Source organism: Paenibacillus lutimineralis (assembly GCF_003991425.1).
Classification (GTDB): domain Bacteria; phylum Bacillota; class Bacilli; order Paenibacillales; family Paenibacillaceae; genus Fontibacillus; species Fontibacillus lutimineralis.
Window position 1 is genome coordinate 5,642,501 of sequence record NZ_CP034346.1, and the last position, 54,061, is coordinate 5,696,561.

Annotated in this window: 77 protein-coding genes (2 of these 77 cut by a window edge); 10 read left to right on the forward strand and 67 right to left on the reverse strand. The window is 44.5% G+C overall.

What is annotated here, in order from left to right; translation table 11 throughout:
* Both EI981_RS25055 and EI981_RS25060 read right to left on the reverse strand, forming a co-directional pair.
* Nucleotides 1-164, reverse strand: the 5' portion of a protein-coding gene (locus EI981_RS25055; RefSeq protein ID WP_068779141.1) for a hypothetical protein. It extends 67 nt beyond the left edge of the window; only the first 164 of its 231 coding nucleotides appear in the window; the start codon lies at nt 162-164; its stop codon lies off the left edge, out of view.
* Between the two features lie 129 nt (nt 165-293).
* Nucleotides 294-908, reverse strand: a complete 615-nt coding sequence (locus EI981_RS25060; protein WP_127002861.1) for a stage II sporulation protein M — start codon at nt 906-908, stop codon at nt 294-296.
* 283 nt (nt 909-1,191) lie between these two features.
* Between EI981_RS25060 and pdaB the strand changes: the two genes are divergently transcribed.
* Complete coding sequence (gene pdaB, locus EI981_RS25065) at nt 1,192-2,001, forward strand: polysaccharide deacetylase family sporulation protein PdaB (RefSeq protein WP_127002863.1); 810 nt, start codon at nt 1,192-1,194, stop codon at nt 1,999-2,001.
* 96 nt (nt 2,002-2,097) lie between these two features.
* Here pdaB and EI981_RS25070 read toward each other — a convergent pair whose 3' ends face one another.
* Entirely contained in the window at nt 2,098-2,715 is a 618-nt protein-coding gene (locus tag EI981_RS25070; protein ID WP_127002865.1) for a KinB-signaling pathway activation protein, read from the reverse strand.
* A gap of 127 nt (nt 2,716-2,842) precedes the next feature.
* Between EI981_RS25070 and gerD the strand changes: the two genes are divergently transcribed.
* Nucleotides 2,843-3,673 carry a spore germination lipoprotein GerD gene (gene gerD / locus EI981_RS25075; protein WP_127002867.1) on the forward strand — a complete coding sequence of 277 codons (831 nt, stop codon included), beginning with the start codon at nt 2,843-2,845 and terminating at the stop codon, nt 3,671-3,673.
* A gap of 53 nt (nt 3,674-3,726) precedes the next feature.
* Here gerD and EI981_RS25080 read toward each other — a convergent pair whose 3' ends face one another.
* From EI981_RS25080 to EI981_RS25100, 5 genes are all read right to left on the reverse strand, one after another.
* Entirely contained in the window at nt 3,727-4,839 is a 1,113-nt protein-coding gene (locus EI981_RS25080; RefSeq protein WP_127002870.1) for an Mrp/NBP35 family ATP-binding protein, read from the reverse strand.
* 61 nt (nt 4,840-4,900) lie between these two features.
* Nucleotides 4,901-5,674 (reverse strand): N-acetylmuramoyl-L-alanine amidase CwlD, encoded by a 774-nt coding sequence (gene cwlD / locus EI981_RS25085; protein WP_127002872.1) that lies wholly within the window; start codon nt 5,672-5,674, stop codon nt 4,901-4,903.
* Nucleotides 5,675-5,756: 82 nt separating this feature from the next.
* Nucleotides 5,757-6,926, reverse strand: coding sequence for a sulfate adenylyltransferase (gene sat, locus EI981_RS25090; protein WP_127002874.1), 1,170 nt, complete (start codon nt 6,924-6,926; stop codon nt 5,757-5,759).
* 37 nt (nt 6,927-6,963) lie between these two features.
* Complete coding sequence (locus EI981_RS25095) at nt 6,964-7,656, reverse strand: phosphoadenylyl-sulfate reductase (protein ID WP_127002876.1); 693 nt, start codon at nt 7,654-7,656, stop codon at nt 6,964-6,966.
* Between the two features lie 122 nt (nt 7,657-7,778).
* Nucleotides 7,779-8,099, reverse strand: coding sequence for a hypothetical protein (locus tag EI981_RS25100; protein WP_127002878.1), 321 nt, complete (start codon nt 8,097-8,099; stop codon nt 7,779-7,781).
* A 362-nt stretch (nt 8,100-8,461) separates the two neighbouring features.
* Here EI981_RS25100 and EI981_RS25105 point away from each other — a divergent pair, with 362 nt between their 5' ends.
* The 4 genes from EI981_RS25105 (at nt 8,462) to EI981_RS25120 (ending at nt 9,751) form a co-directional block, all read left to right on the forward strand.
* A complete protein-coding gene (locus EI981_RS25105) occupies nt 8,462-8,713 on the forward strand; it encodes a hypothetical protein (RefSeq protein ID WP_127002880.1) in 252 nt (83 codons plus the stop codon).
* A 70-nt stretch (nt 8,714-8,783) separates the two neighbouring features.
* Nucleotides 8,784-8,972: a type II toxin-antitoxin system HicA family toxin gene (locus EI981_RS25110; protein ID WP_127002882.1), complete on the forward strand. Its 189-nt coding sequence runs from the start codon at nt 8,784-8,786 to the stop codon at nt 8,970-8,972.
* Nucleotides 8,973-9,012: 40 nt separating this feature from the next.
* The gene (locus tag EI981_RS25115) at nt 9,013-9,435 is read left to right on the forward strand and encodes a type II toxin-antitoxin system HicB family antitoxin (RefSeq protein WP_127002884.1); all 423 of its coding nucleotides are present in this window, start codon (nt 9,013-9,015) and stop codon (nt 9,433-9,435) included.
* 37 nt (nt 9,436-9,472) lie between these two features.
* Nucleotides 9,473-9,751 carry a hypothetical protein gene (locus EI981_RS25120; protein ID WP_127002886.1) on the forward strand — a complete coding sequence of 93 codons (279 nt, stop codon included), beginning with the start codon at nt 9,473-9,475 and terminating at the stop codon, nt 9,749-9,751.
* 25 nt (nt 9,752-9,776) lie between these two features.
* Here EI981_RS25120 and EI981_RS25125 read toward each other — a convergent pair whose 3' ends face one another.
* From EI981_RS25125 to EI981_RS25300, 38 genes are all read right to left on the reverse strand, one after another.
* Nucleotides 9,777-10,112 (reverse strand): hypothetical protein, encoded by a 336-nt coding sequence (locus EI981_RS25125; protein WP_127002888.1) that lies wholly within the window; start codon nt 10,110-10,112, stop codon nt 9,777-9,779.
* A gap of 265 nt (nt 10,113-10,377) precedes the next feature.
* The gene (locus tag EI981_RS25130; RefSeq protein ID WP_127002890.1) at nt 10,378-11,202 is read right to left on the reverse strand and encodes a peptidoglycan recognition protein family protein; all 825 of its coding nucleotides are present in this window, start codon (nt 11,200-11,202) and stop codon (nt 10,378-10,380) included.
* Nucleotides 11,199-11,618, reverse strand: a complete 420-nt coding sequence (locus EI981_RS25135; protein WP_127005001.1) for a phage holin family protein — start codon at nt 11,616-11,618, stop codon at nt 11,199-11,201. The genes EI981_RS25130 and EI981_RS25135 overlap by 4 nt, the downstream gene beginning before the upstream one ends.
* Before the next feature lie 52 nt (nt 11,619-11,670).
* Entirely contained in the window at nt 11,671-11,883 is a 213-nt protein-coding gene (locus EI981_RS25140) for a hypothetical protein (protein ID WP_127002892.1), read from the reverse strand.
* A gap of 72 nt (nt 11,884-11,955) precedes the next feature.
* Nucleotides 11,956-12,513, reverse strand: coding sequence for a hypothetical protein (locus tag EI981_RS25145; RefSeq protein WP_127002894.1), 558 nt, complete (start codon nt 12,511-12,513; stop codon nt 11,956-11,958).
* A 56-nt stretch (nt 12,514-12,569) separates the two neighbouring features.
* Complete coding sequence (locus EI981_RS25150; RefSeq protein ID WP_127002896.1) at nt 12,570-14,735, reverse strand: phage tail protein; 2,166 nt, start codon at nt 14,733-14,735, stop codon at nt 12,570-12,572.
* A 13-nt stretch (nt 14,736-14,748) separates the two neighbouring features.
* Nucleotides 14,749-15,288 carry a phage distal tail protein gene (locus tag EI981_RS25155; RefSeq protein ID WP_227011588.1) on the reverse strand — a complete coding sequence of 180 codons (540 nt, stop codon included), beginning with the start codon at nt 15,286-15,288 and terminating at the stop codon, nt 14,749-14,751.
* Between the two features lie 35 nt (nt 15,289-15,323).
* Nucleotides 15,324-15,467, reverse strand: coding sequence for an XkdX family protein (locus tag EI981_RS25160; RefSeq protein ID WP_127002900.1), 144 nt, complete (start codon nt 15,465-15,467; stop codon nt 15,324-15,326).
* On the reverse strand, nt 15,460-16,152 hold the full coding sequence (locus tag EI981_RS25165) for a hypothetical protein (RefSeq protein WP_193556405.1): 693 nt from the start codon (nt 16,150-16,152) through the stop codon (nt 15,460-15,462). Before EI981_RS25165 ends, EI981_RS25160 begins: the two co-directional genes overlap by 8 nt.
* Nucleotides 16,153-16,164: 12 nt before the next feature.
* Complete coding sequence (locus EI981_RS25170) at nt 16,165-18,471, reverse strand: hypothetical protein (RefSeq protein WP_127002902.1); 2,307 nt, start codon at nt 18,469-18,471, stop codon at nt 16,165-16,167.
* Nucleotides 18,472-18,476: 5 nt separating this feature from the next.
* The gene (locus EI981_RS25175; RefSeq protein WP_127002904.1) at nt 18,477-18,902 is read right to left on the reverse strand and encodes a phage tail fiber protein; all 426 of its coding nucleotides are present in this window, start codon (nt 18,900-18,902) and stop codon (nt 18,477-18,479) included.
* Nucleotides 18,903-18,913: 11 nt separating this feature from the next.
* Complete coding sequence (locus EI981_RS25180) at nt 18,914-19,456, reverse strand: phage tail domain-containing protein (protein WP_127002906.1); 543 nt, start codon at nt 19,454-19,456, stop codon at nt 18,914-18,916.
* Nucleotides 19,457-23,980 carry a phage tail tape measure protein gene (locus tag EI981_RS25185; protein WP_127002908.1) on the reverse strand — a complete coding sequence of 1,508 codons (4,524 nt, stop codon included), beginning with the start codon at nt 23,978-23,980 and terminating at the stop codon, nt 19,457-19,459.
* A 2-nt stretch (nt 23,981-23,982) separates the two neighbouring features.
* Nucleotides 23,983-24,243, reverse strand: coding sequence for a hypothetical protein (locus EI981_RS25190; protein WP_127002910.1), 261 nt, complete (start codon nt 24,241-24,243; stop codon nt 23,983-23,985).
* Nucleotides 24,244-24,257: 14 nt separating this feature from the next.
* Nucleotides 24,258-24,671, reverse strand: coding sequence for a hypothetical protein (locus EI981_RS25195; RefSeq protein WP_127002912.1), 414 nt, complete (start codon nt 24,669-24,671; stop codon nt 24,258-24,260).
* A gap of 85 nt (nt 24,672-24,756) precedes the next feature.
* Complete coding sequence (locus tag EI981_RS25200; protein ID WP_127002914.1) at nt 24,757-25,284, reverse strand: hypothetical protein; 528 nt, start codon at nt 25,282-25,284, stop codon at nt 24,757-24,759.
* The gene (locus tag EI981_RS29125; RefSeq protein ID WP_162616267.1) at nt 25,274-25,450 is read right to left on the reverse strand and encodes a hypothetical protein; all 177 of its coding nucleotides are present in this window, start codon (nt 25,448-25,450) and stop codon (nt 25,274-25,276) included. Before EI981_RS29125 ends, EI981_RS25200 begins: the two co-directional genes overlap by 11 nt.
* Nucleotides 25,447-25,824 carry a minor capsid protein gene (locus EI981_RS25205; protein ID WP_127002916.1) on the reverse strand — a complete coding sequence of 126 codons (378 nt, stop codon included), beginning with the start codon at nt 25,822-25,824 and terminating at the stop codon, nt 25,447-25,449. The genes EI981_RS29125 and EI981_RS25205 overlap by 4 nt, the downstream gene beginning before the upstream one ends.
* Complete coding sequence (locus EI981_RS25210) at nt 25,817-26,221, reverse strand: HK97 gp10 family phage protein (protein ID WP_127002918.1); 405 nt, start codon at nt 26,219-26,221, stop codon at nt 25,817-25,819. The genes EI981_RS25205 and EI981_RS25210 overlap by 8 nt, the downstream gene beginning before the upstream one ends.
* Nucleotides 26,221-26,535, reverse strand: a complete 315-nt coding sequence (locus tag EI981_RS25215) for a hypothetical protein (protein ID WP_127002920.1) — start codon at nt 26,533-26,535, stop codon at nt 26,221-26,223. Before EI981_RS25215 ends, EI981_RS25210 begins: the two co-directional genes overlap by 1 nt.
* A 3-nt stretch (nt 26,536-26,538) precedes the next feature.
* A complete protein-coding gene (locus EI981_RS25220) occupies nt 26,539-27,099 on the reverse strand; it encodes a head-tail connector protein (protein WP_127002922.1) in 561 nt (186 codons plus the stop codon).
* Complete coding sequence (locus EI981_RS25225) at nt 27,047-27,313, reverse strand: hypothetical protein (RefSeq protein ID WP_127002924.1); 267 nt, start codon at nt 27,311-27,313, stop codon at nt 27,047-27,049. The genes EI981_RS25220 and EI981_RS25225 overlap by 53 nt, the downstream gene beginning before the upstream one ends.
* Nucleotides 27,314-27,390: 77 nt before the next feature.
* Complete coding sequence (locus EI981_RS25230; protein WP_127002926.1) at nt 27,391-28,620, reverse strand: phage major capsid protein; 1,230 nt, start codon at nt 28,618-28,620, stop codon at nt 27,391-27,393.
* 22 nt (nt 28,621-28,642) lie between these two features.
* Nucleotides 28,643-29,269 (reverse strand): HK97 family phage prohead protease, encoded by a 627-nt coding sequence (locus tag EI981_RS25235; protein WP_127002928.1) that lies wholly within the window; start codon nt 29,267-29,269, stop codon nt 28,643-28,645.
* Nucleotides 29,223-30,392, reverse strand: coding sequence for a phage portal protein (locus EI981_RS25240; protein WP_237172636.1), 1,170 nt, complete (start codon nt 30,390-30,392; stop codon nt 29,223-29,225). Before EI981_RS25240 ends, EI981_RS25235 begins: the two co-directional genes overlap by 47 nt.
* Before the next feature lie 159 nt (nt 30,393-30,551).
* The gene (locus EI981_RS25245) at nt 30,552-32,342 is read right to left on the reverse strand and encodes a terminase large subunit (protein ID WP_127002932.1); all 1,791 of its coding nucleotides are present in this window, start codon (nt 32,340-32,342) and stop codon (nt 30,552-30,554) included.
* Complete coding sequence (locus tag EI981_RS25250; protein ID WP_127002934.1) at nt 32,323-32,805, reverse strand: phage terminase small subunit P27 family; 483 nt, start codon at nt 32,803-32,805, stop codon at nt 32,323-32,325. Before EI981_RS25250 ends, EI981_RS25245 begins: the two co-directional genes overlap by 20 nt.
* A 131-nt stretch (nt 32,806-32,936) precedes the next feature.
* Nucleotides 32,937-33,203 (reverse strand): HNH endonuclease signature motif containing protein, encoded by a 267-nt coding sequence (locus tag EI981_RS25255; RefSeq protein WP_193556406.1) that lies wholly within the window; start codon nt 33,201-33,203, stop codon nt 32,937-32,939.
* A 261-nt stretch (nt 33,204-33,464) separates the two neighbouring features.
* Complete coding sequence (locus EI981_RS25260) at nt 33,465-34,013, reverse strand: site-specific integrase (protein WP_127002938.1); 549 nt, start codon at nt 34,011-34,013, stop codon at nt 33,465-33,467.
* Nucleotides 34,014-34,347: 334 nt separating this feature from the next.
* Complete coding sequence (locus tag EI981_RS25265; RefSeq protein WP_127002940.1) at nt 34,348-34,719, reverse strand: hypothetical protein; 372 nt, start codon at nt 34,717-34,719, stop codon at nt 34,348-34,350.
* Entirely contained in the window at nt 34,697-34,885 is a 189-nt protein-coding gene (locus EI981_RS25270) for a hypothetical protein (RefSeq protein WP_127002942.1), read from the reverse strand. The genes EI981_RS25265 and EI981_RS25270 overlap by 23 nt, the downstream gene beginning before the upstream one ends.
* 6 nt (nt 34,886-34,891) lie before the next feature.
* Nucleotides 34,892-35,050: a hypothetical protein gene (locus EI981_RS29130; RefSeq protein ID WP_162616268.1), complete on the reverse strand. Its 159-nt coding sequence runs from the start codon at nt 35,048-35,050 to the stop codon at nt 34,892-34,894.
* Nucleotides 35,051-35,081: 31 nt separating this feature from the next.
* A complete protein-coding gene (locus EI981_RS25275) occupies nt 35,082-35,324 on the reverse strand; it encodes a hypothetical protein (RefSeq protein ID WP_127002944.1) in 243 nt (80 codons plus the stop codon).
* On the reverse strand, nt 35,321-36,265 hold the full coding sequence (locus EI981_RS25280) for a DUF3102 domain-containing protein (protein WP_127002946.1): 945 nt from the start codon (nt 36,263-36,265) through the stop codon (nt 35,321-35,323). The genes EI981_RS25275 and EI981_RS25280 overlap by 4 nt, the downstream gene beginning before the upstream one ends.
* Entirely contained in the window at nt 36,262-37,824 is a 1,563-nt protein-coding gene (locus EI981_RS25285) for a PcfJ domain-containing protein (RefSeq protein WP_127002948.1), read from the reverse strand. The genes EI981_RS25280 and EI981_RS25285 overlap by 4 nt, the downstream gene beginning before the upstream one ends.
* A 1-nt stretch (nt 37,825) precedes the next feature.
* Nucleotides 37,826-38,200 carry a hypothetical protein gene (locus EI981_RS25290; protein WP_127002950.1) on the reverse strand — a complete coding sequence of 125 codons (375 nt, stop codon included), beginning with the start codon at nt 38,198-38,200 and terminating at the stop codon, nt 37,826-37,828.
* A 5-nt stretch (nt 38,201-38,205) separates the two neighbouring features.
* The gene (locus tag EI981_RS25295; RefSeq protein ID WP_127002952.1) at nt 38,206-38,565 is read right to left on the reverse strand and encodes a hypothetical protein; all 360 of its coding nucleotides are present in this window, start codon (nt 38,563-38,565) and stop codon (nt 38,206-38,208) included.
* Nucleotides 38,558-39,544 carry a hypothetical protein gene (locus EI981_RS25300; RefSeq protein WP_127002954.1) on the reverse strand — a complete coding sequence of 329 codons (987 nt, stop codon included), beginning with the start codon at nt 39,542-39,544 and terminating at the stop codon, nt 38,558-38,560. The genes EI981_RS25295 and EI981_RS25300 overlap by 8 nt, the downstream gene beginning before the upstream one ends.
* 459 nt (nt 39,545-40,003) lie before the next feature.
* On the opposite strand from EI981_RS25300, the gene EI981_RS25305 reads away from it, so the two are divergent.
* Complete coding sequence (locus tag EI981_RS25305; protein ID WP_237172682.1) at nt 40,004-40,135, forward strand: helix-turn-helix domain-containing protein; 132 nt, start codon at nt 40,004-40,006, stop codon at nt 40,133-40,135.
* Nucleotides 40,136-40,232: 97 nt separating this feature from the next.
* Here the strand turns inward: EI981_RS25305 and EI981_RS25310 are convergent, their stop codons facing one another.
* Both EI981_RS25310 and EI981_RS25315 read right to left on the reverse strand, forming a co-directional pair.
* The gene (locus EI981_RS25310) at nt 40,233-40,547 is read right to left on the reverse strand and encodes a DUF771 domain-containing protein (RefSeq protein ID WP_127002958.1); all 315 of its coding nucleotides are present in this window, start codon (nt 40,545-40,547) and stop codon (nt 40,233-40,235) included.
* Entirely contained in the window at nt 40,537-40,752 is a 216-nt protein-coding gene (locus tag EI981_RS25315; RefSeq protein ID WP_127002960.1) for an XRE family transcriptional regulator, read from the reverse strand. The genes EI981_RS25310 and EI981_RS25315 overlap by 11 nt, the downstream gene beginning before the upstream one ends.
* 176 nt (nt 40,753-40,928) lie before the next feature.
* Between EI981_RS25315 and EI981_RS25320 the strand changes: the two genes are divergently transcribed.
* The 3 genes from EI981_RS25320 to EI981_RS25330 all read left to right on the forward strand — a co-directional run bounded on the left by EI981_RS25320 (nt 40,929) and on the right by EI981_RS25330 (nt 43,585).
* A complete protein-coding gene (locus EI981_RS25320; protein ID WP_127002962.1) occupies nt 40,929-41,381 on the forward strand; it encodes a helix-turn-helix domain-containing protein in 453 nt (150 codons plus the stop codon).
* 76 nt (nt 41,382-41,457) lie between these two features.
* Nucleotides 41,458-42,354 (forward strand): ImmA/IrrE family metallo-endopeptidase, encoded by an 897-nt coding sequence (locus EI981_RS25325; protein WP_127002964.1) that lies wholly within the window; start codon nt 41,458-41,460, stop codon nt 42,352-42,354.
* 13 nt (nt 42,355-42,367) lie between these two features.
* Nucleotides 42,368-43,585, forward strand: coding sequence for a site-specific integrase (locus tag EI981_RS25330; protein ID WP_127002966.1), 1,218 nt, complete (start codon nt 42,368-42,370; stop codon nt 43,583-43,585).
* A gap of 100 nt (nt 43,586-43,685) precedes the next feature.
* Here the strand turns inward: EI981_RS25330 and rpsI are convergent, their stop codons facing one another.
* The 19 genes from rpsI to rplF form a co-directional block, all read right to left on the reverse strand.
* Nucleotides 43,686-44,078 carry a 30S ribosomal protein S9 gene (gene rpsI / locus EI981_RS25335; protein ID WP_068779130.1) on the reverse strand — a complete coding sequence of 131 codons (393 nt, stop codon included), beginning with the start codon at nt 44,076-44,078 and terminating at the stop codon, nt 43,686-43,688.
* 20 nt (nt 44,079-44,098) lie between these two features.
* Entirely contained in the window at nt 44,099-44,536 is a 438-nt protein-coding gene (rplM, locus tag EI981_RS25340; protein WP_068779129.1) for a 50S ribosomal protein L13, read from the reverse strand.
* Between the two features lie 188 nt (nt 44,537-44,724).
* On the reverse strand, nt 44,725-45,045 hold the full coding sequence (locus tag EI981_RS25345) for a TFIIB-type zinc ribbon-containing protein (RefSeq protein WP_127002969.1): 321 nt from the start codon (nt 45,043-45,045) through the stop codon (nt 44,725-44,727).
* A 66-nt stretch (nt 45,046-45,111) separates the two neighbouring features.
* Nucleotides 45,112-45,930 carry a tRNA pseudouridine(38-40) synthase TruA gene (gene truA / locus EI981_RS25350; protein ID WP_127002970.1) on the reverse strand — a complete coding sequence of 273 codons (819 nt, stop codon included), beginning with the start codon at nt 45,928-45,930 and terminating at the stop codon, nt 45,112-45,114.
* Between the two features lie 152 nt (nt 45,931-46,082).
* A complete protein-coding gene (gene rplQ / locus EI981_RS25355; RefSeq protein ID WP_068779126.1) occupies nt 46,083-46,448 on the reverse strand; it encodes a 50S ribosomal protein L17 in 366 nt (121 codons plus the stop codon).
* Between the two features lie 43 nt (nt 46,449-46,491).
* Nucleotides 46,492-47,436 carry a DNA-directed RNA polymerase subunit alpha gene (locus tag EI981_RS25360; RefSeq protein ID WP_068779125.1) on the reverse strand — a complete coding sequence of 315 codons (945 nt, stop codon included), beginning with the start codon at nt 47,434-47,436 and terminating at the stop codon, nt 46,492-46,494.
* A 133-nt stretch (nt 47,437-47,569) separates the two neighbouring features.
* Nucleotides 47,570-47,965 (reverse strand): 30S ribosomal protein S11, encoded by a 396-nt coding sequence (gene rpsK / locus EI981_RS25365; RefSeq protein WP_009226663.1) that lies wholly within the window; start codon nt 47,963-47,965, stop codon nt 47,570-47,572.
* 20 nt (nt 47,966-47,985) lie between these two features.
* Nucleotides 47,986-48,354 carry a 30S ribosomal protein S13 gene (gene rpsM, locus EI981_RS25370; protein ID WP_127002972.1) on the reverse strand — a complete coding sequence of 123 codons (369 nt, stop codon included), beginning with the start codon at nt 48,352-48,354 and terminating at the stop codon, nt 47,986-47,988.
* Between the two features lie 20 nt (nt 48,355-48,374).
* Nucleotides 48,375-48,488 carry a 50S ribosomal protein L36 gene (gene rpmJ / locus EI981_RS25375; protein WP_068779123.1) on the reverse strand — a complete coding sequence of 38 codons (114 nt, stop codon included), beginning with the start codon at nt 48,486-48,488 and terminating at the stop codon, nt 48,375-48,377.
* Between the two features lie 257 nt (nt 48,489-48,745).
* On the reverse strand, nt 48,746-48,961 hold the full coding sequence (gene infA / locus EI981_RS25380) for a translation initiation factor IF-1 (protein WP_068779122.1): 216 nt from the start codon (nt 48,959-48,961) through the stop codon (nt 48,746-48,748).
* Nucleotides 48,962-48,963: 2 nt separating this feature from the next.
* Complete coding sequence (locus EI981_RS25385; RefSeq protein WP_127002974.1) at nt 48,964-49,272, reverse strand: KOW domain-containing RNA-binding protein; 309 nt, start codon at nt 49,270-49,272, stop codon at nt 48,964-48,966.
* 9 nt (nt 49,273-49,281) lie between these two features.
* Complete coding sequence (map, locus tag EI981_RS25390) at nt 49,282-50,034, reverse strand: type I methionyl aminopeptidase (protein ID WP_127002976.1); 753 nt, start codon at nt 50,032-50,034, stop codon at nt 49,282-49,284.
* The gene (locus EI981_RS25395; RefSeq protein ID WP_127002978.1) at nt 50,034-50,684 is read right to left on the reverse strand and encodes an adenylate kinase; all 651 of its coding nucleotides are present in this window, start codon (nt 50,682-50,684) and stop codon (nt 50,034-50,036) included. The genes map and EI981_RS25395 overlap by 1 nt, the downstream gene beginning before the upstream one ends.
* A 93-nt stretch (nt 50,685-50,777) precedes the next feature.
* On the reverse strand, nt 50,778-52,076 hold the full coding sequence (gene secY / locus EI981_RS25400) for a preprotein translocase subunit SecY (protein ID WP_127002980.1): 1,299 nt from the start codon (nt 52,074-52,076) through the stop codon (nt 50,778-50,780).
* Nucleotides 52,076-52,516 (reverse strand): 50S ribosomal protein L15, encoded by a 441-nt coding sequence (rplO, locus tag EI981_RS25405; protein ID WP_127002982.1) that lies wholly within the window; start codon nt 52,514-52,516, stop codon nt 52,076-52,078. The genes secY and rplO overlap by 1 nt, the downstream gene beginning before the upstream one ends.
* Nucleotides 52,517-52,613: 97 nt before the next feature.
* Entirely contained in the window at nt 52,614-52,799 is a 186-nt protein-coding gene (rpmD, locus tag EI981_RS25410) for a 50S ribosomal protein L30 (protein ID WP_120463611.1), read from the reverse strand.
* Between the two features lie 13 nt (nt 52,800-52,812).
* Nucleotides 52,813-53,310, reverse strand: a complete 498-nt coding sequence (rpsE, locus tag EI981_RS25415; protein WP_068779115.1) for a 30S ribosomal protein S5 — start codon at nt 53,308-53,310, stop codon at nt 52,813-52,815.
* Between the two features lie 27 nt (nt 53,311-53,337).
* Nucleotides 53,338-53,706, reverse strand: a complete 369-nt coding sequence (rplR, locus tag EI981_RS25420; protein ID WP_127005003.1) for a 50S ribosomal protein L18 — start codon at nt 53,704-53,706, stop codon at nt 53,338-53,340.
* Nucleotides 53,707-53,787: 81 nt separating this feature from the next.
* Nucleotides 53,788-54,061 carry the 3' portion of a 50S ribosomal protein L6 gene (gene rplF, locus EI981_RS25425; protein ID WP_127002984.1) on the reverse strand. It continues 269 nt past the right edge of the window, so the window shows 274 of its 543 coding nt (coding positions 270-543); its start codon lies beyond the right edge, outside the window; the stop codon is at nt 53,788-53,790.

Consider the following 54,061-nt stretch of genomic DNA (forward strand, 5'->3'; position numbering starts at 1 on the left):
CGAGCGTACATACGAAATACAGTTTTATATCTCTTAGCAATTGCGTCACGGATATCCTGGTCCAAACGTTGATCGCTCATATCAAGCAACATCTCGTCCAGTTCTTTGCGTAGAACATAGTCGAGTTCCTTGCATTCTTTATCATTGAACATCATTCCCAACATAACTACAGCTCCTCTATCGACTCAGTTTATATCTATATCTGCCATAACCCCAACTGCACATAACATATCCGCGGCTTTTGACCGCTTTACTGTTATGCACAGTTTTCGGGAAAATTATGACATCAAATATCAACGAACCAAGTAAAAAGTGAGCGTACTTTCAACTACCGCCGCGATCAATAGCAATACCACTGTCCAAAAAGCAGCTCTAATGAGCGAGTTAAAGAATTCCCGCCATTTGATCGTCCTTTCACTCCGATCCCGGGCCCCCAACTCTCCGAGACCCTTAAGCACATAGTAACCGAACTGAATCCCGAAGGCAGCAGCCATAATGATTGCTGGAATCTCGATAATCCCATGTGGCAGCAATCCTTTTACAATGAGATCAAATAAATTGGCCCCGTGCTGTGCCGAAGTTGTAACCAAAAAACCAAGAACAAGCCCATTCATCAGCAGGAACACAGCTGGCAATATACCGAACAATGCTCCCAAGATAATAACGCCCAGACTTTTAATCACGTTATTCAGAAAGATAAATTTAAAAAAGCTTAGCTCCGGCACCGCGGATTGGGATAATTGCTCACTATAATTTCGCAAAGTCTCAATATCAGGCATGACCAGGCTAGTAATCCGCTCCGTCTCCACCACCCCCATCAAAATGCCAACGGCAAAGAAAGCGATCGAGACCCACAGCGACTTTTTATATTTTCGTAAATCACGCATAAACAAACGAAATGACAGCATGATATCTCCTCCTGTAGCAAATTTTTTTACATATAAGTGTTTGTACAAAAAATTCGGTTTTAAGCACCGATACACTGATGAAATTCTACATCGCAAGAAAACCTATCGCATGAATCGCGGTGCTCATCCTTGAATTGGCCTCGATTGGTTTTTTTATCAAAAGCGGACTTTTTGAACTACCTCTTTAACTTTTGGGACAAGAAATGGTCATAATCCCGAAAGGTACAGGCATATATTTGTACAAGCGCAAATCATTCTGATAACGAGAGGGGCTAATCAAAGCATGAACAACTTCTTCTATGTCCTTAACGGGAAGAAAATCAAAAGGTTTTTCTTTGTTTTTGCCGCGGCCCTGTTTGCAGCAGGTATCGTCTATGTGGAGCAGAGCCATATCACCGTATTCTCCGAAGAGAGCAGCCCCGCCGCCATCTACAGTGTGCCTACGGAGAAGAAAGTAATTGCCCTGACCTTCGATATCAGTTGGGGAGACAAACGGGCAGAACCCATCCTGAAAGTACTCAAGGACAAAAATGTTCAGAAAGCGACCTTCTTCATCTCATCCCCTTGGGGAAAAAGCCATCCGGAAATTGTGAAAGTAATTCAGGAACAAGGATTTGAAATCGGCAGCCATGGACACAAACATGATAACTACAGCGAATTAACCGATGAAGAAATCTCCAAGCAGATTACTACAGCTCATTCTATTTTAACCGAATTAACTGGAAAAGCACCAAACCTCCTGCGACTTCCTAATGGCGATTTTGATAAACGTGTATTATCTATTGCTGACGGGCTGGGGTACAAAGTGATTCAGTGGGATACAGATTCTCAGGATTGGCAAAATAAAGGCGTTGACAAAATTGTAAATCGCGTCGTTAACAAAGCACATCCTGGTGATATTGTTCTCCTGCATGCCAGTGATTCAGCCAAACAGACGCATGAAGCTCTCCCTATTATTATCGATCAACTACGGCAAAAGGGATATGACTTTGTGACGGTCACTGACTTGCTTCAGGAAGCAGGAGTAAAAGGCAACGAGGTTCGCGATCAGGCCTGGATTCAGGAGCAAATCGATACAGCAGCTGGTATGTAATTCGACCAGAACTGTACTTTATAAAAAAAGGGACCCCCACTCCGTTTTTACAGAGATGGAAGGTCCTTTTTACATTTTTATACTTTTGAATCATTCCTAATTTATCATTTCTTGACTATGTATCTGCGGAGACTGCTTAGGCTTCAATACGCGGTGCAAAATCAATATCTGATAGGCATTACAAGCAATCAATGGACCAGCAATCCAGGCGGTCGCTTGATCCACCTCGATCTTCAGCACGCCGATCGTCTCTACAATTGTTACGGCAATCATGAAGAATAAAGTGGGTATCCATGCGGAACCGTTTGTCATTCTTGCTTTGAAATAGGCCACGGCAATGGCGACAATTAAAATAATTCCTCCCAACACTACATCGGAGTAGGAACTTTTGTTACCGCCTACAAAAATACGCAGAAACATTAATTCAAATAAGGATAGAGCTGTCAATACAAGCTGGATATATTGCCAGGTTCTACGGGAGAACACACCCGTTCCCATATAATTGACCATCATATATGCGAAGAATCCCATCTGGGAGTATACGCTTACCATGATCCCAACACCTAACAATAAACCAATATTGACAAAAAGATCTGCCGTCCCATTCAGCTTCATAGTATCCGTCAACTGTAGAACCAGACCAATCACGAGCGAGCCGGCGGCTCCAACCACCAAGGTCGTCCAGAATAAATGCAACCATCTTTTTAAATTCAAATAAGCCACCTCCCACTACCGAAATATTTTACCAATGATGGCAGCAAAAAACCATCGTTTTTACTCGGATAATTCTTTTTTTTAGCCACATACTACAAACATTGATACTCATAAGGAGGCTGGAACCATGAAGTGGGTGGGTTACTACCGCTGGTCTTTATGCATCATACTTACACTTACATTAACGGCATGCGGCTCTGATCAAGGCTCATCACAATCCCAAAGCGGATATAAAGATACAAAATCGATGGTTATCGACATTTTGAAGACCGACGACGGTAAAAAAGCGATCTATGAGGCCTTAAGTTCACCACAGGGCGAATCCGGCAGCAGCTCTGGCTCTTCTACTGACTCTGGCTCCGGATCAGACTCTGGTTCTGGTTCTGGATCAGACTCTGGAGGCTCCTCCGGATCAAGCGGAAGTTCGGGCGGTTCTAGCAGCGGATCAGGGGGAGGAGGGTACCGAATCAAGATGCTCCTTCCAACCAATACCTCTGAGGAGGTTAAAATGGCCGTAAAGGACACGATTACCTCACCGGCTTACAAAAAAGAAATTGAGAAAATTATGACGGATCCCAAGTTCGCCGGTAATTTTGCCAAGTCCATTAGCGCTCAGAACAAGCAGCTTCACATGGATCTGATCAAGGACCCTACTTATCAGAAATCTATGCAAGATATGATGAAATCACCTGAGATTATGCAGATGTTCCTGGATTTAACCAAGTCGCCAGATTACCGTAAGCAGTCGATGACCATCATGCAAGAAGCGATGCAGAGCCCTTTATTCAAAATGGAAGTTATGGAGCTGCTCAAGACCGTCGTTCAAGAACAGCTTATACCTAAGGTCGAGAAATCAGCTGAGAATCAGAATAAGGGCGGCGAGAATCAAGGCGGTAAGAGTGGCGGAGAGCAAAAGAAACAAGGCGGTGGTAGCTCCGGCTCCAGCGAAGAAAGCTAAGCTTAATCATGTCCCACTTTCGATATATAAAAGAAAGACTGAACCCTATAGGTTCAGTCTTTTTGACATTTTGTTATTACTGTAGCAGCGATTTCGCCGTAAATACGTCCGCTTGGTGCATCCTCCTTATAAATCGAAGGAGAGAAGTCTGGTTCCGACGGATGGTTGTCCGGCGTTCCAAGCGGAATTTGCGCTAGGAGCTCCGTGTGTAATGTCTCGGCCAAGCGCGCACCACCACCGCGACCAAAGATATAGTCCTTCTTATGGCAATCTGAACATTCATAATAGGCCATATTCTCCACTACACCAAGCACTTCATGCTCGGTCTTCAGTGCCATAGCGCCAGCTCTGGCAGCGACGAACGCCGCTGTCGCATGTGGTGTTGTAACAATAATCTCGCGGCTCTGAGGGATCATCTGATGTACATCCAGCGCCACATCCCCTGTTCCTGGCGGCAGATCAAGGATCATATAATCCAGTTCTCCCCAATGAACATCCGCGAAGAATTGTCGCAGCATCTTCCCGAGCATCGGTCCACGCCAGATCACTGGTGTGTTCTCCTGGATGAAGAAGCCCATCGACATCACCTTAACGCCGAACCTCTCCACTGGCTGAATAACACCATCCTCGATCGCTGGAGCTGTCTCAATCCCCATCATATCTGGGACACTGAAGCCATAAATATCGGCATCGATCAATCCGACCCTTTTACCAAGACGGGCCAGTGCTACGGCTAAATTCACAGCAACTGTGGATTTACCGACTCCGCCTTTGCCGCTGGCGATTGCAATGAAATGAACTCCGGATTTGGGGTCAAGGATCGATAATTGTTCTAGACCTGCTCCATGTCCCCGTGGCACTTGTGACGCTGCCCCTTCAGCTTCTTTGGACGTCACGGCTTGTCCCGCTTCCTGGCGCTCATGCTCGGAAGGTTCACGGAAGCGAAGATGAAGGTTGTTGATGCCAGCTTCCTGGAGACGGTAGCGAATCTCTTCCTCCAGCTTCTGGCGCGTATTCTCATCCTGTTTCAAGCTGATTACTGTCAAAGAAACCTTATCTTCTTTGATCATCATATTGCGTATCCAATTCAAATCGATCAAGCTACGTCCCAATACAGGCTCTGCAATAGGTCTAAGTACGGCCTCAAGCTGTTCCATCGTTAACACAGACAACACCCCGGATCTATTTAGTAATCGAATGGTTGGTATAAATATGATATTAATTATATCATTTCCTACTGTTGTCTGCTTTGCTTCCACTTTCTTTTTTAGAAATATATTTCATAATTCCTTGATAGATTGAAGCGGCCACTTTCTGTTGGTATTTCTCATCCCCAAGTAGTCGGGCTTCCTCTGGGTTTGATAAGAAACCGACCTCTACCAATACCGCAGGAATTTTTAATTCCTCCAGCAAATACACCGACTTATCGGAGCGCTTGGCAACTCTGTCTGTGTTATTTAGGCCCTTACGCAACTCATCCTGAATGAGCTCGGCCAATGTAACGCTATCCCCGTTATTGGTTGAAAAGAAGGTTTGCGCCCCGCTCCACCGCGAAGAGGGAACGCTGTTCATGTGAATGCTGACGAACACCTTCGCTTGCTTCTCCTCAATATAACGAACCCGCCGTTTCAAATCCTCCGTCTTGCGCTTCTTGTATCCCTTAGTATCTGCACTCGCCAGATCTCGGTCTTCTTCCCTCGTCATATATACGAGCGCGCCCGCCTGCTGCAAATAATCCCGCAAATACAACGTCACTGCCAGATTGATATCTTTCTCAATAATCCCTTGTTTGCTTACTGCACCGCCATCAGGTCCCCCATGGCCGGCATCGAGAGCAATCGTCGTCCCCGCCAGCGGTAGGCTCCAATAGCTCGCAGTCTTTATGGTCGGAACTTCATATTTTGCAAATAAGATCAATAATCCAAGCAGTCCAATTCCGAGCAGTCCCCACTTGATATGATTTAACTTCAGCCAGACAGTTACTTTATTCTTGGAGTCCATAAAAAAGCCACCTCCATCCCCATAAATGACACTAATCATCTATATGGGACGAGGTGGACAAATATTACAAATACGATTCGATTTATATCACAACTTGATGACTCATTCCTTCGATCAGTACTCTTGCAACTTCAGGACGGGTAAATTCAGGCGGAGGACAAATTCCTTCACGAAGAAGCCCTCTCACCTTGGTTCCAGACAAGGTCAGATGATCCTCTGCAGGATGCGGACAAGTCTTACTCGAAGCCATATTGCCACATTTTGTACAGAAGAAGCTATGCTCAAAAAATAATGGCGTAATCCCTAATTCCTCTGCCGTAAAATTGCTGAAGATCTCCTGCGCTTCGTAAGTCCCATAGTAATCCCCTACACCCGCATGGTCGCGCCCAACGATAAAATGGGTGCAGCCATAATTTTTACGGACCATAGCATGAAAGATTGCTTCTCGTGGACCCGCATAGCGCATTGCCGCTGGAAACACGCCGAGAAATGTACGGCCCTCTGGATAATAATTGTCTAACAGCACCAGGTAACTCTGCATTCTGACATCCGCTGGCACATCGTCCGACTTCGTCTCGCCAACTAGCGGATTAAGGAATAGACCATCAACAATCTCCATCGCACTCTTCTGGATATATTCATGGGCCCGATGCACCGGATTTCTCGTCTGGAAGCCCACCACTGTATTCCATCCCCTATCCGCGAATATACGCCGTGTCTGTTCTGGATCGTAATAGAATTCAGTAAAGCGGTCAGGTCTCGGACGATGCAGCACTTGCACTGATCCGCCAATATAAATAGGTGAACGCTCCAACAGCTTCTTAACCCCTGGATGCTCTGAATCTGTCGTCTTAAATACTTGTCTGGCCTCATACTGCTGATCTACCTTATAAATCCTTCCGACTTCAAGCAAGCCATATACTATGCCATCCTGCTCGCCCACTAAGGCAATCCGCTCTTCTAAGGATAGCTCCGCAGCTTCCTGTTCGCTAACCGACAGGGTAATCGGAATACTCCATACCGTGCCATCTGCAAGTCTCATATGCTTCACAACCGAATGATAGTCGTCCTCATTCAGGAACCCTGTTAAGGGAGAGAATGCACCGACTCCAATTAAATCGAGATCAGAGATCGTCCAGGCATTGATACGTACCGATTTCAGCTTCTTTGCTTCCTCTAGCAGGCGTTCACGTTCCTCGCCTGTAACGAGTCGATTGACGAGCGTACCGCCATGTGGTGAAATTGCAGTCATACTGTATCCTCCCTACTCATTAGCCTCATCCTATGCATCATTTATGCAATCCGCACTCTGTCTTCTCTGATTCTGCCCAGCGGCCTGCACGAGGGTCTTCTCCCGGCATAACCGGGCGTGTACATTGTTCGCAGCCGATACTGGGGTAATTCTGATCATGTAATGGGTTGTATACGAGATCATGCTCCCGAATGTAATTCCATACATCCTCACTAGACCAATCTGCAATTGGATTGAACTTGACGAGCCCAAACTTCACATCGTATTCAATCTTCTTAGCGTTTGCTCTTGTTAGAGCTTGATCTCGTCTGATTCCAGTAATCCAAGCTTCATATTTGGATAGAATCATACTTAACGGAGTTACCTTACGGATGTCACAACAGGCATTCGGATCCTTCTTCCACAGTTCCGCACCATATTGCTGCTCCTGCTCCTCTGGCGTAATTTCCGGAGACACTCTCACGAACTTTAGACCGTATCTCTCCACTAATCGATCCCGGGTCTCATAAGTCTCCTTGAAATGAAAGTCGGTATCCAGGTAGAAGACGTCCGCCTTAGGACTAATTTTCTGAAGCATGTCTACAAGCACGACATCCTCCGCGCCGAAGCTGCAGGCAAAGGTTATGTTGGGAAATGTCTCAACTGCCCAAGCGATAATCTCCTGCGGCGTAGCCGACTCAAATTCTACAGCTTTCTCCTCAATCAGTGCCTCTTTCTCCAGTAAATTCATACTCCGCCCCCATGTCTTGGAATAAGTCCTACTAATCAGATTTGAATTATCAATATATAGTATAAATATTTCCAGGTAGAAGTCAATGAAAAAAGCGCCCAAATGGGCGCTTCAATTCATAATTAAAATCTGTAGGAGGAGTCCATATGATGGTTCGTAGGCTTCTGAGCAGCGCTAATCATAAGAAGAATACCTGTAATCAAATGCATAATCATACCCAGGATAGGAATCCAGGCAACGACCGAAGTAACGATTCCGACAATCGAACCATATTTCGATTCGTTATTATTTGCAGACAAGACTAATGTAATAATATGTAGTACAAACATGATGAACAGCGGTATGTATGAAGTTCCTACAATGATCAGCCCGCCGATAAGCGGAATACCGAGGAAAATTTCCAGACCCCCAGTAACCCATTTTAGCGTTCTAGAGTTAGACATAGAATACTCCCTTTCTATAGCAATTTGTTCTTACAAGCCGAATATATCAGAACACCTCGCCAATTTCCACCATTTTATTTATATTTAGGAATAGGAATAAAGATGAATTTGTTCAAAACCATAATAAAATGCAAAAAGCCCCTGACCGAATGGCCAAGGGCATATAATGCAAATATTAACGCTTCGAGAATTGTGGCGCGCGACGAGCGGCTTTGAGACCGTATTTCTTACGTTCTTAAATTTTGCATTCGGATTGGTTCGGTTTTTAGCGGTATATAAAGGAAGAAACTTTTTCAATTCCGATTATTCAAGGCGCGTTCTGATACAAATATGGTCAAAATATGGTCACGGAGGATCATGAAATGAACATAGAAAAAATGATGCTTCAACAGTTCATTGATGCTTTTTTTGAACAACCTAATTCAACTTGGTATGAGCGCCCGATCTTGACATTAAGACAGTCGATTCAAAAAGCCGATTGGTATCCCGTTGCTATCCCAGGGGCTATTGCCGTATACCGTTATTCAGGATTTACAAATATCGATGATGGGTATGCCGGAGAACCTCCAGTTCTTCTGATCAATCGGCAGAAAGATTGTATAAGCCAAACTTAATGATACGTATTATTTATACGTTGACACGTACTAATTATACGTGTATAATAAAGATATAAGGAGGGCGGCAATGAAAGCATATAATTCAAGAAAAATCATAAAACTTCTTGAAGAGGACGGATGGTTTTTAATTGGAGTTCATGGTAGTCATCATTACTTCAAACATCCGACTAAAACCGGAAAAGTTACGGTACCGCATCCTAAGAAAAGCTTTCCTCCCAAGACACTAGTAAGTATCCTTAAATCAGCAGGGTTGTAGGGCCTCACGGCCCTCCCCTCCCAAGGAGGTAATAATATAAATGAGTAAGAAAGACGTATACCGCTTTTGGGCATTACTTGACACATCTGAGGAAGGAATATCAGTTCGCTTCCTCGATCTTCCTGGGTGTCTAACTTCTGGAGACACTGCAGAAGAAGCGCATGCAGCAGCGCGAGAAGCTCTGGAAGGTTTTCTTTACGTGATGGAACAAGATAACGACCCTATTCCCGATCCATCTGCACTGGATGCCATTCTGCTGCAAGCAGAATCCACAGAAGCCGCCTGTGAGGTTCAGGTTTACATGCCTACTGTTCGTGAAGCAATGGAATCTAAAGCTGTAAAAAAGACGCTCACAGTTCCAAAGTGGTTAAACGATGAGGCAGAACGACAACACCTTAACTTCAGCCAAGTTCTGCAAGAAGGCTTAAAGAGAAGTCTGGGGATTGAAAATCAACGATTCTGATCAAAAAAATGGACTCGTTGACTCAGGAGGAATTATCGTGACGAACGAGCAATATTGTAAAACAATGACTGGCAATGCAAAAATGATCAACAAAATGTTGATGGTGATGGATAAATACGGTGAAAATCGTTGGTGGCTATCAGATGACACCAAGAGAATGTGTTATTTTCAACTTCAAGAAGATAGTTTGTTGATTGAATGGGAGGCGTTTCATCGCGGCGTTGAATTGCTCCTTGGACGACGTGTCGAAACGGTTGAATTCAGCATGACAAAAATGTTATTTGAAGAAGCTAAACAAAAATATAAACCTGCTTAATTATGCGAAGCGCTGGGCTGAGTTATCAGCCTAGCGTCTCTTCATCTATTTCAAAGTCTTCCCAAACCATGAAAAATATAGGTTTAAATTCATGAGAAGTAGTTGATTTCGAAAAACACATAGTTGTGTCTCCGATCTTTGATTCGATAAACGGAAGCAAGCTAGTATCAAGATCGTTGCTATTCGTTTTTGAAGAAATTACAAGAGAGTTATCGTGAAATGATATGCAGTAACTAACTCCATTTGGAGCAACCACCTTTCTTATTTCACCAGCTTTACATGCCATATAAATTGCCACTAAAATTTCTAGCCTGAACTCCATTATTTCGTTATTGATTAGCCGATCCTGGGCTGTTCTCATAATTAATAGCTCTCCTTTATCTAGAATCGAACGAACATATTATAAGTATAATACAAACATATGTTCTCATCAATCTAAGGTATATATTTGGTTTGAGAGAAGTTGCCGTAAATCGGTAAGAAAAACTTCCGTGAAATCAAAAAAATCCCACTGTCAATTAAGACCAGTGGGATTTTTTATACCGGTGCTACCGGATTGCATATCAACAAAACAATGTTGATATGTTAATTAAAATATATCAAATTCCCAAACGTTTGGGAATTAACTATTTACCAACACGTAACCCTACGGCTAGTGTTCGCCAACCCTCTAAAGTAAATGATGGATCGCTAATCTTACCACCTAAATCACTACTACCGAATTCAGATACAAACCATTTAGGAGCAGGTATTTTTTTTGTTTCTTCTTCCAGCTTTGCTACCTTCTTTACTAGATTATCAAATTCCAACTTCTCAACGGTTGTCATTGCATCATCACCACTTTCTTTTAACTTATCATATTCATATTGAACATCTTGTAAAAAACCTTTCTTTGCTGAAGCTACGGTATTGCCCATTCCCCAGAAGTTTGTTCCTGGGCATGTCTTGCTTGATATATTAGGAACGTAGTCGCCTAGAAATGATCCTGACGGCGTATACCAAGCATGATAAACGATATGGTCCGTATCAACAGGAATCTTCAACTTCGAAGCCAAACAAGCATATACATGCCCGACAGCTTCCCGTTGCAAACTAGTCATATCGTCTCTGCCTTTATCAAAATCGCCGATGATCTCCACACATATGGCACCTGTATTTGCTCCAGCAATACCGGCAGGGACTTTGTTCAAGTCCCTATCCAAGCTAATCGCAACCTTTCCATCTTCGAAGATCGTAATGTTTTGTCCGGTTCCCGACCAACCATTAGCCAAATGTGAATTTCTCATGCCCTCAAGGCATTTAAAGTGATCTTGTCCTTTACGTGTCGAATAATTTGGCAGCCAAGTATGGTGTACCTGAAGACGAGAGATACCTCGAGTAATATGCTGCTTGAGAATCCATGGTCTGAACTCTGGCAATTCAAGCAAAAGGAAATTCCCCTTCGTGATCATTGTTTATCCGCTCCTTTGTCACCTGTCTTGCCACGCAGTACCTCAACGGCTTGCCGCATAGCTGGCGGAATAGGTGCGTCTAATCTACCTGCGTTCTCAATCAGTGACAATAACTCATTGGCCAAGTAAAAAAATATAGCTGCATCACGAAACAAATGATTACCACCCAGCGCCTGATCCACCAAATGGGCAACAGCTACAATCGCGAAGATAATAATCTTACGGGCTATGCCCCATAAACCTATATTACTTTTGAGCTTGCCTTCTTTGGCAGCAGCTGCAACTCCTGTAATGTAATCTAATATCACAAACACCAACAGAATATTTAGCAAGGCCGACCAGCCTCCAAATAAATAAGACGCTAACAGGCTTAATGTTGGTACTGCTGCTTTTACCATTGTATCCACACTCATCATCCCTTCAAATAAAATAGCCCCCGCTAGGTTCGAAGGCAAAATAAAAAGCGCCTTACTTGGCGCTTTCTTCAAATGTCTTATCTTCTACGTGCTGCTTTGATTTATCCAGCAGCGCCATTGCATCACCTATGTGCTGATCTACCGCTTGTAATATTTCAAGCTGGCGGTCAGGGTGGGCTCCAATAATGAGTGAAATGATGCTTGTTATTTCTTGTATCGGCTGTTCAAAATCGAGTGATACCTCGATCCTTTTTAGTTGAGCCATATTATCCTCCTTAAAAAAAGAAAGAACCCTCAATATTTCCGAAGGTTCCTTCTTATAAAAAAATTTAGATTCTTACTTCAGTTCAGCTTGAAGCTGTTCAATTTCAGCATTGGCTGCGTCGATCTTTGCCTGGAGTTCAGCAATATCCGCTTGAGCTTTCTTTAATTTTTCCTCTGCACCAGAAGTATCTAATTTCGGATCGTCTTTACCAGCCTTTTCGTTCCAAGCCTTCGTTTCTGCTATAAAGGACTCGGATTGTTTAACGGTCTCATTATGACCTTCGATCATAACTTTCCAAGTTGATATATTGCGTTGAAGCGTATCGATTTTATATTTGGTTTGCAATTCTTTAGCAATCGGGTCCTCGGATTGAGTATCTGACGATGCCATTTTTACCGTTCCTCCCTCGATAGTCAGCGAATATCCTGCAGCTTCCGAGAAGCTACGGACCGGAGCATATGTTGTACCGTCTATTATCACGGCATCTTTTACTGACTTTCCGTTAACTGTAACACCAATGACATTTTGTACCTTTTTGCCAATTAGCGAGTTTGTTGCTGCGGATGCAACTGCAGTTAATGATCCGAGGAGTAACGCTCCTACTATTGCTGAGTATACTATCTTTTTCATGACATTATCCTCCTATACCATAATTAACCACAGTATACACCGCTATCTATTTCTTGTCATTTAGGTATGTTTACAGTCGCAAGAGTCCCTCCGGTCACACTGTACAGTTTAAGATTTCTTGTATTCGGATCAAAAGACATATTTGTCGCGGTTTGCGAAGATCCAGGCAGACCATCAAGTTTATAAATAATTGAGTTTAATTGAGCCTGAAGACCCTCTATGTGCGAGATAGCGATGCCGCTGATCCCACCGCCAAACTGCACATGATCATAAAAGTAAGCCTTGCCTTGAATTTGAATATTACTATCTAACGATGCGATGAATAATCTTCCATTAGAAACAAGCTGTACAAGTCCTGAACCGCTTGCGAGGTAACCCGTAAGGGAACCTGCTGTTTTAAAGTTGATAGAACCCATTCCACCACCAGTGTTCGCCGGTGTTATGCCTATTCGCTCGTATCCGCTCGAATCAAACGCCCTTAACCCTGATGAGTTAATCTCTATTCTTGCCCCGCTCACAGCCGTACGAAGCAATGCACCGGTAATTGTTCCTCCAACATAGACGCCGCCTTCAACATACATTTCTCCTGCTGAGCTAACAGTGAACTTACCATTTCCAACATTAATTGACGATCCTACAATGGCCCCATCCTTGAAATTCGAGCTTTTAATCTGCGCATAATTCGCAGTCAGCTTGTTGGCTAGCACATTACCCTTCATATCAACCTGGAACGGAGCCTGATTAAAGTCTGCGTGGCCAGCGGCAATCCCCTTGGTGTTGATTTGGGTAACGTCATTTCCGCTACCTATCAACATGGAAACAAAGGAACCTAATTGTCCGACAATAGCCGGGGCCGCTATACCTTTATGATTGATTGCTGTATTGGCCGTTTTTCCGCCATCTTGACTAAATATGATGCCATCGGCAGTCATAATAACTTGTCCCAATGGATCTACACGGCTTTGAAGTATAATCCCTCTGGAATCATAAATAACTTCTGTTTTCGAATTATGCACATCGATAACAGCCTGCCGAGCGAATGTTTCAAAAACTTCCGTCCGTATACGACCACCGGAAAGAAGGTTATCCATCACTTTACGGCTACGCTCAAGATCAGCTATAAGGTCGATGTCATCTTTCAATGCGAAGTTGGCCAGCGTCACCTTAGTTTGTTGATCCATGGAATATGGGTATTCTGTGAGCTCGACTATCCGGACGGCGATACGATGCATATCCATTTCCGGATCGAATACTGTTGCGGCGTCGCCAAGGTCAGGCGGATGCTCGTCCCGGTCGATCTTGTGCAAATCAGCCGCCTCCACCGTAATATCCAGCTCTGGCATCTCCTTCTTTCTGAGCTCGTCTCGGGTTGATTTGAGCAGTTCAATCGGGTCCGTGATATCTTGCTGAATATTCTCACCATCGAAATACGGAACTGACTGACTGCCCCAATAGTTTACGTATGGAGATAGAAGATAATTTACTGCAATCTTGCCATCCTTGATCGCGCCAGGGATCGACTGCAGTAAGCTCAGTTCCTCTGATGTTAGATGTGATATAGGAAGACCTCGGAACGTTACTCCATCTTTCATATAGGCGTACATCCGCGTGACCAAGTTGGTTGTATCATCCTTGAAGCTGTCCCGGATAATATTCTTCTTAGTACGAAACTCGAATCGGTCGTCAGCCCCGGTCTTCTTATAAATGTGGATGATGAAGTTATCTGGCCGAACCTCTGCCTTGTAGGTGTTAAGAACTTGAGTAAGCGCGGCTAGAGCCGTTGTCCTCCCGAAATCCTTTATATCCCACAGGTCAAACGTATCATGCACCTGGAACGTGAAGCGCCCACCTGTCCACCCACTAATCTTATTTAGCAGTGTGGAAATGTGAACGCCATAAGCCTCTGTGATGTAATCATCATACGGCACTTTGTAATCATTCATCTTGTACATAACGTGAGTACATGTTATTAGCGCTGTGAGTTGTTTCTTTGTCCTCTGCCTTTGCCTAGTGTTAATCACATAGTACTGACCGCGCTCATCCATCACGTGACCTTTGAGCTGAAGCTTTTCAAGATAATCATCACTGGTCATAGGCACTAAAAAAGACAGCTCATTATCGCTATTGAGCCGTCTTCGTCGTTCGATTTGATATGCATCTATCAGAGTGCCTAACCGTTTGAAATCCTTGTCAAATGCCTCCATGGTAGGATTAGGCTGCATATTCTGCCTCCTTTCAATACAGCACCCTGTCCTGATACGTTATCCGGAAAAGAATCTCCCTGCCGGTTGCTGGGTCTGTCCAGGTCAATTTATTTTCACCAAGATTCAGATTGAAGAAATCCCCGTTGTACAGGTGTGAGACATTGACGCCATTACGGGTTATTTTAAACTTGCCGGAATCAATGATGATTACATCACCTGGCTTGAAGATATCTGTAAACTCGATGAAGTCAACATGATATCTATTAGCATCGGCAACCATTCTGCCCTCGCCTGACATGTGTATGCTTGGTCTAATCTCCCGTATAAAGGATGCTGACACTCGCCCCTCGCCGCTCATTCTTTCAGGCTCCAAGGAGTATTCCCTGATATATTCGCCCATAGCTCGTCCTTCGCCTGATAAATGGGAAGAGGCATGCATCTCCATTGAAGTAGCTGCCAGAGAAACTCGCCCTTCACCTGATAGGTGGGCTGATAAATCGACAATATTTACTTCATTTTCGGTTTGAGAGTTAAACGCAAGATTGTTGAATCCTCCACCAAACATATTCATTCACCCCTTGGGTCAGGAAAATTTTCCTTAGCTAATCATGCCTTATAATCCTTACCCGTGATAACCTTAAACTCTGCTGCTGTGATTACACCAAACTGTACATATAACTTAAGTTGTACATCAGATACCCATTTCTTTTCGTAACAGTACGATAGTCTTTCAAATTCACTATTAAACATTCGATTCGCCCCCTGTTCCCATTGCTAAAAGTCTTAATTCAAGCGACGCCAACATTTTCCCAAGAACCTGATTTTGCATGTACAAATCGAGAATAGAGATATCCTTTTTGATCAGTTCAGCGCCTATTACATTGTTTTGCTGTTTTAAATCTAATGATGTTAAGTCTTGCTTTATTAGTTCGGACCCGACCGCTGTAGTTATCTGCTGAAGCTCTATACCGCCCTGCTTCGTTTGTTCAAGACTTTCATCCATACTAACGATTGCTTGCTGTTGCCCAAAAAGTTGAAGCTTCAAATCAGATACTTCCTCGCCTAGGATATCCATCGGATCAGGCTCCTGCGGCTGCGGCTTAGTTAGTTCCTCGATCTCTTCCACCGTCAGGCCCTCTTCCCAAAATTCTGACGGATCGGATAGATCACCATCTATTAACTCCCACGCCAACAAATCAAAGCGCGGCAGATACAGCCCAGGAGGTACCGACACACCAACGGTATACCCGGCAATCTCCGGTTCAGCCTCTTCCTCTGGTTGCTCGTCATCCGCCTTGATATTACTTTCAGGCGGTAACCTCGGTTCTGATTCCGGCAATGGGGCATAAAAAGGGACGACACCATAAAAGGTATCGTCCACTATCGTATCCTCCAAGTAGAGTCCGTCTCTATTTACTTTAGGTACTGCTTTCAAGTTGATCTCTCCTTATTGTTCGGCCAGGAACACAAGTTGACCTAAACTTGCTTCTAGCGTCTGCCCGAACGTGATTTTAACCACTCCATCAGAACCGATAGACAAAGTTCCCATTGTAGCGCCTGTGCTGGGTCCATACGTTCTAATCCCAGAATAAAAAACCGTTTTAGGACGATAGCCTTCAGGCAGTACAAAGGCTGCTGTGCCCAAGGTTATTGACGCAAGCTCCCCTTTCAAGTGCACGAAACCCTGACTATCTTTTAAATATGCAACGGCATCGCGACCTAAATTAATATGTCCGTTAAGCAACGTAGGCATAATCCACCCCGGTGCATCCTTCTCCGCTTTCTTCATCGTCAGGACGGATACACCGTGTAACGCTTCGGCTACACCTGCGGTAAGGTCGGATAGCTGCGCCTTTTCATTCGCGGCTACTACGCCAGATATTGGAACGGTAGGAGATTTATCAAGCTTGAGATAGGTTACGCTGTAGGCCACGGATTGATCAAACTCCGGCCACGGTCTATCCAGGTATGCATTGCCATAAGCATATCCCGGGGCTTGTTGCACTCTCCAACCATAAAACGGCTTATCATCTTTGTAAAAATTCAGGAATTTGTCTAGTTTATAAGTCAAAATGGAGCTTGGGGAGCCAATATGATTTACAACAGCCCATGAACTTAGACCGCCGTGGTTTTCAGGTTTTGCCCGTTCCCGCAATACAATCCCCGTACCTACTTCTACCACGTTATCGCCTTCGTTTAGCGTCAGACAGCCTTCGGATACGACTGGTTCGACGGTTTCTTTAGCTAGGCGGTATAGGAGTTGATAATAATTCCATTCAGGGTATGATTGCGTTGGGAGAGTTGTTGTTCCGTCCTTTAACCCTCCATCTGAGTTAAGAGGTAGTCCTAGCTTGCCCCATGCTCTGGTTCCAGTACCGTTATACGGTTGTGTTACGTTGCCATACAAATACATCTTCCAGCCCATAAAATACGCCTTAATCTCGTCTGCTGTCGGTGTGTATGCGTCTCCCCATCCGCTGTCTGTGTTAGATATGGTCATTTGAATTTTATGAGTAAAGCTGGTATTAAAAGCAAACTGATCACCGGCAGTGAATTGCTCGGTACTTCCTGTCCAGTTTGTTAGTCTCTTCCCATCATATTTAGTAACAGTCTGACTATTCGATAAGCCGCCACTATTATCAAAAGGAATAGTGACTCGTTTATACCCCGTAAAAGGTATCGCGTTATTCGGTCTCCAATCTAACGAGCCATCCAGCACAACCTTTTTCCACTTCGCTAGCTTCCGATATTCGCCGCCACTCTCGAACAGTTCGTCAGGCTCACTGCCGTCCGTAGGGTTAGCGTGGAGTTCTGTTTGAAACGCTAGCATAGAGTCTTCGCGCGGTCGAAACGGTTTGGCTTCGGTGCCAAGTGTGAGCATTGGTTCCGAGAATGAGATTTGCTCTACGGCATTGTTGACTCCGTACAGATATACTCTAATGTACTTTGTTCCAGCAGGCGTCTTGATCCAGCGCATATTCAGTCCGCTTCCTTGCGCGATAGAATTTCCGCCCTCTTCGACTACGGTAAGCACGTTTTGTGATGCGTCCAACGGCTGTAAAATATTTCTGTTTGCACTTCCTGCGTTATTTACCGACAGTAGGTAAAACAAATTTTCGCTGGCAGGCAAAACATAAGAGTTATAATCGTTTCCTGTTCCGCTGGTCGTTGCGTTAATTTTATAAGGCTCTATTATTTTAGAGTTAGCGTGTAGTGTCCATTCATAAAACGGCGGCAACAAATTAGCCCCATACCGTATTACATAGGGATTCTCTACGCCGATGATTCCGATCCTGTTTTGTCCGTTGATCTCCGTTTTACCTTCAATAGACGCAAGATTAAAACGCGCGTCACGCTGTGCGCTGATAACCTGTAAGCCTGGTTGTAATGTGATCTCGTCTGTGTCGGAGGTATCAAGGCGATTATCTAATGCCGTAATATCCGCTTTATTCTTCTCAATATTATTGATAAATGTATCATGGTCATAAGCCGTAAAGTTCCGAGCCAATCTCGTTCCAGCGCTCCACGCCTTCGCGGTGCCTTGAAACCCACGAACACAACCTTTTAATATATTCCCCTCTACGGAAGCATAAGTAATCGTCTCAGCTGCTTCTCCATTGCCTATTACAGCAATACCTTCAGGCTTCAATAAGACCGATGAATCTGCTACCTCGATTTCTGTAACAACTCCATCAATAGCCGATACTATTTCTGTTTTTGGCGAGTTAGGTATAGCTCTATACATCTTCTCCAAATCGATCACCCCTCATCTACAACAAGCTGACCGATAAGAAAACGAAGTAAGTCATTCTCAAGAATCTCTCTCGGCTTCTTAAGCGCACCGTGGTAGAGCAAATTCCCTCCGTTTTCAGAATCTCGTATCCCCAGGTAGGCAGCAACCCCTTGATCCGCTGTAGCGACAGGGAAGGCAACATCTACTTTATTGCTCGTAACTGCTCTGCGAGAAGACATAAGTGGATCAGAGAATGATACTTCAACACGTCTGTATCCTCCTCCTGTGATCTCTTGCCCCGTGTCTGCATCTGTAGGGTTACTAGTATATAGAGCAAGATAGATTCTGGATGGTGGTGTAAATACTTGACCTCTAAGAGCTGCATTTAAGCAAGCCTTTTTCCAATAGTTCGACTTAGATAACAAAACTGTATCTTCCGTAATGACTGCCATGATTCATCCTCCTATTCGACTTTATATTCGTTCTTAATCGTAAATTTTGTCAGTGAAGAAGATCCGATATTTGTAAGCACAATGACAGCGCTGGTTCGCTCATCACCGATAGAATCTACCGTAATTACTTGTGGTGATTTGGTTATCGTCAACTCTGAAATCTTTTCTTCTAACCTGGGGAATGGATCGTACATTTTCAAGGGTATCTCGACGATCCGATTCCCTGCAGACTCATCAAAACCCATCGTTCCACGATACTGAGCTAAATAGTGCTTGCCTGGTCGATCACTAAAGACAATATCAAGCTGGCCACGGCGGATATTGAACATTCGCATGATCAGCCCAACTGTCTTGTCATAATCATCACCGGCAATAAAAAAGCCCAGACCAATTGGCCGGGGCGAATAACTGCTGCCGAAGTCCAGAGCTCCATCTCGGCCAGCAACTTCTATGATGTTTTCACTTACTTCCGGTAATCCAGGAATATTCCTTTCAACCAATATTGCCCCAATCGTAGAAGCCCATTGACCATTCACCGATACATCGAGATCCATTTACTTTGTCCCTCCTGTTGTGGCCAATCTTCGTGCGGTTCGCTCTCTTGATCCGTATAAAAGTTCTGCATCGGCCCCATCGGTTACTTCAACCGCGCCTACCGACATATCAAAACTATTATAAATAACCGGCTGAACTTTATCGGACCGATCGTACACTGGCAATGCTCGTGGAACATCAAGCAGCCTGAACAAGTTATCGAGCTGCATTGGGTTAAAGATCGCCTCGCCTCCATGAACAATCGCTTGTAGAGGCGCGCCCATGGGGCCGGGAACACGACCGCCAACATCAAAACTAGGTAGCTTGCCCGTATCCTTTTCAATTCCGTATTGCTTGCGGATATCTTCATTTCGTTGAGACAGCCTATCCATCTCGGCCTTGTTGCCCGACTTCTTAGCAGCTTCCCAGGCGTCCTTGTTCGCATTGTACTCCTGCAGATCGCTTGCTTGCTGCGAAGCGCTTGGCATGCCTGTGAGCGATGACAGCTTACTATTATAGGCTGAAATAAAGTTGTCGAGATCAGCAAGGATTTGAGTATTGGCCGTCTGATTAGCATCCACCCGATAATCCTGCAACCCCGCCTCCATCAACTTTACATCATCCTGGTAATTCTCAAGGGTCTGCGTCATTTCATCGTAATGTGCTTCTGCATCCGACTTTTCCTTATCGAAGGCGCGCTCTTTCTCGGACTTTTCATCCTGCAACGCTTGCTTCTGATCCTCAAGGTTTTGCTTCCGGATATCTCGGGAATGTTCCAGCTCCATGCGTTCAATCTCTGCGGTAATGTCAGCATATTCCTTCCGTCCCTCGGGGCTGACCGCATCGGCTAAGAGAGCTTGTCTTGCCTTCTTCTCAGCGAGTAATGATTCATAATCCTGTTCGGCATTCAATCGATCTTCAGCCTTAATTAATCGATCAATATCTGCTATGCGTTCATCGATCGCATCCGTATACGCCTTCCGGCGCTCTGCAATGGCTGCGAGTTCATCTTTCTTGGCTTGGTCGATTCGTTGCTTTTCGACCTTACGAGCAGCTTCAGCATCCTTCTGCTGCTTCTGCAGCAGATCCTTCTTAGCTTGATATACCTGATCATCAGCTTGCTTGTAATATTCAGAGTCCTTAGTATAAGAATCTCGAATACGGGTCCATAACTCTAACTTCATCTGAGCAATCTCTGTTTCGCTGGCCCCTGACTCTTCTAACCTCCGCTCCATTTGTTTTAAATAATCAGAAGTGGAGGAATACAAGTCCTTCATGGCACGTTCTGTTGCTGAGATTAACTCCTTGCGGGCTTGAAATAACTTATCATCAGCATCTTTGTAAAATTCCGAATCCTTTGAATATCGATCACGTACACGGGTCCAAGCCGCTACCTTCATTTCAGCGATTTCAATTTCTGACTTAGAGGACTTCTCCATCCTTTTTTCCTCAGCCGTAACCCAGGAAACAGAGATATCATATTTGGATTTCGCGCTATCCTCATGAAGTCGCTTGAGCAGTAAATTCATCTCGCGTTCGTCCTCGATAGATTCCTTCAGATGCTGCCTATGCTTTACTCGCACTTTCTCATAGGCGGCAATCTGCTGATCCGCAGACCAATCATACATCTCCGCCATATACCTAACCCCGGCAATGTCCGAGTTATAAGCCTTCTCTCGCATTTCCTTAGCGATTTCAGCAGCGGATTTCTCCTTCTTTGCTTTCTTTGCTTTCTTTTTCTTCGTTTTGGAACTTGTAAGATCAATTCCGTCACCATAGGCGCTATTTTCAAAATCCTTGAAGGCTCCCTCCGTGATACTCTGTATATCCTGATTAATCTTGTTGAGCTCCAGCTTATAATCATTTATCTCATCTTGCTTCGCTTTTGCCTTCTCATCAAAGGTTCTCTTAAAGCCAGGATGTGAGAGGTTGAAAAAATCATCAATAGGCGACTGCTCTACGAACATGCCCGTAGGTTTCTTATCCATGGCTCCGGATATCTTAGCTAAAGCCTCCATTTGCTGATTGGCCAGTCTAATCTTCGCCTCAGTTTCAATCTTCCATGCATTAAGCCTCTTCTTAGCTGCTTCAACCGTTGAGCTTACAGATTTTCGTTCGGTATCAATCAAATCGTCCAACGAGTCTATATTTCTAATATGCCATTGGTTTTGATCATCCAGCGCAGCGGAAAGAGAAGGATACTCTTGTACCAATCGTTTGACTACATCAGCCAAGGTACGCTTCTGATCCGCACTTAGGTTTTCCTTTGATGTTAGCTCTTCATATTGACGCTTGAGGTCATTCATCGTATCGATGTGCTGGATCTTTGCAGAGACTTCCGCTAATTCCTCGCGCTGCATTTCACGAAGTGCGGGTACAGAGTCGCTAATAGCCTTCTTTAGCTCTTTCTGCTTCTCCGTTGCTTCTTCGATACCGTCATAGCCCATCTCCCGCAGCTGCTTATCCATTTTCTTAAGCTCATCATTGATGTCCATGGCCTCGGACAACATTTGAGGTGTTCCCTCACCGCGCTGGCCAGCAGCATCTATTTCATTAAGTCGCGCCATTAACTTGGCTCGTTCTTCTAAAACCTTATTTAACTGGCTCTCTTTATCTTGGAGGTTCTGAAGTTCTTCAGCAGTACGACTATACGGAGCTTGCTTCAAAGTTTCATTCAGTGACTTCTGCGCCTCATCATGTTTACGTGTGGATTCTGCTGCCGCATTGTTATGGGCTATCAAAGCGGCAATTCCAGCCACTACGGTCCCGATAGCTAAAGAGATCAGCCCTAAAATCGGAAACGATACGTTAAGGGCATTAAGGGCAATAGTTACTGCGCCAATGGCTGCTGCTATACCTAGAAGCCCGGCTGTAGCAACAGGGAACGCAACAATGGCCGCCTTAACTTCTGGATTCAGTTCAGTGAATCCTAAAACGAGCTTGGTAATATAATCAATCAGAGCTCTAACTGTGGGATTAAACATGTCACCGACTGATATCCCCGCAGCTTCAAAAGCAGACTTCATTTCTTCGATACTTCCATTCAGCGTATCCATCTGCTCAAATGCTAACCGATCAGCGGCACCAGCAGAGTCCGAAAGGGACGCTGAAAACGACTCTAGACCGGCTTGGCCATTTCTGATAAGTGTTAGGAATCCGGCAACAGCTTCTTGCCCAGCAACCAATCCAGCCACCTGGTTCTGCTGCTCTTGAGTCAGAGATTTGAACTTCTGCTCAAACTGACCAATAAGCTGAGTAAATGGTAGGACATTGCCCATTGCATCAGCTGTCTTAATACCTAACGCTTCCATAACGTCTTTTGCTTCTCCTACAGGGCGTACCAAGCGGAGCATAATTCTTCTTAACTGTGTACCCGCCATTTCACCCTGAATACCCGCATCGGACATCTTAGCGATAGCTGCCGCTGTATCTTCAATACTAATACCGAGTGATGCGGCTACAGGAGCCGCATACTTCATCGCATCTCCTAACTGCTCAATATTAGTATTTGCATTCGTCATGGTCATAGCGAGTACGTCAACCATTCGTCCGGTCTGATCAGCAGACATCCCGAAACCCGTTAAGATGTTGGAAGCTATATCAGCTGTACGGGCAATTTCCATCTGTCCAGCAGCCGCTAAAGATAAAACACCAGGCAAAGCTTCAAGTATTTGTTTGGTCTTAAACCCTGCCATAGCTAAGAAGCTCTGTGCATCTGCAGCCTGGGCAGAAGTAAATATAGTTGCTGCCCCTAGATCTATGGATTGCTGTCGAAGCTTAGCAAATTCTTCGCCTGTAGCCCCGGATATGGCTTTGACCTTTGCCATGGCTTGCTCGAAGTCACCAGATAATGAAATCGCTTTTGTAAGGGCTGCGATGACAGCCGCAGCATACGATCCATAGGCAACTGCAAGTGACTTGATTTCGCTTTGAAATCTATTCACTTTTGTTGCACTCTGCTCGATCTCATTCGTTACCTTGCGAATCTCAATATCAGAGGCTCCAAGCCTTTTCATTTCTTCGCGAACTTCTCTTAATTGCTTCTGTAGAATCTCGGGGTTTGCTTTCCGCAAAGCATCATTGATCTTAGAGATTTCCTTGCTGGACATACCAGTTTCAGACAAAGTAGTGTTTAAACGAGAAAGAGATGACGCTGCATCCTGTCCAGCTTTGGCTGCATTCTCTATGTTCTTCTCCAGCTTATCGACTGGGGCCGCTGCACTAGCAAACTGTTCTTTAATCCGCTTCACTTGATCGCTACTCGCTCCAAGAGCGTACATTTTAGATTCCAAACTTGCGAGTTGCTTTTCTAGCACCTGCGGATTAGCGGCAAGAAGCTCGGATTTCACTTTACGAATCTCTTTAGCATCAAGCCCAACGTCGCGCAATGATTTTGATACGCCCCTAAAGTCCTGGTTGAACTTCTTAGACTCATCGGTCACCTTACGCATGTCCTGCTTGGCTTCCTCCATGCCCTTCTTAAATCCGTCTGAGTCCAATTGTAAGGTCGCCTTTATCCCGCCGACATTCATTTCTCCTGCCATGTCTACCTCCCTTCTATCCGCTGTCGCAAGGCTCCTAATGCTGCTCTATCCAAAGATTCATTCTGATGATCATCGGCTTTCAATGACCATGACAAATTGTCCACCAAAGATTTAAACGACTCTTCTTTCATATTAGGGGCCAATGCGATATTAAGATTAGCAAGCCGCTCTTCTGCGATTTGCTGTGTCTTTTTATGCAGTAGTTCTGGTAGATCCACCATGTAATACTCTCGCCGAAATGTAATCGTCGGCACACCCAGCACCAAAGAAGCCTCGTTTAACCATTGCTGTATGGTTGATTTCTGCCCGCCGCCGCTTTTGAGGTTATTTGGCTGAGGGCGGCCCGGAACTTTTTTAGAGCGCTATTCAGATCGTTCTTCTTGATGGTCTTCGCGAAAAAATCATATAAACTGTTATGATCAGCATTCTCGCGAATAAATTCTTCCTCCAGTCCTGTAATTACGGAGACAAGACGAACCGCCTCACCAAGTGCAATACCGACACCAACCACCAACTTCGCAGTAAAGTTATCATCGCCTCGCGCTGAAAGTATATTCAAAATAATTTGAGGCATAGTTTCAAGATTTTCAAATAAAAGCTCCCATTTCTCAATAGTTAGCTTAGGAATAGGAACGATAGCATCTCCAAAAAAAACTGCATCATCGTTTTCTTTGCGACCAATTCCAAACATGATAAAACCTTCCCTTCAATAACTAAAGGGCGAAGCCGCAGCCTCACCCTTTAAGCATTTGATATTTTCCCAAGCGCTTGGGAATTTACGCGTCTGGATCACCGAAAGCGATCAGGTTACCATCGGCGCCTGGATAACCATTGAATGTAGTATTCGTGATGAGCTCGTTATCATAGCTGTAGGTATAGTTCAAAGTAGTTCTTGGAGCTGCTTTATATAGAGTTACATGATCATTAGGCGTAGTATCTTCGGCAAGAGGAATTAATACGACCTTCTTTGCAATTTTCAGAAGATCTATGACCTTAACGGCACTAACATCAACACGTTTTTTGGTTGGATCTGTTGCATTAATAACAAGAGACGAACCAGGTAGTAGTTCTGTGAGAATATCCAAATCCTTTTCGGCAAATGGAACTGCGATAGTTGCTGTTCTACCTGTGATGATCTCCTTGGCTGGCGTAGTGCCGTATTGGTCGATATTCACTATCCTTGACGTTTCTTCATAGGTCAACACCACGCCGCCTTGCGTGCTTTCTAACACGATCTTATCCTGACCTTCCCCAAATTCTACCTTACACGGACCCAGCTTGATATTTTCTGTATTAATTGACATTCTTCTTGTCCTCCTTCGCATCTACAGCTTGAACATATCCTTGATCAATCAACTGTTTGCCGACATTATCGGTGACATCCAAAGCGTCACCTTTCTTTTTATGATCCGGCTTTTCAGCAGTTCCGACATTAAGAATCAAGTTATCCTTGATAATCTTTACCTTCATTCCATCACCACCAATGTAAAATTAAGAGAATATATAACCCGACCATTATCGTCCCGCCCCGCATAGATCGGGGAAGACTGATCAGCTTTACAAAAACGAACCAAATGTGATGCTACATGAAATTCCCTTTTCTGATGGAGGAATTTATAGATTTGATCTGCAATCTCCTCTGTCTGGACCGCTTTGCTCTGATGGCCTCTTACAACGATTTGAACGCTGGGGAGCTTCCGTGGGCTCCATTCACTTGGAGCATACCCTCCCGTTAATCTGACCCATGCCGCCTCGTCTGGAGAGTCTGGAGGGAAATCATTGGCATAGTATTTGTATGGAATAGACTGCAAAAGAAAATCTGCAAATTGCTTCGGCTTAAACACGTCCAAACTCCCCCTTGATCTCATCGGCAATGATCTTCTGATAGCGGCGATAGCGTGCCTTAAGCGGACGTTCAAGGAACTTAGGACCAGTTCCAGGCGTGGTTGGATCGAAGTCAGATAACTCATGCAAATAGATAGCATAATCAAACTCCCAACCTGACTTACTTTTACGAATCGCGGAATAGGATATCTGCCCCGTAACTCGTAACCCGTTCTTCACTTCCACCTTAACTTGCTTGGATCGGACAAGGTTTCCCTTGTCTTTTGGGGCCAGTTTTTCAGAGTCCTGCGCTAGTTCTTCTAGCGCCTTCTCAACTCCGCGCTGAGCTGCAGCAACCACTCTATCGCTTGTGAGGTCTAATATCTTCATGAGCTGCGATGGATTAAATTCCAGCATTATAGATCCACCACCGTCATGCGTGGGATATTGTCCAAATCCTTGATCACTTCGATGGAGGCCGGTTTGGATGTTCTTTCTTTTACAGACAAGTCAATCCAAGATAGTTCGTCAGCATAGCCCACATTCACATAACCAGGAAAATAGATATGTTCATTACTGATGACTTCCTGTCCGAACTGATTGCGTATAAGCCTGCTGCCATACTCAATCCGGCAGTCGTATGCATTGGACTTTCCTTCTTCCGGTGTTGACCAGGGATCTCGAGAGCCATCCTGCCGGGTTATTTGTACCTTATCATCAAAACTGAGCATGTCTTACCTCCTTACATGCGGAGCGATCAGAGCCTCAACCTCACGCGGCAAAGTAACGCTGCCCCCGTCTTCTTTCGAATAGGTCACAGAATAAGGGCCGATTCTCTCTGAATCGACCCCCACCTTCTTCTCTCTGAAGGACTTTGCCAAAATAACACAGGCGAGTTCCAGTGTTTTTGGCAGCGTGGCTTCCTCAGCGCCTGCCTCGTCGCTTGGAAGGATGTACCCCGCCAAATATTCGGCTTTTATTATACGATCGCCACAAGGCCAGCCAGAGCGCTTGAACAGAATCCCATTTTCAGACTCAATCGAAAAGTCATCGATTATGGTGTTGTCTACGGTCAGTACATCCACTGATTCTACAGGATATTGACTAAGCCGCAGAAAACTCGTCCCGCTGCCGTCCAGTGTTTCCCTCCATGTTTGACGTTTAAACTTCCGCTTGCAACGCTCCTCAATCGCCTCGGAAGCTACTAACAGAGAAATGGTAATGTCCGCGTCATTGGAAGTATCATCCTTCGGTATTTTGTACCACGTTTTTGCTGTCTGGAGGGTTGCTAACATTTGGATCACCGCCCGATTCTTTCTCAGGGTCTGCTTGACTTGCTTCCTTAGACGCAGCCATATCCTCCTTGGTCGCTTCCTTGCCAATAACCCCAGCAGCACGAAGTTCTATCTCGCGCTCCTTATCCGCTTTGTAAACTGACCCTTTACTTACTACATCGCCGCTTTCTTTGCATATGAAATCATTGATAACGATGTAATTTTTATCAGCCATGCTGACCATCCTTTCTAGCTTGGAATAATCCCAAACGTTTGGGAATTTAAAAAGAGGGATCTCTTCGGATCCCATTGTTATGGTTTAGGAATATCTAGTTTTACAAAAGGTGAAATTTCATATCCATTTTTCAAAGTTAATGGCTGAGATAACCATGGTTTTCCGTCCACATTCCAAAACGCTTTAATGATTGTTTTGTTCTGTTTAAACAACGGATGCTCCGAGGCTTGAATATAAATTCCGGCGCCATCCTTGATTAGATAGTATCCAAAATCTGAAAGCACTAAATCCCCCTCGGATCCGAGGATTGGAGAATTTTCAGAGAAGCGAATTGGATAGCCCATCAGGATTCCACTCATAGCGTTATTAGCATTGGGTTGGAATATGAGATTCCCCGCCTCGTCCCGCATCGTTAACAACTGAGGTAAAATAGACTGTGATGCAGACCAAACCAAACTACCTCCTAGTTTCGCTTTAGCAAGCATGCTAACGATGTCCTGGTATTTAATCGCATTGGCAGTGCCTCGATTAACTGCAATTGTTGCACCAGAGCTTATAGCCCCCGTTGGTCTGGCAATTCCATCACCGTAAAGGAACGCATCATCCTCAGCAGCTGAGATTGCCCCTCGGAAAAGCTTGGTCACGATAGCATTTACTGCTTTGGAGTTACGAAGGAGCTTGTCCGTCACTACAATATGACCGGCTACCTCATGCGGTGTAAGTTTGAGGTCTTTAAATTTTGCATCCGTCTCCGGTTTTTCATCTCCTTCACCAATCCAGTTTACCTCTACCCCGCCGTACATATTAGAGCCTGATCCTTGATCAAGAGCTGGAAACGTGATATCTGCATCCGGCGCCGTTTCATCAGCAGGAATTACAATAGCCCTCGGACGAACAATAGCTTCGTCAGGAGACACTTCGAAGAGTTGCGCAGAAAATTGAGGAGGAACAAAAATACCACCGGAAGCAGATGTCTTCATTGCCATCTCTCGGTACTCTTCTAGCCGTGGGTCATTCGGTTTAGTTCTGTATGTTGTAATGATATCCCCCAAGTCTCTGAATTCAGACTCATGTAATGGATCGTCGATTGTCCGTTTTGTAGCGGCACCACCCATAGCAAGCTGTTGAGCTCGCTCTTCCAGCTTGATTTCCTTTTTCAGTTCCTCAGCTCGCTCTTCCAATTCCGTATACTTTGTTTCCTCTTCATCCGTGAAGCCGCGCTTCTCTTCCTGGGCCGTTACGATTAATGCTCTCATTTCATCTTGCTTTGCCGCCAACTTTTTCCTAAGCTCGATTAAGTTTTTCAAATTGCTTCAGCTCCCTTATTTGTTAAATACTTAACTTCCGCAGCCTCATATCATGCTCGATCATGATTAAGTCAAGCCGTTCCTCGGCATGAGAATCACCCCGGTTATCCATATTCGGTAGTGCCCTGCGTTCATTAAACACATCTTGGGCCGAGCGTATCCCCACGCTAGATTGTGGATAGGCCGGAGTTGTGACCGGACTGACCTCGAATATATCCGCTTCAATCACAGTCCTTATTGCCATGTCTGGATTGGATTCATCCCATTCCTCTTTAATCGCCCGAAAAATAAAAGACGACCCTCGCACGTCTCCGCGCTCAATCGTCTCTAAATGCTTCTCCGCCCAGCTTGGCGGTGTAATTTCATATCTTAGGCCAATATCATCCTCGAACAACTGTAGCGTATTGGGCGTTCGGCCTAGAACCTCTCTAGAATCATGCTGCCAGGCAGCATAAACATCCGGGTTCACGAGGCTAGCTGCAAACGCCCCTCGCTTAAATTGTTCCTGAAACAAACCGAATATTGGATGTGATAACTGATCCCATCTCACAGCATACCCCACAATTTTCGTGGGCTCCCCCTCTGCTTTACGGATCTCCACCTTATTTCCCGGCAACATCATTTCCCTTTGTTCCTTGGTTTCCTTCATTTTGGTTATCACCTCCCTTCAATGATGTTTTATTAGCTATAACCATCTTGAAATACTCTTCTGCCAGACTTAGCGGTATCATGTTTAGTGGGATAAAACGCTGATCTCCGCCCGGGATTTGGTTTTCATTCTCTTTTTCCAAAACCATATTGATAGAATAGGCACCCATGGCCATCATTTCCTTATAAAATGAAGCCCTGGCTGCGGAATCCCCCCGTAAAAGTCCTTCGAATTTAAATTCCGCGTAATACCTCTTTCTTTCTTCCTCCATAAAGAGCTTCCATCTTATGGTTTGCTCCCAACGTACTAACCACGGCCTCACCGAGTGAATTAAAAAGTCAGTGCTCTGCTGTTCGATATTTGAAAATGTGGCTCGTTCCAGGTCTGCAAGCATGTGAGGTGGAATGCGAAAAATACGCGCAATCTCAGAGATCTGGAATTTCCGAGTCTCTAAAAACTGCGCGTCATTTGGTGGTATCGTGTTTTTCGAAAACGTCATTCCCTCTTCAAGTAACAAGAGCCTATGAGCCTTTCCTAATCCTTCATACTTTTCTTGCAACGACTTTTGCAGCCTCTGGAAAGCACCATCAGACATCGTGCTTGGGTGTGTTGCTACTGCGCCCACATTCGTTCCATTGGCAAAGAACTCGGCTCCGAATTGCTCAGTGGCCAGCCCAAGCTCTACTGCTTGCCGCGCCCACTCAATAACCGACATTCCCTTTCGTCCATCAAATCCCAGGCCAGGAATATGAAACATAGCGTAGTCTGGAATATTCTTTTGGATTCCATCCTTCGTTGATACCCTGTAAAACGTGTCACCTGCTGCAGTGTCCCACATTTCAACTCGATGCGGAGGGATAGGCCACAGAGCTGTAATTATACCTTGGTCGTTATATTCAATCTCAGCATAACAATTTCCCCAAAGTAAGATATGAGCCATCATGGTTTCCCTAAATGTAAAAGCAGTCATTTTAGGATTTGGATTCCCCTGCAGTAAGTCGGAAATGGGGTGATCGATACTTGTTCTTCCTCCATCTTGTTCCTTCCTATATACGGGCAAGGGCAGTGAAGCTATCGTTTCGCTTAATATCCTGACAGATGCTAATACCGCCGTTGATCTCATGGCAGAGGATGGCGTTACTCGTATTCCGCGCCCAAATGGGATTCCCAGTGTGTTGTACAACCATCGCTTGGGGTTGCTCAGATTACTGCTATCCTCTGAATTTCTACGTTCTGCCCTGCGGGTAAAGAATGGTATTTTCAGCATGTTCACCTCCCTATATCAAATTGCCCGTACATCCCTTGTTTCGTACACAGAACTTTTGTCCTCGTTGAGCATGGCCCTAGCCATCGCGTTAATGAGCGCCGCGATAAGGTCAATCCTCTGGCTATCGTCCTTGTGCTTTTTCGATAGCTTAATATTTCCGCTGCTGTCCGTAATTTCTACCGCATTAGATAGACACCAGTCAAGTAATGGACTTCCATCGTGAACAAGCTGGCCCTGTAATACAAGCTCTCTAAAGAACTTTGTTGGGGCTGATAGGTTTTTCATGTATTGAGGAATCTCAATCATGATACGACCCTCATTCTCCAACTCTTGCGCGAAATGGGTGGCGTTCCATCCATCGTAGCAAATCTCCTGCAGGATCCATTTCTCAAAATCCTCCATCTCATGCAAATGCGAGCGGATATACCTGTAATCCGTGACAGCCCCCTCGGTTAACGTACACCATCCTTCCTTAGCCCATTGTTTGTAGGGCACGCGGTCTGTATGCTCATGCCTCATTGCTGATTCTGCTGGTATAAAACCGTGGGCAGTAACGGCAAACCTCCCATCATCCAAGCGGAAAACAAAGCCGTCAGCAGTGAGGTCAGTCGTCTTACTTAAGTCAAGCCCCGTCCAATTCTTTTGGCCCTTCACCAATTCTAGGAAGTCATTTCGCGGAATTGCCAATTCCTTCCACTTGTCCATGATCCCAGACATGTATTTATTTTCAGAATCACTCTGCCAACGGTTCACCCGCTTGGTTAGAAACTCTCTGATTTTTGAAGGGTTATTTTTATCAAAAGCATCATCATGCTCCGCCCGAATTTGTGCTAGCAGCGTTCTGGAGTACTCGTTATCTTCTTGGAGTACGGGGTTCGCTTTGATCCAGATCGATTCATCGTGAGGATCATCATCTTTGTCAATTTCCCTGATCATGACAAAAGATGTCTCCTGCATTTTGATTTCGCCCCGCATCATTTTACATAGGTCGTCATACTCCCGCTTACAAGGGTTGTTCTCCGCATCCTTTCCCGCTGTGCTAATAATTTGCATTAGGGATTGAAGCCGTTTACCAAACCCAGAGAAACTTACGTCTACAATCTCAGAGGTCGGATGAGCATGATATTCATCTATGATGACTATACAAGGCGCGCCGGAATCTTTGTTTTTCGTGTCTTTAGACAATGGTCGAAGGAACCCGCCGCGCGTTCTGTGCTCAATGTACGTTTTTTTAATTACAAGTCGCTTGGATATATCCGGGCTGTTCTCGCCCATCTTTTTGGCATCCGACCATACCCGTTTGGCCTGGGTGCGGTCAACTGCTGCACATTCTACCTCTGGGCTATCTTCGTACCGTTTAAGGTCTGGATTGCCTGGCGGATAAATGCAATCTCCCAGCATTCCATAGAGGGCTATACCGGACATTTCTGTACTTTTTACATTTCCACGAGCACGCATGTGGAAAGCACGGATAAACCTTCGTTTTCCCGTCTCCATATGAACCCAGCCGAAAACGGCACCGAGATCAAACTTTTGAAACGGAAGCAGTTCAATCAACTGGCCTGAGAACGGCCCCCGCACGTGACGGCAACACCGTTCAAACCACTCAAAGATACGATCTGCCCTCGACTCATCAAATACATAAGGAAAATCTTCTGTCGCCTGGCGCTGTAAATCATCAAGGTGTCTTTGGCAAGCAAGGCGTTCCATTTCGCAGCTAGGCCGTAAGCCCATAACGATTTCAGCGGCATAACGATTAGTAGGATGCACGTCTCCCCAATCGATTTTATTCGAAGAGTCCGGCATTCGGATCTTCCTCTCCACCAGCCATCTTTTTGGCTAATCGTGCCCGAGCCTCCGCATTAAGCCCGAGCTTATTAGAGTATGATAAAATAATCCGCGCGTAACTTTGCGCGAGTTTAACATGTGCACTTACTACACGATTCCCCTGCATGTTGACTTCTGTATACCCATGTTTATCAATAAGATCATTCGCTTCCTGATATTTGGCCACGGCATCACAATAAGTTCCTAAAACGTCCTCATCCACTTTATCGAGTACGTCAAACTCTTCCATGTCCTTGACCGTCTTCCTCCAAACCTTCCGAGCGGAATCATTCAACCACGCCGGAACCTTCAATTTCTTCTTTTCCTTGCGTTCAAATTTTTGAGCAGCTGCTTCCCGATCCTTAACTTCCTTTTCAGTCCAGTGCTTCCCGCCCCCCTTCTTCCCCACGCGCATATGGTCAAATTTAATGACTTCGGCCATACCCGCCTCCTCCTTCCCTATGAAACTTTCACCGGGGACTTTTTTTCACATCCGAGGCCCACCCGGTCTAGGCCCTAACCTTTTCCAAAGATTTACACCCCCCTACCCCCTCGAATGGTCGTGGCAGGGGCTCATTTGGACTCGAGACTCCTTCCGAAACCTCCATCCTCTCTGACAGTCTTACTGTCATGATGCCTCTTGCATAAGGGCTGCCAGTTCTTCTTATTCCAAAAGAGTTTCTTGTCTCCTTTATGCGGCACAATGTGGTCAACCACAGTAGCCTCCAGGAGTTCGCCCTCATCATAACAATGCTTACATAACGGATTCTCCTTCAAAAACTTAGCTCTTTCCTTGCGCCATTTTCCATCGTATCCTCTTGCAGCTGCAGAACCTCTCATCCTGTCATACTTACGAATATCCTCTTCATGAGCAGGGCAATAACGCTTCCTGGTTAGGCCGCTGCACCCTGACCGAGAACATGGTTTTAACGGTGCTTGAGCCACGATTTTCACCTCTTTTCATTGGTAATATTTGTGCAAATGAATTACACATATCTTACATTGTGTTAAACTCGCACACATGGCAATAAGCCTTGATCTATAAGGCCGCTTGCTGGGCGCTAGAAACGAGTTTCACCTATCCTTAATATGAGTAACTGACTACGCGCGATGACGTTTTAGAGCCATATCCATTGTGTCCTGTTCCATCCCAATATACCGAAGTGTGATCTTCGGTGAAGCGTGATTGAAGAAGTCCATAAGCATTCCAATATCCTTATCCGTGGTATCGTTGTAAAAGATGTATCCGAAGGTTTTGCGTAGAGTATGACAGCCTAGCTCGGACAGGCCGAACTCGTCTCCTATGCTACGAATAATCTTGTAAGCCATCTCTCTAGTAATAGGTCTATTAATACCTTCCCTACTTTTGATTAGATATTCATTCAGCGGCTTGCCTTCAATATAAGGTTGCAACTCTCTCTTCAGTTCCGAATTGATTAGAATGCGTTTCTGTTTCCCGGTCTTCTTCTCTCGGATTGAAATATGAGATCCCGTTACATCACGTATACGCAGCCGAAGGATATCACTGATTCTCAGGCCAGTGTTAATACCTATTAGAAACATGATATAGTTGCGAGCATTGCTGTCCTTGAGGTAATCCTTAATATCCTGCAAGACTTCCGAATCACGTATCGGCTGAACTGTATTCATATCACCACCTCACTAAAAACAAAATACCGCTCCAGAAGGAGCGGCTATATAGAATAAAAAGGTTATGAAACCATTTTGATTGGGCCTTGATAGGATTCGAACCTATCTATACCTAAAGGCCATATTATAATTGCGGTGATCTTACCCGCGACCCCGCATCACACTACCGCAATTAAATGCTGCAGTCCATGAAAGCAACTGTTTAGCGTGATCGAGTCCTACCGCGATAACGGGCAGTAGGCACACCGGAGAGCAGTTCCTCTCTATGTGCCTACTGTACAATTCAAACACTGCCATATTTACGCCAATCCGCCGCCATATTACCGCCAACTTTTCAGATGATTCCACATAGCTTCAAGTGCTCAGCTATCGTATTAACACCAGTAGCAATTCTTCGATCAATAGTCCTTTCAGATCGTTGCTTGTCCCAGAAGAGATCAATTGTACTCAGGTACTTCTGTCCCTTCATATAACGATGCTCAAAGATCGTCTTCACTTCTGGATCTATAATTAAGGTGAACGCTGTCTCGATTTCCGATACGATCGGTTTGAACTTGTTAAGTTTCTCCATTTGTTTATAAGTCAATTCATTCTTCATAGTCAAAGCATTGACGACTGCCTTCATTTTTGGGTAATGCTTTAATATTAACTTAACCGCTGAACGTTCATCATCAGTGACGCTTTCAAACAGTTCGATCTGCTCCATGGCTAACACCGCCTGACTGCTCTAACACTCCCATTACAGCGGATACAGGTACTCTGTACTTTTTACTATATCGTGCTGCGAATCGTTCATCCGATAGCTCTGAATAGATTTTCCTTAGATCTAGGATACTTTGCTTAACTTCTTCCTGGGTACTCATTCTGGCCATTAAGCATCACTCCTCAATAGGCTCAAATTCAGTTGCAGGGAACCAAGACCATTTTTTATACATGTCATTCCAAATCAAAAATAGTGTTAAACCATTTTCCAACTGTTGAACAGCAAACACCGAATAAATAAGTTCATGATTAAATGTTCGTCTAACTCTAAACATTTGTTTCTTCCTCCCTCTCTAGTTTCCCAGACTAATTACCCTTTTTAACTACCCAAGCAAATCCTTTGTATTTTTCCTCAAGCAGATAAGCGGTTCCTCGACTGGCGTACTCATTTATACTTATCTTTAATTCTCCGAATCTCGTTCGTACAGATTGATTTGCTGCTAATGGAGCATCCTCGGAAACAAACATCTTTATACGTTCAATCCGACAACCCTTTCTTATCAAAGGGGCAAGCGCCCCTTCAATAAGTTGCAATGCTCGGGCATTCATTTGATTTTCTCAGCCATTCGTTCTAGGAGACCCGCAACGGCTGTTCGATATTTGATATGCTCATCAGGTACCGAGGATTGAATCTCATAGAGTGTACTTAGGAGATTGTCATAATCTCTTACTACCGCCTCAAAGTATGCTGCGAATTTTGCAGTAGCTTTATTATCATTCCGCTTCACCTGCTCACGAAGCATAGTAAGCTCCTTCTCGACTTCCTCCGGAATTTTTTCAATGATTTCCGTAGCCGGAATCTCAATTGGCTTAGCCTTGAGTTCATTTTCTAGCTGTTTAACCCTTTTCTCAGCTTCATTCAGATTCAGTCGATGCTTATCCAACTCGGCCTGCAGTTCAGTTGCCCTATCGTCGTCACCCGCTGCGGCCGCCGCATCAATATCAGCCTTATACCGCTCAGCAAGCTCATAATTCATTTTGTTTTGAAGCTCCATTTCTTCTAAACTCTTTTGGATTCGCTCACGTTCCAATCGTTCACGCTCGGCCTGTTCTTCTGAAGCCTGCAGTTTTTTCTCTAGCTCCTGCTTTTCTTTAACGGCCTTTTGTAATTCCCGAGTAGACATGCTTTCAACGTTGTTTTCCTGAACAAACGCCTCTCTTTCTTCCATGGGGACGCCAAGTAAGGCAATAGCTTGAGAATACGATAAATTCCCAAACGCTTGGGATTTCGAATTATCTCCAAATAACGATAACTGCTCTGAACCATATTCTTGGAAGACCTTCATCAAGTTATTGGCAGTAGACTGGCTATAATCCACCGACTCTTTAAGCCAAGCTCCCCACTCACCATGTTTCAACATTGACTTGGCCTCAACTAGCCTACGGCCTATTTCAATCGAGCTATAGATCATAATTTGCTTCGTCTGATCCTTAATGCTATTTATCTCAGCGGCAATGATATCCGCTGTTCTCGTTGATAATTGATTCATACCGCAATCCCTACTTTCACTCTATTTTTCTTTCGAGACAATTTAATATTTTTGAAATCATCAACAAATCTTTGAACTTCACGGGTCATTTTGCAATTTCTAAGACCTCTCGTCTGAATGATTTCCCCATTCTTAATTTCCATAGTGTAGAAAGGAACGTCTGGCGAAGATGCTTTTCTAATAACGAAAATATCTGTCTCCCCTGATGCATATCTCCTTGTATAACCACCAACACAATGCTTCAACGCCTCTCCTTCCTTAAATAATTCCGTAGCGGACTCTGCTGGACGCAAGATAAATCCATCGCTTTCAAAATAATATTCATTGAGCTCGTCTAATCTATTAGCAATTTTGATATTCATGGCTTTATCTCTCTTCATTCTCACTTTCTCAGTCGTCTTCTGATGAGCTCTATATATATTATTGGGAGCAAGAATATGTTCTATCTTAGTGTCCATGCCAAGTTCCTTACATTCGTCCAGATAGTCCCTCCACGCTATAAGCAAAGATTGACCATCTGAATAATGCCTAGAAACCTCTTCTTTTCTGAGTTGCTTAATAACATATTGAAATATGATGTCCATATTTAGTGATGTTTCTTTGATCAACTTATCTATAATTTGCTTGCTATAACTATTCTCAATACTGCTCAAAATATGAGCCTCATCAATCGTTATTGAATAATGCTTATTTTTTTGATAATAACTGATTGTTTCACAGTCTATTTTCAAGTTACTTAACCTGATTTGTTTAATCTCCTGCTTCGATAATCGAAGAACTTTCTCTGGAGTCGATCCCCTCCAGTTAATAGCTCCATATGTTTTTTTACCAGTTAGCTTCTCGATAACAACCATACTTAAACCTATTTTTGTTAAAAACTCTATGCACCGATACTTGGAGGCAAGTTCAAAGAATTTTAGATAATCCGAACAACCATATTCGCCGCCATATTGTTCCCACGTACTATACTGAAACGGAGTCCCTTTTACTGCCTTTGAAATGCTATGTTTAGCAAAATAGCAGCGTTTATTCTGCATGCTGCTGACTGCCTCACTGCAAATAGAATTCCGTTCAAAGAAGTGTCCTTCTCTCCCATCTTTAAATCCCCAGTAGTACCTTTGATACATTTGGCTGTTTCCTGGTTCAAATAAGTACATGGCTGTAACATATCCCTTAGTATCTACATCGTGATAATCTCCGGTATAGTCCCTCACCAAATATATTCCTCTTGCAATGATTGCTTGTGGATTTACTTTTGATTTTTCGTAATAGAGGAGGTAGGCTTCATCGTACATTTTCCCTCTACCCCGACCGCTCTGCTTAACTTCAGTTAAAGACTCGCATGAAGGACATTGATAAATTTCATTATGTTTCAACCCAACTGATGTATGCTCTTTGCGGCAATGAGTGCAGTATGCATACTGAACCTTACCTACACGACGAACAAATGTATATCTACTCCATTCCATAACCTTATTCGTTGCATATTTCATGATGTTCTTACTAATCGTCTCCGGAAAATGTCTTCTAAAATCCTTGAATTTAGAACCACCTGACATATCACAGCCCTCCTAGCAGATCATCCAGATTAACATTGAAGCCTGTTGCTGATTCAAGCTGTGCCAGTTGTTTCGGTGCTTCTGTAAAAGCTTGAGCTGCTGCAGCTGGCTGGCCACCAATATCAAAATATTTCAATACAACTGCAAAGCCCTCGGCATCGGTTAACATTGCCATACCATTCACGGCCTTTTTCCGAGCCTCTACTTTCATCGCATCCAAACTTTTCGCTATCGTCTTATCTGCAACCATGATCTTACCGGCTTCGTCTGGATTGGACTGAATATGTGAAATAAGAAATTCTCCGATCACCTTCACATAAGGGTTATTCTTACTGCTTCCGATCTCTGCCTGAAGCTTCTCAACCGCTTCATTCATCACGATCATCCTCCCATAATATTTCTAACGCCATCACCACGACGGCGGCTTATAATACGTGCTTCCACTTCATCAGCCATATCCAAGTTGATCTGCTCAGCGAATCTCGCCCAAAATGGGACATATCGAAACTTGCTAGGCTCTGATTGCTTGTACACATAGGCAGCGGGTCGTTCCTTCGGTCCAACTGGACACTCCAATTGCTGGCAGCGAGTGTATGTCAGCAAGATATCGCATACTGGAGGTGGAGCTCCTGCCCATTTACCATCCCAGATCCAATTACCATCAATTTGGATTTGTCGAGGTATGAAGCATGGTTTACCGGATGCTTTTGCCTGGTGTTTGTTCAGCCACTGATTAAACACGGGAATCACCTCGCTTCTTCCCTTGCATTCTTTCAGCCAGTTCGATCATTTCAGCGAACTCTTCGTCGGTAGGAACTTTATCGTCTGTGTCGCTTCTAGGAACAATCTCAGGCTTCGGCTTTCCGCCATTTACGTTGCCTGTCCGCTTCGATCCAGCCGATTTATTTCGCATATCAAGGACCATCTTGGCAAAGTGTTTTCTGAACTTCTCACCACTTAGCACATTCCGCTTCCAGAAGTTATCTGATGTGAACCAGTCCATGACTTCCTGAATCAACTTCTTATCCACCTGCTTGTCCAGTTCAACAAGTTTCCGGAAATCGTCAGCCCATGATTGCAAGTTCGCCTTGTCTGTTAAGCTAGCTAATCCCTCACTAGCAGTCATAGAATCAATCTTTCCCTTAAGATAAACCGCCATTTTGAAATAAGGGCTGTCCTCGGGATAAGTGGGCTTCTTATTCCGAGATGTGCTTTTATTCTTCTTGTCATTCTTTTCATTCTCTAAATTCTTTACATTCTTGTTTGTGCTCAGTTCCTGCTCATTTGTTGCTAACTTGATGCTCAGTTCCTGCTCATTTGTTGCTAACTTGATGCTCAGTTCCTGCTCATTCTGCTGCTCATTTATCTGCTCGTCACCTTGATAAAAAGCCCAATTTACCACGGTAACAATGGAAAATTTATTGCTCGATTTGATGCTCACTAACCCCTGCTTTTCTAACGATTGAAGCCAGCGCCATACCGTGAACTCTGCCGCAACCTTATCTGATCTTTTTAAACCTCGGTTATAGAGATCATGAAGATCAAACCTGCCAGTGACAAACTGTCCTGGTTCAAGCGAAACGACCTGCCGTCCAACGGGCTGTTCATATGATTTATGAGCAGCTTCGGTTAGACAGATCGTCCATAATCTGAATAACTGCAGGTCGTTGAAAACGGGATTATCCCTCACCTTCCTGTGAAGCCTAATCCACCCTTTCACAACACCACCTACTCCCCTAAATCCTTGATGTTTCAAAGAATGAACAATTGTGATATAATAAGCCCAATAAATATTTGTAGTGCCTACAATCTTCCGGTCTTGCCACCGGAGGATTGTTTTTTTATAACCTCATGTAGGTCAGCTATCTCCTTATCTTACCAACAATTTGCGGCATCCAGCGTCTTTCCACTACTGCGCCATCGGATAAGTGTACGCAGGTGCCTCCATAAGCGCCATGTTTCTACATTCAGATCCATACTCTTCCCTCCTATCTCCCGATCTCTTCTAAAATCTGCTAAAATGTAGCCATCCAGACGTCCATTATCGTCGTATCAAGGCAGAACCCTCCGGGCGCATGAGGAGTGATGCGTCTTCTTTTTCTTCTTTTTTAACTCTGATTTTTCAAAGCGTTTATCGGCCGCAATGGAAGAACGGGGTTTAGACCCTATCTCTTTAGCGATGATCGCCAACGTCTCACCCACCACAGTGAAACGCTGGTTGGACGGAAGTTTTGAACCGAGACACAAGAACTTGGCGCGCCTCGCCGATGCTCTTAATGTCTCTGACAACTATCTGCTAGGCAGAGCCTAACAAAATGCCCGGAGGGTTCTGCCTTGATACGACTCACACGCTCTACCCTCCTATCCAGTAGCGGTCTTGCATTAATTCAGATGGAATTTTCATTTAGTCACGCCCCCCTCTTTCTTCTGTTTAATTCGTGAAAATGCTTATCTAGAAAAAGTTGCATTTCCTTTGCTTTGAATTTCCAGCGGCCATCTTCACAATCATTCGTAATAACCTTCATTTCTTCGCGGTAAATAGGATTCAAGAGGATATTCGAAATAAGCCAATCGCGTTTACGGCATGTTTCTGTTTCTAATCGCTTCATATCCCACCAGCAGCCGATTTGTGACTCTGATAAAATTTTTGCGATGTGCTCTTTTGCTAATTGTCGAAGATACTGTTCATCGACAATTACTTGAAGAATAGATTCATTGCTCATCTGTTTGCCCTCCTTGTCTAAATAAATAGTCCAAAGGAAATTCAGGAAAATAATAATCTTTGATCCTCATTGCTTCGTCAATCAAAATAGGGGATTTTCCATTTAATTTGTCTGAGACTGTGGCAGGACGATTTTTGAACATCCATGCTAAGTCCTTTCTCTTTAATCCCTTCCTTCCCATTTCCACAACGAGATTAGGATACATTTAACCACCTCATGACTTACGATATTTCGTAACTTGTGTTAAATATATACGACGACGAGTATATTGTCAACCAGAATCATAGTAAAAGTTTCATTACGTCGTAACTAACTATGTTTACAAATGAAAATAATCGTGCTATGGTAATATAAAAGTTACGGAATATCGTAATTATTTCAATGAAAAAGGATGGTATTGAAGTAATGAAAAGAGGCGAATTCTTATTAAAGGTTATAGAGGAAGAAGGCTATAACGTGATGAGCTTATCCAAAGCATCTGGAGTTCCTTATACGACTATCAGATCGATGATTGAACGTGACTTGTCAAATGCGTCTATAGATAATGTTTTAAAAATCTGTAGTGTACTTGGCATTACAGCCGAATCACTTGCTTCACCAGATATTGAGCATGGCACTATTGCCACTGATCGACATGTTGAAAAAAGGAAAGAAGATGAGCTTGAAGAAACAAAAATGAGTCCTGCGGAAATAGCCGAGTTTGAAGCTTTTATTAATAATCCTGAACACGGTCTGTTCTTCAAAGATTACTTAGAAGCTCCAGAAGAACGCAAAAAAGACCTTCAAAAGGTCTGGGAAATAATTAAGCGTGCTTCTGAATCTGACGAGAAATAATTCCTGTAGCATCAGCTTTCAGGCTGATTCTACATACCCATACATACGAACATACATTCGCTAATAGGAGGCTATCATGTTCCAGCGCTATAGAAAAACCCATTTAGAGGATTATGTAGAGCAGCTCTTCTTGCAGCATAGCATCTTGAGTCCTGAGGACATAACTATTGGATCTATCAGTGAAGGAATGAATATTAAGACTGAATATGCAGCTATCAAAAGCACGTCTCTTCGATCCGCATCTGGCAAACATATCATAATACTTGATAAACGTAATAGCTCTCAAAAGCAGCGTGAAGACTTTCTTCACGAACTTGGACACTTATTAAGGCATGAAGGTAATCAGATCCTTCTTCCGAAGCCATTTGTTCAATATCAGGAAGAGGATGCTGAACAATTTGTTTTATACGCACTTATGCCTTTTTTTATGATAGATGCTTTGGAGCTCTCTCCGGATCGCAAACAAGCCATACAGCAATTATCTGATGTTTTTGCGGTTGGGATAAGCCTTGCCAGTAAACGTTACGACCAAATCGTTCGCCGTGAGTTTGATGCGGCCATAACGGCAACAAAGACTGTAGCTATTGGCAAAAGATTAAATTCTGTAAAGGAGGTGAAGCCTATTGACGCCTACGGACCGCAATTCAAGGTTTATTATGATCCAACCGGTACTATGGACGGTCCATCACAGATGGTAGTTTTTTTGGACGAACGAACACAAATCAATTGTCGGGAAATCGAACTACCAATTGGTGAGCGACTTCCAGAAATTGATCCAGATGAACTAAACGAAATTGAATGCACCCCTGTTCAAAGCACTGATATCGGTTGCTTTGATGGAGTAGTTACTTTGTCAGTAAATGAATTGGTATTTAGATATGGATTATCTAAACGTAAATTTATTATCAACATGAACGTAGTCGATATGCTAATTGCTCGGGATCAGGCGGTCTCTCGACGATTAAGCTGGTAAGGAGAAGATTAAAGTGGCAAGTTTTCAAAAGTACATGACAAAAGACGGCCAACGATGGATGTACAAATATTACGGGGCTGTCGACCCAGTAACAGGAAAGAAGAAGCCGTCTTCTAAACGGGGCTTTATGACCAAAAAAGAGGCGCAACTCCATGCTGCCCAAACTGAGAAGGAAATTGCAGAAGGTACATTCGTTAAAGAGGACACTACAACCACATTTGAACAAGTTTATGAACTTTGGTATGCAACAAATAAGCCTAGTTGGAAACCACCAACGAGGAAAGCAGTAAAGTCAAAATTTGATGCCCAACTACTTCCGCGTTTCAAAAATGCAATTGTAAAGAATATCACGAAATCATTCTGCCAAGATGTTATTAACAAGATGGCTGAAGAGGGATTTAAGACGGTCGATAACTACAAAATGTATGCCAATCAAATTTTTGAGTTTGCAATCGAGAAAGAGATCATTGTAAAAAATCCTATGGATGGTGTGAAAATTCCGATAAGAGAAGATCAATATATCGTTGAAGAGAGTGAGGAGGAGGAGGAGCGGAACTATTGGGAGAAGGCAGAAATAAAAAAATTCCTGGATATTATGAAAAAAGACTACCCCTTCATGGATTATTGCATGTTCCACCTTTTTATTTATTCTGGCGCTCGTAAAGGGGAACTACTCGACTTAAGGCATAGTGATGTTGATTTTAAAAATAAGACTTTGCGGCTAAAAAAAACGCTCTACTATGACAAGGACAATGGATATATGTCTCTTACCTCCAAAACGCCTGCATCACGGCGTTTAATCAGTCTAGACGATACAACACTCGGACTTTTACGAAAGTTGATTACAGAGGAAAATAAGAGCAAAATAGTACACATTCGTCAACAGGATAATCCAAATAAGAATAAATTTATTTTTTCTCGTAAAAATGGCGATCCGTTAAGACTGGCATATCCCAATGACAAACTGGATGAGATCATTCGAATTTATAGCCTACATCACATTACAGTCCATGGTCTGCGCCATACACATGCCTCACTTCTATTCGAGGCTGGAGCAACCATAAAAGAAGTCCAGGAACGCTTGGGGCACTCAGACATTAGAATGACCATGAATATCTACACCCATGTGACGAGGACAGTAAAAGAATTAACAGCCTCAAGATTCGAAAAATTTATGGAGTCAGAAGATGAAGTCACGGAATTAGAGGTAGTTGAGAATGAACAAAGTTAAAAATATATGGTCAAAATATGGTCACGATATTTATTCAAGCAAAGTAAAAGCCCCTGACCATAGAAGACCAGAGGCTTGAATCCCTTGATACACAAGGATATTAACGCTTCGAGAATTGTGGCGCGCGACGAGCAGCTTTAAGACCGTATTTCTTACGTTCTTTCATCCGTGGGTCACGAGTCAGGAATCCTGCTTTTTTCAATGCAGGACGGAATTCAGGGTCAGCTTTAAGCAATGCACGGGAAATACCGTGGCGGATTGCGCCTGCTTGACCAGAGATACCTCCGCCGTGAGCAATAACGATTACGTCATAGCTGCCAAGCGTTTCCGTCAAAGTCAAAGGTTGTTTTACGATCAGTTTAAGAGTTTCCAGACCGAAATATTCATTGATATCACGCTTATTAATGACAATGCGTCCTTCACCCGGTACAAGGCGAACACGAGCTACCGAATGTTTACGACGACCTGTCCCATAGTATTGTACTTGTGCCATGAAACTGTCCTCCCTTTTTATTATCCGCGAAGTTCGTAAACTTCAGGTTTTTGTGCTGCATGTGGATGCTCAGTGCCAGCGTAAGCTTTCAATCTCAGCTTCATCTTCTCGCCCATGCGAGTCTTAGGCAACATTCCGAATACAGCCGATTCAATGACGCGTTCAGGTTTAGTGTTCAAAAGATCCTTAGCAACAGTCACTTTCAAACCGCCTGGATGCAGGGAATGACGATAGTATTTCTTGTTATCCAACTTCTTGCCAGTAAGAGCAATCTTCTCAGAGTTGATTACGATAACAAAGTCACCGCCGTCAACGTGTGGAGTAAAGCTTGGTTTATGTTTGCCGCGAATAAGTGCAGCAACTTCGCTAGCCAGACGGCCCAGCGTTTTGCCTTCGGCATCAATGATATGCCATTTGCGCTCAACTTCAGCTGGCTTCGCCATGTAGGTGGTACGCATGTAATGATCCTCCTTCATTCTCGTTCAAATGGTTCATTTATCTTCGTTCATTGTCATTTACTAATCAAGCAATTTGTAAATTAACGTACTGTGTATATCTTAATCGGGGCCGTGGGATAGCCATTAAGAAACACAACTTCTATTTTACAGGATGAAAAAGTAATGCGCAAGTATTTTTTGAATGAAATTTAGTCAAAAAGATCGCCAAATACATCGAGCACAGACTTCTTCTTCTTATACTTGTTGTTGTATCCCTGATTATGCTTCCCGGCATGATGATCATCATAGCCTTGGCCATGATTTGGTGAGTGATTTGTACGCTGCTGTGAGTGATCCCGATGATCATACCACTCATTAAAGGCCGGTCTGATCTCCCGTACCTCACTCATCAGCTTCTCCAGTTCACCACGATCCAACCATACACCTTTACAATCCGGGCAGACATCAATCATGACTCCGTCCTTCTCAATCTCTCTCATCCGAACATCATCGCATACAGGACATCTCATACCAACATTACCCCCTATAGTAACGTAATTGATTCATTCTGTATTAATGTACGGACATAGATACGATCAAGTTTCATAATTATTCAGCTCAGTTAGATCGCCTGCAGTGAGATCCGTCTGCTCATAGAGAACCTCCCACAGCATCAGCCCTTTACTCTCAGCGGTTGGTCCGGCGGCAGCACGGTCCTGCGCCTCCAATATCTTCTTCATATCTTCCGGCTTACGCTTGCCCTCGCCCACCTGAAGCAGAGTGCCAACGATAATCCGCACCATATGCTGAAGAAAGCCGCTCCCGGTCATAAATATATGGATGACCCCCTGCTCATGCGAGCCGGAGTAGTTACCCGACCGATCCAATTCGATCCAGGCCTCATAAATCGTACGCACATGGCTCGCCTTGGTGGAATGTCGAGAAGCAAAGGAAGTATAATCATGAGTCCCGATCAAGTACTTCAGACCCTCCTGCATGTTCTCAACGTTCAACTGACCAGGGTGGTGGACTTGATAACGGCGGTTAAATACATCAGGTACCCGATTCGCATTGATCGAGAATCTATATGTCTTCCGTTTCGCCGATCGACGGGCATGAAAGGACAACGGGACCTCCTGTACATCCGTCACACGTATATCGGCTGGTAGCCGACCATTCAGCGCCATTCTCCAGCGATCCACCGGAATCTTGGATTCTGTATGCACGTGGAAAGGCTGCTCTCTAGCATGCACCCCAGCATCTGTACGCCCCGAACCGTGGATCTTCACGACCTCACCTGTCAATCCTAGAATTGCTGCTTCCAGATGGTCCTGAACGGTATTGCCATCGGGTTGGGTCTGAAACCCGAAGTATTCAGTTCCATCGTAGCTGACGGTCATTAACAGGTTACGCATTAAGATCCTCCCTCCGGTAAACAATAAGGTAGAGGTAGTCCAAAAAACGCTTTTGAACCCTCTCTCCCCTACACACAGAAAAACTCTCCGCTAGCTAAGCCACATAAGGCGAGCCGACAGAGAGTTTCACGTACAATGGGTTATCCCCGGTATTAAGCGCGGTCTACCAATTCCAAGTAAACCATAGGCGCAGAGTCACCGCGGCGTGGTCCCAATTTCAAGATACGAGTGTATCCGCCTGGACGCTCAGAGTAGCGTGGTGCCAGCTCCGAGAACAGTTTTTGGATTGCATCTTGCTGACCGTCGATGGATTCACGACGAACATAAGCTGCAACTTGACGACGAGCGTGCAGATCTCCTTGTTTTGCCTTGGTGATCAGCTTCTCAGCGATAGAACGAACTTCTTTCGCTTTAGCCTCAGTCGTTTGGATACGTTCATATAAGAACAGGTCGGTTACCAGGTCACGGAACAAAGCCTTACGAGCGCTGGAATTACGGCCCAACTTTTGGTATGCCATTTGAGTTTTCCCTCCTTCGCTAGAGACGATTCACTAAAAGAGTCTATTCTTCCGTACGAAGCCCTAAACCAAGCTCCTCAAGCTTCTCTTGAACTTCTTCCAAAGATTTACGACCAAGGTTACGCACCTTCATCATATCTTCTTCCGTCTTCGTGGTCAGCTCTTGTACCGTATTGATGCCGGCACGTTTGAGGCAGTTATAAGAACGAACGGACAGATCGAGCTCTTCAATCGTCATTTCAAGAACTTTCTCTTTCTTGTCTTCTTCCTTCTCAACCATGATTTCAGCGTCCTTCGCTTCGTCAGTCAACCCAACGAACAGGAAGAGATGCTCGGTCAAAATTTTTGCTCCGAGACTAACCGCTTCTTCAGGTTTAATGCTGCCATCGGTCCATACTTCAAGCGTCAGCTTGTCATAGTTGGTCACTTGGCCAACACGGGTATTCTCTACAACGTAATTGACGCGAGTAATCGGGGTATAGATCGAATCGACGGGAATGACTCCGATCGGCTGATCGTCTCGTTTATTACGATCTGCTTGAACATAACCACGACCACGTCCCGCATAAATGCGCATATGAAGTCTCGAACCCGGCTCCAGCGTTGCAATATGAAGCTCCGGATTCAGAATTTCCACATCGCTGTCCGCACGGATATCTCCTGCTGTAACTACTCCTTCACCTTCCGCATCGATCTCAAGGATTTTCTCCTCATCCGAATGGATTTTAAGTGAAAGAGCCTTCAGGTTCAGAATGATTTCCGTCACGTCCTCCATTACACCTGGGACAGTCGAGAATTCATGCAGAACACCATCGATTTGGACCGAGGTTACCGCAGCACCAGGCAGGGAAGATAGCAAAATCCGGCGAAGCGAGTTACCCAAAGTGGTGCCATAACCACGCTCTAGTGGTTCCACTACAAATTTACCATAGGTGCCTTCATCGTTAACTTCAACGGTCTCAATTTTCGGTTTTTCGATTTCTATCACGAAAGTACCCCTCCTTCAAACACTCGTTCCTACGCAAACTGCCATGTCTACTGAAGTCTTATCATGTAGTATTGCCTAAACAACCATTGTTACCAAAATATGCTGTTGCTATACCACATTAGATGCGGCTTCATTATACACGACGGCGTTTTGGAGGACGGCATCCATTGTGAGGAATCGGAGTCACGTCTTTAATCATGTTAACCTCAAGGCCTGCCGCTTGCAAAGAGCGGATAGCGGCTTCACGGCCGGCTCCAGGACCTTTAACCATAACCTCGACAGTTTTCATGCCATGTTCCATAGCTGCTTTTGCAGCAGATTCAGCTGCCATTTGTGCAGCAAACGGAGTGGATTTACGGGAACCCTTAAATCCAAGACCGCCGGAGCTTGCCCATGAAATTGCGTTGCCATGTGGGTCTGTAATCGTAACAATCGTATTGTTGAAGGTGGAGCGGATATGCGCTACACCAGACTCAATATTTTTGCGATCACGACGTTTTGTACGTACGACTTTTTTTGGTTTAGCCATTGTTCAGTTATCCTCCCTTCTTATTTCTTCTTGTTCGCTACAGTACGACGAGGACCCTTACGAGTACGGGCATTCGTTTTCGTACGTTGTCCGCGAACCGGCAGGCCACGACGATGACGTACACCGCGGTAGCATCCGATTTCGATCAAACGCTTAATATTTAAAGAAATTTCACGACGCAGGTCACCTTCAACCTTGACCGTCTTGTCGATCGATTCGCGTAGTTTGCTAACCTCATCTTCCGTCAAATCACGAACACGAGTGTCCGGATTGATGCCTGTTGTGCTCAGGATTTTCTGGGAAGTCGTTTTACCGATTCCGAAAATGTAAGTTAAGGCGATCTCAACGCGTTTATCACGTGGCAAATCCACACCAGCTATACGTGCCATTTTACGCTACACCCCCTTCTTTAACCTTGTTTTTGTTTGTGTTTTGGATTTTCACAAATCACCATGACGTGGCCTTTGCGACGAATGACTTTGCATTTTTCGCAAATAGGCTTTACAGAAGGTCTTACCTTCATGTTGACTACCTCCCTAAAGTTTTGCGAAGCAAAACTCTCTTCCTAAGGATTAGCTAGGTTGCGGCGCAATCCTAACTTCTAACATGTGATCGAGCTCTGCTCGGCAAAGCCCTCTTCACAAAGATGAACAAGTCTTACGTATCGTAAAACTTGTCTCGATAGCAGCCTGTATTACAGACTATCCCATCATACTGTAAAGACTAAACTACAATCAACCTTAATATAGTACCACAAAATAAAAGTAAAAGATATGGTATCTATTTACGATACGTGATACGTCCCTTGGTCAGATCATAAGGTGATAATTGAACCACTACTTTGTCTCCCGTCAGGATCCGAATAAAGTGCATCCGCAATTTACCGGATACGTGAGCGAGAATTTGATGACCGTTCTCAAGCTCTACCTTGAAGGTAGCGTTAGGCAACGGCTCAACCACCGTTCCTTCTACTTCAATGACATCTTCTTTGGACACATTCAGTCTCCTTTCTCTTCGGCATTAGCATTGGCGGATGCTATATATACGCTAACTGCATGACGCAGTTTACCGTTTGTCACCCTACCGCTTTCTTGCAAACTTTGAACAACCTCGCTACTGATCATGGACTGAAGTTCAAGATGTTGAACGTTCTTACGTTTAGGATGATCAAATTTGCGTTTGTCTCCATTCGCGATCAACACGAATCGGTCATCCACAATATCAATGATCACATAAACGTCGCTTGCATCTCTGCCTTTCAGCACCTTCGCCAGCTGGCCAACTTGTGGTACGGAGCGGTGCATCATTATAACCACCTACTCATCCAGCTTGGTAAGGATCTCCATGCCGTCCGCCGTGACTGCTACTGTATGCTCAAAATGAGCACAGAGTGAACCGTCCACCGTAACGACTGTCCAATTATCTTCCAGCGTTCTTACGAATCGCTCTCCCGCATTTACCATCGGTTCAATAGCAAGTACCATACCCGCTTTGAGCCGAGGTCCACGATCAGGCGTACCGTAATTCGGAATCTGCGGTTCTTCATGCAGCTCTGTTCCTACGCCGTGACCGACATATTCACGAACGACCGAGAAGCCTGCATCTTCAATGTAACGTTGGATTGCATGCGATATCGTATATAAGCGCACATCAGGTTTAACAAGAGCCAGGCCGGCGAAAAGAGATCCTTCTGTCACATCCAGAAGTTTCTGTGCCTCAGCGGATATTTCACCAACTGGATACGTCCATGCCGAGTCTCCATGATAGCCACGATATTGTGCACCTATATCAAGCGTAATAATGTCGCCTTCGTTCAATTTGCGTTTGCCGGGAAAGCCATGTACCAATTCATCGTTGACCGAAGCGCAAATGCTATAAGGAAAACCGTTGTAATCCTTAAAAGACGGCAAAGCGCCTTGACTGCGTATGAACTTGTCGGCGATGTGATCGAGTTCACCCGTCGTAATTCCAGGCTCGATTGATTTCGCCATGAGCCTGTGCGTTTCCGCGACGATCCGCCCTGCTTCTCTCATAAAGCCTAGTTCCGTTTCGGATTTACATATGATCATTACACCTGACCTCGCAGTATAGATACGATCTCTTTGGAAACCGAATCAATTTCCTGTTCTCCATCAACTTGACGAAGCAAACCTTTATCTTCATAAAACTTGAGGAGAGGTGCAGTTTTGTTGATATATTCGTCCAGCCGAGTGCCTACGCTCTCTTCATTGTCGTCGGAGCGTTGGTACAGCTCACCGCCGCATTTATCACAAACACCTTCCTGAGCAGGAGGATTAAAGATCACATGATACGTAGATCCGCAAGACTTGCAGATACGACGTCCGGTAAGACGCGCCATCAGCTTATCACGATCTACCTTCAGGTTAATGACATGCTCCAGCTTTCTACCAAGCTCGTTCAGCAGTTCTTCCAGCGCTTCCGCTTGCGAAAGGGTTCTTGGAAAACCGTCCAATAAAAAACCATTTTCGCAATCGGACTGCTGCAGGCGCTCACGAACGATGCCAACTGTAACATCATCAGGCACCAGGAGGCCCTTATCAATATACTCCTTCGCTTTCATTCCAACAGGAGTACCCTGCTTCATTGCCAGACGAAATGCATCGCCTGTCGAAATATGCGGAATGCCGAATTCATTAACGATAACCTCAGCTTGTGTCCCTTTACCTGCTCCAGGAGGCCCCATGAATAAAACGTTCATGTTTTTTTCACTCCCTCCTAGAATCTCCTTACAAGAAACAGCATAATAGGCGCCAGGAGAGCTGAAGTTCAAACTCGGCCTGGTACCTATCTACTATTTATTAATAAAACCTTTATAGTGCCGTTTAATCAATTGTCCCTCAATCGTCTTCATCGTATCCAATGCAACACCGATCACGATCAGAATCGAGGTTCCACCGATTTGTACAGTCTTAGGCAGGTGAGCCAAAGCACCTAAACCAACCGGAAGAATCGAAATTGCGGCCAGGAACAGAGCTCCTGTCATTGTCAGACGCGTCAATACCCGTGTCAAATAAGTTTGTGTCGCCTTACCCGGACGAATGCCTGGAATAAATCCGCCATTCTTCTTCATGTTCTCAGCAAGCTGCTGAGGGTTCATCTGCACGAAAGTGTAGAAGAACGTGAATCCGATAATCATCACAACATAAAGCACCATACCTAATGCATGGTCAATGGCCAAGTTCTTGCTGACCCATTGCGCCCAGCCATGAGTTGACCAGAAGCTGGCAATGATAACCGGGAATTGTAGAAGCGATACAGCGAAAATGACTGGAATAACGCCCGCCGAGTTAATCTTCAGCGGAATATGTGTATTCTGGCCACCATACATCTTATTGCCCACAACGCGCTTAGCATATTGTACTGGAATTTTACGAATCGCTTGTTGGATGTAAATTACACCAATAATGATAAGTACGCAGACCAATACGATTGCAATTCCCTTTACCACATTCATGAAGGTTTGTCCTTCAACGATAAATTCGGAACGAGCAATGTTCTGGATATGAGACGGGAACGCGGCAACGATCCCAGCGAAGATAATCAACGAGATCCCGTTACCAATCCCTTTATCCGTGATCTGCTCACCAAGCCACATTAAGAACGAAGTACCTGCAGTCAGCACAATTGCAATAACAAGGTAATCCGCAAATGTAGCATTTGGTACCATCTCAGTACCATACAAGCGGTTGAATCCGATCGAAGTCGCGAACGCTTGAATCAATGCCAGAACTACCGTGCCGTAGCGGGTAATCTGGGCCATCTTCTTCTTACCATACTCCCCTTGCTTCGCCCATTCCGCAAATTTCGGAATGACGTCCATAGAGAGCAGTTGAACAATAATGGACGCCGTAATATACGGAAAGATCCCGAGCGCAAAGATGGAGAAGTTCTTGAGAGCACCGCCCGAGAAGGTGTTCAGGAACCCGAACAAGTCGCTCCCTGCATTGTTGACCGTCTCAAACACCCGGGTGTCAACACCCGGAACCGGAACAAAAGATCCGATCCGATAGATGATAAAGATAAACAATGTAAACAGAATACGCGTGCGCAGGTCCTTCACGTTCCAAATGTTCTTAATGGTTTTAAACATTAGATCACCTCGGTTTTACCGCCGGCAGCCTCGATTTTCTCTACCGCAGATTGAGAGAACTTATTAGCTTTAACCGTCAATTTGACAGTAACTTCACCGTTGCCAAGAATCTTGATGCCGCTTTTAGCGTTTTTCACGATACCTTGATCCATCAACAGTTCAGGAGTAACCTCTGTACCCGCCGCAAAGCTGTTAAGTTCCTCGATGTTCACAATCGCATACTCTTTCCGCGTCGGATTGATAAATCCGCGTTTTGGCAAGCGACGATACAACGGGTTTTGACCGCCTTCGAAGCCCGGACGAACACCACCGCCGGAACGAGCGTTTTGACCTTTGTGACCACGCGTAGATGTTTTACCCATACCACTACCAGTACCGCGACCAACGCGTTTGCGTTCGTGACGGGAACCAGCAGCTGAGGAAAGCTCATGTAACTTCATCGTTCGTTGCACCTCCTTATTTATTGTTGGCATTAGCCGCTAACGTTAACCCGCTTGATGCGGGTCCGTCAGTACTGAATGCAGTTATCGCTTCAGATTACTCCGCAATCTCTTGAACCTTAACCAGGTGGCTTACTTGATTAACCATGCCACGAATAGCAGGATTATCGTTATGAACCACAGTTTGGTTAATTTTGCGAAGTCCCAATGTTTTCACGGTAGTACGTTGGTTCTCCGGACGTCCGATCAAACTACGCACGAGGGTAATTTGCAATTTAGCCATGAGAATTCCCTCCTTAACCGAGTAGTTCTTCGACGGATTTACCGCGTAATTTCGCAACATCTTCAGCGCGTTTCAGACGGGAAAGACCCTCCAAAGTCGCGTTGACCATGTTGATGGAATTCGAAGAACCTAAAGATTTTGTAAGAATGTCGCCTACGCCTGCAAGTTCGAGAACCGCACGAACAGGACCACCGGCGATAACTCCTGTACCTTCTGATGCTGGTTTCAACAGAACGCTACCAGCGCCAAAACGTCCAGTTACCAAGTGAGGGATTGTAGTCCCTACGATTGGTACGTAGATAAGATTTTTCTTCGCATCGTCGATACCTTTGCGAATCGCATCTGGAACCTCGCCAGCTTTACCGATACCAGCACCAACCCAGCCTTTGCCGTCACCGACAACAACCAGTGCGCTGAAGCTAAAACGACGTCCGCCTTTAACTACTTTAGCAACACGGTTAATGTGTACTACTCTTTCAGTCAGTTCTAAAGTGTTCGGATCTACACGCAAGTGATTAACCTCCTTTTATAAATATTTTTAGAATTCAAGACCTGCTTCACGAGCTGCTTCTGCCAAAGCTTGAATTCGTCCATGATACAAGTAACCGCCGCGGTCAAATACCACAACTTTCTTGCCTTGCTCTTGTGCACGCTTAGCGATCATCTCTCCAACTTTACGTGCAGATTCAACGTTACCGCCGTTCTTGATTTCACCGCTCAGTTCTTTCTCAATTGTCGAAGCGGATACGATCGTTACACCAGCCACATCATCGATCAATTGAGCATAGATGTGTTTGGAAGAACGGAATACGTTAAGTCTTGGACGTTCAGCCGTACCAGTCACTTTTCTACGTACACGCAAATGTCTTTTCAGACGCGCTTTATTCTTATCGCCTTTAGTGATCATGACTTTCATTTCACTCCCTTCGGTTTACCTTCAAGCCATTTCGATTATGCTGCCTTCAGGCAAGCATAATAAGAAGAAACATTATTTCTTCTTACCAGCTTTACCTTCTTTACGAATAATACGTTCGCCTTCGTACTTGATACCTTTACCTTTGTAAGGCTCAGGTGCACGTACAGCACGGACTTTCGCAGCATATTCGCCTACGCGTTCTTTGTTGATCCCTTTAACAATGATCTTTGTGTTGGCAGGGACTTCAAATTCGATACCTGCTTCCGGAGTGATTTCTACCGGATGGGAGTAACCCACGTTGAGTACCAGTTTCTCGCCGGATTTGCTTGCGCGGTATCCGACACCA

Excerpts from the sequence above, each read along its gene's own strand:
- EI981_RS25060 (WP_127002861.1), bottom strand. The coding sequence starts at position 908 with ATGCTGTCATTTCGTTTGTTTATGCGTGATTTACGAAAATATAAAAAG.
- pdaB (WP_127002863.1), top strand. The coding sequence starts at position 1,192 with ATGAACAACTTCTTCTATGTCCTTAACGGGAAGAAAATCAAAAGGTTT.
- gerD (WP_127002867.1), top strand. The coding sequence starts at position 2,843 with ATGAAGTGGGTGGGTTACTACCGCTGGTCTTTATGCATCATACTTACA.
- cwlD (WP_127002872.1), bottom strand. The coding sequence starts at position 5,674 with ATGGACTCCAAGAATAAAGTAACTGTCTGGCTGAAGTTAAATCATATC.
- sat (WP_127002874.1), bottom strand. The coding sequence starts at position 6,926 with ATGACTGCAATTTCACCACATGGCGGTACGCTCGTCAATCGACTCGTT.
- EI981_RS25095 (WP_127002876.1), bottom strand. The coding sequence starts at position 7,656 with ATGAATTTACTGGAGAAAGAGGCACTGATTGAGGAGAAAGCTGTAGAA.
- EI981_RS25100 (WP_127002878.1), bottom strand. The coding sequence starts at position 8,099 with ATGTCTAACTCTAGAACGCTAAAATGGGTTACTGGGGGTCTGGAAATT.
- EI981_RS25105 (WP_127002880.1), top strand. The coding sequence starts at position 8,462 with ATGAACATAGAAAAAATGATGCTTCAACAGTTCATTGATGCTTTTTTT.
- EI981_RS25110 (WP_127002882.1), top strand. The coding sequence starts at position 8,784 with ATGAAAGCATATAATTCAAGAAAAATCATAAAACTTCTTGAAGAGGAC.
- EI981_RS25115 (WP_127002884.1), top strand. The coding sequence starts at position 9,013 with ATGAGTAAGAAAGACGTATACCGCTTTTGGGCATTACTTGACACATCT.
- EI981_RS25125 (WP_127002888.1), bottom strand. The coding sequence starts at position 10,112 with ATGAGAACAGCCCAGGATCGGCTAATCAATAACGAAATAATGGAGTTC.
- EI981_RS25130 (WP_127002890.1), bottom strand. The coding sequence starts at position 11,202 with ATGATCACGAAGGGGAATTTCCTTTTGCTTGAATTGCCAGAGTTCAGA.
- EI981_RS25135 (WP_127005001.1), bottom strand. The coding sequence starts at position 11,618 with ATGATGAGTGTGGATACAATGGTAAAAGCAGCAGTACCAACATTAAGC.
- EI981_RS25140 (WP_127002892.1), bottom strand. The coding sequence starts at position 11,883 with ATGGCTCAACTAAAAAGGATCGAGGTATCACTCGATTTTGAACAGCCG.
- EI981_RS25145 (WP_127002894.1), bottom strand. The coding sequence starts at position 12,513 with ATGAAAAAGATAGTATACTCAGCAATAGTAGGAGCGTTACTCCTCGGA.
- EI981_RS25150 (WP_127002896.1), bottom strand. The coding sequence starts at position 14,735 with ATGCAGCCTAATCCTACCATGGAGGCATTTGACAAGGATTTCAAACGG.
- EI981_RS25155 (WP_227011588.1), bottom strand. The coding sequence starts at position 15,288 with ATGAATATGTTTGGTGGAGGATTCAACAATCTTGCGTTTAACTCTCAA.
- EI981_RS25160 (WP_127002900.1), bottom strand. The coding sequence starts at position 15,467 with ATGTTTAATAGTGAATTTGAAAGACTATCGTACTGTTACGAAAAGAAA.
- EI981_RS25175 (WP_127002904.1), bottom strand. The coding sequence starts at position 18,902 with ATGGCAGTCATTACGGAAGATACAGTTTTGTTATCTAAGTCGAACTAT.
- EI981_RS25180 (WP_127002906.1), bottom strand. The coding sequence starts at position 19,456 with ATGGATCTCGATGTATCGGTGAATGGTCAATGGGCTTCTACGATTGGG.
- EI981_RS25185 (WP_127002908.1), bottom strand. The coding sequence starts at position 23,980 with ATGGCAGGAGAAATGAATGTCGGCGGGATAAAGGCGACCTTACAATTG.
- EI981_RS25195 (WP_127002912.1), bottom strand. The coding sequence starts at position 24,671 with ATGTTTGGAATTGGTCGCAAAGAAAACGATGATGCAGTTTTTTTTGGA.
- EI981_RS25200 (WP_127002914.1), bottom strand. The coding sequence starts at position 25,284 with ATGTCAATTAATACAGAAAATATCAAGCTGGGTCCGTGTAAGGTAGAA.
- EI981_RS29125 (WP_162616267.1), bottom strand. The coding sequence starts at position 25,450 with ATGAAGGTAAAGATTATCAAGGATAACTTGATTCTTAATGTCGGAACT.
- EI981_RS25210 (WP_127002918.1), bottom strand. The coding sequence starts at position 26,221 with ATGCTGGAATTTAATCCATCGCAGCTCATGAAGATATTAGACCTCACA.
- EI981_RS25215 (WP_127002920.1), bottom strand. The coding sequence starts at position 26,535 with ATGCTCAGTTTTGATGATAAGGTACAAATAACCCGGCAGGATGGCTCT.
- EI981_RS25220 (WP_127002922.1), bottom strand. The coding sequence starts at position 27,099 with ATGTTAGCAACCCTCCAGACAGCAAAAACGTGGTACAAAATACCGAAG.
- EI981_RS25225 (WP_127002924.1), bottom strand. The coding sequence starts at position 27,313 with ATGGCTGATAAAAATTACATCGTTATCAATGATTTCATATGCAAAGAA.
- EI981_RS25235 (WP_127002928.1), bottom strand. The coding sequence starts at position 29,269 with ATGAAGGAAACCAAGGAACAAAGGGAAATGATGTTGCCGGGAAATAAG.
- EI981_RS25240 (WP_237172636.1), bottom strand. The coding sequence starts at position 30,392 with ATGAGATCAACGGCGGTATTAGCATCTGTCAGGATATTAAGCGAAACG.
- EI981_RS25245 (WP_127002932.1), bottom strand. The coding sequence starts at position 32,342 with ATGCCGGACTCTTCGAATAAAATCGATTGGGGAGACGTGCATCCTACT.
- EI981_RS25250 (WP_127002934.1), bottom strand. The coding sequence starts at position 32,805 with ATGGCCGAAGTCATTAAATTTGACCATATGCGCGTGGGGAAGAAGGGG.
- EI981_RS25255 (WP_193556406.1), bottom strand. The coding sequence starts at position 33,203 with ATGAGAGGTTCTGCAGCTGCAAGAGGATACGATGGAAAATGGCGCAAG.
- EI981_RS25260 (WP_127002938.1), bottom strand. The coding sequence starts at position 34,013 with ATGAATACAGTTCAGCCGATACGTGATTCGGAAGTCTTGCAGGATATT.
- EI981_RS25265 (WP_127002940.1), bottom strand. The coding sequence starts at position 34,719 with ATGGAGCAGATCGAACTGTTTGAAAGCGTCACTGATGATGAACGTTCA.
- EI981_RS25270 (WP_127002942.1), bottom strand. The coding sequence starts at position 34,885 with ATGGCCAGAATGAGTACCCAGGAAGAAGTTAAGCAAAGTATCCTAGAT.
- EI981_RS29130 (WP_162616268.1), bottom strand. The coding sequence starts at position 35,050 with ATGTTTAGAGTTAGACGAACATTTAATCATGAACTTATTTATTCGGTG.
- EI981_RS25275 (WP_127002944.1), bottom strand. The coding sequence starts at position 35,324 with ATGAATGCCCGAGCATTGCAACTTATTGAAGGGGCGCTTGCCCCTTTG.
- EI981_RS25280 (WP_127002946.1), bottom strand. The coding sequence starts at position 36,265 with ATGAATCAATTATCAACGAGAACAGCGGATATCATTGCCGCTGAGATA.
- EI981_RS25285 (WP_127002948.1), bottom strand. The coding sequence starts at position 37,824 with ATGTCAGGTGGTTCTAAATTCAAGGATTTTAGAAGACATTTTCCGGAG.
- EI981_RS25290 (WP_127002950.1), bottom strand. The coding sequence starts at position 38,200 with ATGAATGAAGCGGTTGAGAAGCTTCAGGCAGAGATCGGAAGCAGTAAG.
- EI981_RS25305 (WP_237172682.1), top strand. The coding sequence starts at position 40,004 with ATGATCGCCAACGTCTCACCCACCACAGTGAAACGCTGGTTGGACGGA.
- EI981_RS25310 (WP_127002958.1), bottom strand. The coding sequence starts at position 40,547 with ATGAGCAATGAATCTATTCTTCAAGTAATTGTCGATGAACAGTATCTT.
- EI981_RS25315 (WP_127002960.1), bottom strand. The coding sequence starts at position 40,752 with ATGTATCCTAATCTCGTTGTGGAAATGGGAAGGAAGGGATTAAAGAGA.
- EI981_RS25320 (WP_127002962.1), top strand. The coding sequence starts at position 40,929 with ATGAAAAAGGATGGTATTGAAGTAATGAAAAGAGGCGAATTCTTATTA.
- EI981_RS25325 (WP_127002964.1), top strand. The coding sequence starts at position 41,458 with ATGTTCCAGCGCTATAGAAAAACCCATTTAGAGGATTATGTAGAGCAG.
- rpsI (WP_068779130.1), bottom strand. The coding sequence starts at position 44,078 with ATGGCACAAGTACAATACTATGGGACAGGTCGTCGTAAACATTCGGTA.
- rplM (WP_068779129.1), bottom strand. The coding sequence starts at position 44,536 with ATGCGTACCACCTACATGGCGAAGCCAGCTGAAGTTGAGCGCAAATGG.
- EI981_RS25345 (WP_127002969.1), bottom strand. The coding sequence starts at position 45,045 with ATGAGATGTCCTGTATGCGATGATGTTCGGATGAGAGAGATTGAGAAG.
- truA (WP_127002970.1), bottom strand. The coding sequence starts at position 45,930 with ATGCGTAACCTGTTAATGACCGTCAGCTACGATGGAACTGAATACTTC.
- rplQ (WP_068779126.1), bottom strand. The coding sequence starts at position 46,448 with ATGGCATACCAAAAGTTGGGCCGTAATTCCAGCGCTCGTAAGGCTTTG.
- rpsK (WP_009226663.1), bottom strand. The coding sequence starts at position 47,965 with ATGGCTAAACCAAAAAAAGTCGTACGTACAAAACGTCGTGATCGCAAA.
- rpsM (WP_127002972.1), bottom strand. The coding sequence starts at position 48,354 with ATGGCACGTATAGCTGGTGTGGATTTGCCACGTGATAAACGCGTTGAG.
- rpmJ (WP_068779123.1), bottom strand. The coding sequence starts at position 48,488 with ATGAAGGTAAGACCTTCTGTAAAGCCTATTTGCGAAAAATGCAAAGTC.
- EI981_RS25385 (WP_127002974.1), bottom strand. The coding sequence starts at position 49,272 with ATGATGCACCGCTCCGTACCACAAGTTGGCCAGCTGGCGAAGGTGCTG.
- map (WP_127002976.1), bottom strand. The coding sequence starts at position 50,034 with ATGATCATATGTAAATCCGAAACGGAACTAGGCTTTATGAGAGAAGCA.
- EI981_RS25395 (WP_127002978.1), bottom strand. The coding sequence starts at position 50,684 with ATGAACGTTTTATTCATGGGGCCTCCTGGAGCAGGTAAAGGGACACAA.
- secY (WP_127002980.1), bottom strand. The coding sequence starts at position 52,076 with ATGTTTAAAACCATTAAGAACATTTGGAACGTGAAGGACCTGCGCACG.
- rplO (WP_127002982.1), bottom strand. The coding sequence starts at position 52,516 with ATGAAGTTACATGAGCTTTCCTCAGCTGCTGGTTCCCGTCACGAACGC.
- rpmD (WP_120463611.1), bottom strand. The coding sequence starts at position 52,799 with ATGGCTAAATTGCAAATTACCCTCGTGCGTAGTTTGATCGGACGTCCG.
- rplR (WP_127005003.1), bottom strand. The coding sequence starts at position 53,706 with ATGATCACTAAAGGCGATAAGAATAAAGCGCGTCTGAAAAGACATTTG.